Genomic DNA, 53,265 nt, shown 5'->3' with positions numbered 1-53,265 from the left:
GATGCATCGACAAAAGAGGTCCCTCGACTACGCCGCCCTTCGGGCGGCTCCGCTCGGGATGACGGGAACGTAGCCTCAGGCCGCCCGGCGGGGCGTAAGCAGCCGGCCGTACAGGTTCGACAGCGCCGGCCAGAACAGGGCAACCAGGCCCAAAACCATGATCGTGCTGACCAGGGCGTTGGAGAAGAACACCCCCAACCCGCCCTGGGAGATCAGCAGCGACTGGCGGAAGGATTCCTCGGCCTTGTCGCCCAGCACGATGGCCAGCACCAGCGGCGCCAGCGGATAGTTGCACTTCTTCAGGAAGTAACCGGCGACGCCGAACACCAGCATCATCACCACGTCGAAGGTGTTGTTGTGCACCGTGTAGGCGCCGATGGCGCAGATCACCAGGATGATCGGGGCGATGATGCTGAACGGCACGCGCAGAATGGCGGCGAAGAACGGCACCATGGTCAGCACGATGATCAGGCCGACGATGTTGCCGAGATACATGCTGGCGATCAGGCCCCAGACGAAGTCCTTCTGCTCGACGAACAGCAACGGACCGGGCTGCAGGCCCCAGATCAGCAGGCCGCCCAGCAGCACGGCGGCAGTGGGCGAGCCGGGCACGCCGAGCGACAGCATGGGCAGCAGCGCCGAGGTGCCGGCGGCGTGCGCCGCCGTCTCGGGCGCCACCACGCCCTCGATCTCACCCTGGCCGAACTTGTCGCCGTTGCGCGAGGTGCGCTTGGCGATGCCGTAGCTCATGAACGACGCCGGTGTGGCACCGGCGGGCGTGATGCCCATCCAGCAGCCGATCAGGCACGAGCGCAGCGAAGTCATCCAGTAGCGCGGCAGCTCCTTCCAGGTCTGCCACACGACGGTGGGGTTGATGCTGGCCGCCTTGCCCCTGAAGGACAGCCCTTCCTCCATGGTGAGCAGGATCTCGCCGATGCCGAACAGGCCGATCACGGCGATCAGGAAGTCGAAGCCGCTCAAAAGCTCGGTCGAGCCGAAGGTCAGGCGGAGCTGCCCGGTCACCGTGTCGGTGCCGACGGCGGCGAGCACAAAACCCAGCATCATCGCTGCGATGGTCTTGGTCGGCGGCTCCTTGCCCATGCCGACGAAGCTGCAGAACGCCAGGAAGAATACCGAGAACTTCTCCGCCGGCCCGAACTGCAAGGCAAAGCTCGCCACCAGCGGGGCGGCAAGGGTGATGACGATGACGGCGAACAGCGCGCCGACGAAGGAGGAGGTGAAGGCGGCGGTCAGCGCCTCTCCGGCCTTGCCGTTCTGCGCCATCGGATGGCCGTCGAACGTCGTGGCAACCGACCATGGCTCGCCCGGGATGTTGAACAGGATGGAGGTGATGGCACCGCCGAACAGCGCACCCCAGTAGATGCACGACAGCAGGATGATGGCCGACGTCGGCGGCATGCTGAAGGTGAGCGGCAGCAGGATCGCCACACCATTGGCGCCGCCAAGCCCGGGCAGCACGCCGATGATCACGCCCAGCACGATGCCGATCACCATGTACAGCAGGTTCTGCCAACTCAACACGACGGCAAAACCGTGCATCAGATCGCCAATACTCTCCATCCCACGACCCTTTTTGCCTTTGTCGGCCTTACAGGCCGAGCAGTTCCTCGATCGGCCCCTTGGGTAGCGGTACGAGGAACCACATTTCGAACGTGGCGTATGTCAGCACCGGCAGGGCGATGCTGATGGTCAAGGTCAGCAGCCAGCCGTAGCGGCCGATCCAGCGCATGAAGCCGGCGATCAGCAGGGCCGACGCGAGATAGATGCCGGTCCAGGGGATGACGCCGACATAGATCGTGAGCGGCACCACCACCTTGAGGACCTGGGTGAGCTCGAACCAGCTCGCGAAGAGCTTGCGGCTGCCGTGGCTGTAGGCGCGCACCAGGTTGTAGAGGCTGGACGCGACGACGATCAGCCCGATCCAGAAGGGAAAGAAGCCAGACTTCGGCCCTTCCGCCCCCCAGCCGATGCCGACCTGCAGGCTGCCGATGACGGCGATGATCCCCAGCATGGCCATGAAGGCGGCAACGCCGACCTCCACGAGATGCTGGCGAGGTCCGCGCGATGAACCGTCAGGAGAATCCGACATGAAGTAGGGGCCCTTGTACGCTCAGCGACCGTGCCGGGAGGATGGCATCGCTCCCAGCACGATTGACCTGCAATTCGCGATCAATTCGTCGCGAGGAAGCCAGCTTCCTTCATCAGGTCGCGATGGCGCTTCTCCTCGGCCTCGACCCACTTGGTGTAGTCAGCACCGCTCATGAAGGACTGGTTGAAGGCGCCGTCGGCCATGAGCTGCGCCCACTCCGGCGTCGCGCGTACCTTCTTGAACAGCTCGACATAGTAGTCGACCGCATCCTTGGGCGCGTTCGCCGGCATGAAGATGCCGCGCAGCATCAGGTACTCGATGTCGAGGCCCTGGCTCTTGCAGGTCGGGATGCTGGACCATGACAGGTCGCCCGCGATCTTCTCCTTGCCGCTGAGCGGCTTGCTATCGAACACGCAGAGCGGCCGGACCTTGCCGCCGCGCCACTGCGCCACCGCCTCGATCGGGTTGTTGACCGTCATGTCGACATGCTTGCCGACAAGCTGGACGGCGACCTCTCCGCCGCCCTTGTAGGGAACGTAGGTGATCTTGGTGCCGGTCGCCTTCTCGAGGGCGACGGTGATGATCTGGTCTTCCTGCTTGGAACCCGTGCCGCCCATCTTGAATTGGCCCGGCGGGGCGGCCTTCATGGCGGTCACCAGCTCGGCGACGGTCTTGTAGGGCGAATCGGCATTGACCCACAGCACGAACTCGTCGAGCGCCAGCATCGCCACCGGCGTCATGTCCTTCCACGAGAAGGGAATGCCGGTCGCGAGCGGCGTGGTGAACAGGTTCGACAGGGTGATGACGAGCTTGTTCGGGTTGCCCTTGGAGTTCTTGATGTCGAGGAAGCCTTCGCCGCCGGCACCGCCGGCCTTGTTCACGACGACCACGCTCTGCTTCATCAGGTTGTGCTTGGTGATGATGCCCTGGATCATGCGCGCCATCTGGTCGGCGCCGCCGCCGGTGCCGGCAGGTACGATGAATTCCACGTTGCGTGTCGGTTCCCAGGCGCTCGCCGGTGTAACGTAGAGGCTAGCTGCCAATGCCGTCATGGCGACAGCAAGCGTCCGCCTACGGAGCGTGTGAGTCATGAGCTTGGTTCCTCCCGAAGCACATTTTTGTGCTAATTCTCTCAAAACTCTACAATGATCCCGATGACGGGTCGAGCGCCGGCGAACCAATGATCGACAAGCTCGAGTTCCTCATCGCCTTGGCGCGGGAAAAGAACTTCGGCAAGGCGGCCGAGCAGTGCGGCGTGACACAGCCGACTTTTTCCGCAGGCATAAAGCAACTTGAGGACACGCTGGGCGTAATGCTCGTGCAGCGCACGTCGCGCTTCCTCGGATTCACCGCCGAGGGCGAGCGCGTGCTCGACTGGGCGCGCACCATCGTGGCCGACACGCGGGCCATGAGGCAAGAAGTGCGCACCCTCAAGCAAGGGTTGAGTGGCCATCTCAAGATCGCCGCGATCCCGACGGCGCTCGCCATGGTCTCAGCCTTGACCACGCCCTATCGCGCCAAGCATCCCAACGTGAAGTTCACGATCCTGTCGCGGACGTCGAGCGACGTCCTGTCGATGCTCGAGAACCTCGAGGTCGATGCCGGCCTGACCTACATCGACAACGAGCCGCTGGGCCGCATGCGCGCCGTGCCGCTCTATCTCGAGCAGTACCGTCTGCTGACCTCAGCCGACAGCCCGCTGGGCGAGCGCGATCAGGTGACTTGGGCGGAGGTCGCACGCATCCCGCTTTGCCTGCTGACGCCGGACATGCAGAACCGGCGCATCATCGACAGCCTGCTGCACGCCGCCGGCGGCCGGCCCGAGCCCACGCTCGAATCCAATTCCATGATCGTGCTGTTCTCGCACGTGCGCACTGGCCGCTGGGCCAGCGTGATGCCGGAAAAACTCGCCAATACCCTCGGCCTGACTGAACGCCTGCGCTCGATCCCCATCGTCGAGCCCGAGGCTGTTCATCAGATTGGTCTGGTTGTCCCGCCGCGCGAGCCCATGACACCTTTGGTGTCGGCGCTCGTTGCTGAGGCGACCCTTTTGGCGACCCAGCTGGCGTGACCCTGAACTATTACTGGTATGTCTCGTCAATGGTTCACAATATTTAGTCTGGGCCATAGGCGAATGTGGCGATAGAAGACCCAATCGATAGATTTGTTCTATCGCAGCACGCGTTAGCTTTATTGCTTGCGGCCTAAGCACGGCCCAATAAGTGGGCAGTGATGGCCGGAGGGTCCGGTCGGTAGCCATTTTGGAGTGTTCCGGCATGGCGGCGTGGAACGAAGCGCAGGCCAACGATATTATCGGCCGCCACGCGGGTCGCGAAGGTGCGCTGCTGCCCATCCTTCACGACATCCAAGCCGCGTTCGGGCATGTGCCGGCGCCGGCGGTGCCCGTCATCGCCCACGCGCTCAATCTCACCCGAGCGGAAGTTCACGGCGTCGTCTCGTTCTATCACGACTTTCGCGACAAGCCGGCCGGCCGCCATGTGCTGAAGCTCTGTCGCGCCGAGGCCTGCCAGTCGGTCAATGGCGAGCGCCTTGCGAAGCAGTTCCTCGATCGCTTCGGCGTCGAATGGGGCGGTACCACGCCCGACGGTCGGCTCACGATCGAAGCCACCTACTGCCTGGGCCTCTGCGCCTCGGGGCCGTCGGCGATGCTCGATGGCGAGGTGATCGGGCGGTTGACCAAGAACTCGATCGACGACATCGCGCGCGAGGTCGGGTGATGGCCACGCGCATCTTCGTTCCCCGCGATGCCGCGGCCCGCGCCGTTGGCGCCGACAAGGTCGCGGCGGCGATCGCTGAGGAGACCAAACGCAAAGGCCTGTCGGTTGAGATCGTGCGCACCGGGTCGCGCGGCCTGTTCTGGCTGGAACCGCTGATCGAGGTCGAGACGGCGGGCGGCCGTATCGGCTTCGGACCGGTGACGGCTAAGGACGTGGCGAGCCTGTTCGCCGACGGCCTGCCGGCTGCGTCCCATGCGCTGTGCGTCGGGCGTCCCGAAGAGATCCCCTTCCTCAAGAAGCAGACGCGCATCACGTTCGCGCGCTGCGGCATCGTCGATCCGCTGTCCCTGGCCGACTACCGCGCCCACGGCGGCTGGCGCGGGCTTGAGCGGGCGCGAAGCCTTGGCCCAGCGGCGACCGTCGAAGAGGTCACCAGGTCCGGACTGCGCGGCCGCGGCGGCGCGGGCTTCCCGACCGGCATCAAATGGAAGACTGTCGCCGATACCGCTGCCGACCGTAAGTACATCGTCTGCAACGCCGACGAAGGCGATTCGGGCACCTATGCCGATCGCATGATCATGGAAGGCGATCCCTTCGTGCTGATCGAAGGCATGGCGATCGCAGGCTTCGCGGTCGGCGCCACCAAGGGCTACATCTACATCCGCTCCGAATATCCCGACGCCATCCGCGTCATGGAGCGCGCGATCGTACTGGCCGAGGGCGAGGGCCTGCTGGGGGCGGAAGCGAAGTTCGACCTCGAAGTGCGCGTCGGCGCCGGTGCCTACGTCTGCGGCGAGGAGACCTCGCTGCTGGAGAGTCTCGAAGGCAAGCGTGGCCAGGTGCGGGCCAAGCCGCCGTTGCCGGCGCACAAGGGCCTGTTCGGCAAGCCCACGGTCATCAACAACCTGATCTCGCTCGCTACGGTCCCGTTCATCCTGGCCGACGGCGCAGAGCGCTATGCGGCGCTGGGCGTGGGCCGGTCGCGCGGCACCATGCCGATCCAGCTGGCCGGCAACGTCAAGCATGGCGGCCTGTTCGAGGCGGCGTTCGGCCTGACCCTGGGTGAGATCGTCGAGGATATCGGCGGCGGTACGCGCAGCGGTCGGCCGGCGCGCGCCGTGCAGGTCGGCGGACCGCTCGGCGCCTACTTCCCGCGCAAGCTGTTCGACACGCCGTTCGACTACGAAGCCTTCGCCGCCCTCGACGGGCTGATCGGCCATGGCGGCGTCGTGGTGTTCGACGACACGGTCGACATGGCGCACCAGGCGCGCTTCGCGCTGGAATTCTGCGCCATCGAATCCTGCGGCAAGTGCACACCCTGCCGCATCGGCTCGGTGCGCGGCACCGAGACCATGGACAAGATCATCCGCGGCGAGCGCGTCGAGGCCAATCTCGCGCTGGTCACCGACCTCTGCCAGACACTGAAGTTCGGCTCGCTGTGCGCCCTTGGCGGCTTCACGCCTTATCCGGTGATGAGCGCCATCCGGCATTTCCCCGAGGATTTCGACCGCCCGCGCCTTCAGGCTGCGGCGGAATAGGAGCAAGCCATGTCTCTCGTTCACGAGACCGATTACGGCACGCCAGTCAGCAAATCGTCGGAGATGGTGACCCTCACTATCGACGGCCAGCCGGTCACGGTGCCTGCCGGCACCTCGATCATGCGCGCGGCCATGGACATCGGGACCAAGGTGCCCAAGCTCTGCGCCACCGACTCCGTCGACGCCTTCGGCTCCTGCCGGCTCTGCCTGGTCGAGATCCAGGGCCGGCCCGGCACACCCGCCTCGTGCACCACGCCGGTCGGCGCCGGCATGGTCGTGTCGACCCAGACCGAGCGGCTGAAGCAGATCCGCAAGGGTGTGATGGAGCTCTACATCTCCGATCACCCGCTCGACTGCCTGACCTGCGCCGCCAACGGCGACTGCGAATTGCAGGACATGGCGGGTGCGGTCGGCCTGCGCGACGTGCGTTACGGCTACGACGGCGAGAACCACACCAAGCAGGAAAAGGACGAGTCGAACCCGTATTTCACCTTCGATCCGTCCAAGTGCATCGTCTGCTCGCGCTGTGTGCGTGCCTGCGAGGAAGTGCAGGGCACGTTCGCGCTCACCATCCAGGGCCGCGGCTTCGATTCCAAGGTGTCGGCCGGCATGGCCGAGCCGTTCGTCGATTCGGAGTGCGTGTCGTGTGGCGCCTGCGTGCAGGCCTGTCCGACGGCGACGCTTTCCGAGAAGAGCCTCATCGAGATCGGCCAGCCCGAGCATTCGGTGGTGACGACCTGCGCCTATTGCGGCGTCGGCTGCAGCTTCAAGGCCGAGATGCGCGGCGAGGAGCTGGTGCGCATGGTCCCCTACAAGGACGGCAAGGCCAATCGCGGGCATTCCTGCGTGAAGGGACGGTTCGCCTGGGGCTACGCCAACCATCGCGAACGCATCCTGGCGCCGATGATCCGCGAGACCATCGACCAGCCGTGGCGCGAGGTGACCTGGGAGGTCGCCATCAACCGCGTCGCCTCCGAGTTCAAGCGCCTCCAAGCCAAGCATGGCCGGCTGGCGATCGGCGGCATCACCTCGTCACGCTGCACCAACGAGGAGACCTACCTCGTCCAGAAGCTGGTGCGCGGCGGCTTCGGCAACAACAACGTCGATACCTGCGCCCGCGTTTGCCATTCGCCGACGGGCTATGGCCTCCGGACCGCCTTCGGCACCTCGGCCGGCACGCAGGATTTCGATTCGGTCGAGCATACCGACGTCGTGCTGATCATTGGCGCCAACCCGACCGACGCGCATCCGGTGTTCGCCTCGCGCATGAAGAAGCGGCTGCGCCAAGGCGCCAAGTTGATCGTCATCGATCCGCGCCGCATTGACATGGTGCGCATGCCGCACATCGAGGCCCAGTACCACCTGCCGCTGCGTCCGGGCACCAATGCCGCGATGCTGAACGCGATCGCCCACGTCATCGTCACCGAAGGCCTGGTGAACGAGAAGTTCGTCCGCGACTACTGCGATCTCGATGCCTTCGAGTACTGGGCGTCCTTCGTGGCGGAGCCGCAGAACAGCCCCGAGACCGTCGGCCTGATGACCGGCGTGTCGGCCGAGTCGATCCGTGGCGCCGCTCGGCTCTACGCCTCCGGCAGGAACAGCGCGATCTACTATGGCCTCGGCGTCACCGAGCACAGCCAGGGCACGACGGCGGTGATGGCGCTGGCCAACCTCGCCATGGCGACCGGCAATCTTGGCCGCGAGGGCGTGGGCGTGAACCCGCTGCGCGGCCAGAACAACGTCCAGGGTTCGTGCGACATGGGTTCGTTCCCGCACGAGCTCTCGGGCTACCGCCATATTTCCGACGACGCCACGCGCACCATGTTCGAGAAGCTCTGGGGCCGCCCGCTCGATGCCGAGCCCGGCCTGCGCATTCCCAACATGTTCGACGCGGCGATCGACGGCACCTTCAAGGGCATCTACGTGCAGGGCGAGGACATCCTGCAGTCCGATCCCAACACCAAGCACGTCCAGGCGGCGCTGGCGGCGATGGAATGCGTCGTCGTACAGGACCTGTTCCTGAACGAGACGGCGAACTACGCCCACATCTTCCTGCCCGGCTCGACCTTCCTCGAGAAGGACGGGACCTTCACCAACGCCGAGCGCCGCATCAACCGCGTGCGCAAGGTGATGACGCCCAAGAACGGCATGGCCGACTGGGAGATCACGCTCGCCATCGCCAAGGCGATGGGCTTCGAGATGCCCTACAGCCATCCGTCCGAGGTCATGGACGAGATCGCCCGCCTGACGCCGACCTTCGCCGGCGTCTCGTTCGACCTTTTGGACAAGGTCGGTTCGGTCCAGTGGCCGTGCAACGAGAAGGCGCCGCTCGGCACGCCGGTCATGCACATCGGCGGCTTCGCCCGCGGCAAGGGCAACTTCATGATCACCGAGTACGTGCCGACCGACGAGAAGGTCGGCCCGCGCTTCCCGTTGCTGCTCACCACCGGCCGCATCCTCAGCCAGTACAATGTCGGCGCCCAGACGCGGCGCACCGACAACGTTGTGTGGCATGAGGAGGACGTGCTGGAGATCCATCCGCACGACGCCGAGGAGCGCGGCGTGCGCGACGGCGACTGGGTGAAGCTCGACAGCCGCGCCGGCGGCACGACGCTCAGGGCCAGGATCACCGATCGCGTGGCGCCGGGCGTGGTCTACACGACCTTCCACCACCCCAATACGCAGGCCAACGTGGTCACCACGGACTTCTCCGACTGGGCGACCAACTGCCCCGAGTACAAGGTGACCGCCGTGCAGGTCTCGCCGTCCAACGGACCCAGCGAGTGGCAGCGCGAGTACAATGAGCAGGCCGAGCACAGCCGGCGCATCGCCAAGGTGGCGGCGGAGTAGGGCCATGTCCTCGACGCTCGACAGGCTGGTGATGATGGCCAACCAGATCGGCCGGTTTTTCACGCCGCAGCGCGGAGGCGACGCCGTCGCGGGCATTGCCGACCATCTGGAGAAGTTCTGGGACCCGCGCATGAAAGAGAACATCGTCGCCCACTGGCGGGCCGGCGGCGCGGGGCTGGACGGACCTGTTCGGGAAGCGATCGGGAGGCTAAAGGAGGCGAAACGCGGGGCGCCTCTTGAAGCCGGCCGGTGACCTGACGATCGTCTTCGACCAGGCAGGTACGCACGCCCAGTTCGTGCGCGACCACCTGGACTTCTTCAATGTCGGCGCCACCGGCGTTTCGGCCTACTACGCCGTCCACTATTTCCTGAAGAACGACCGGGCCGAGGTTTTAGGCGGACTTCTGGGCAGCATCTGGGGTGGCTGGCTGCACATCTCGTATCTCTGGATCGACGAGGCCGTCCGCGGCCAACGCTGGGCGACCAGGCTCATGGACCAGGCCGAGGCCTATGCCCGCGAGCGGGGCTGCCATTCGGTGCAGCTCGACACCCATTCCTTCCAGGCGCGGCCGTTCTACGAGGGTCGGGGATACGAGGTGTTCGGAACCCTCGACGACTATCCCAAAGGTCACCAGAAGTTCTTTCTCAGGAAGAAACTGTAGAACCATATCCCGCTTGATCCGCGAGGCGTAACCCGTTCTGATTGCGGGGCGAATTTCCTCGTTCACCGCCCATTTTGAGGACGAACGGCCATGACCAATGACAACCCGGAAAACAAGTGGATCGGCAAGCGCACCCCCCGGCCTGACGGCGCCGACAAGGTGACTGGACGGGCGGCCTATGCCGCCGATACCACCATGCCCGGCATGATCTGGGGCAAGGTGCTGCGCAGCCCCCATCCGCACGCCCGCATCAAGTCGATCGACACCTCGAAGGCCGAGAAGCTGCCGGGCGTCATGGCCGTCATGACCTCCAAGGACATCGTCGATTTCCCGATCGACAAGGGCCCTGTGATGCTGGGCATCCAGGACATGCGCTGGATGTGCCGCAACGTCATGGCGCGCGAGAGGGCGCTGTTCCATGGCCACCCGGTCGCCGCCGTCGCCGCCACCACGCAGGCGGTTGCCACCGAGGCGCTGAAGCTGATCAAGGTCGACTACGAGGTCCTGCCCTGGGCGATTAGCGTCAAGGACGCGATGAAGCCCGACGCCACGCCGCTCCATGATCACGTCAAGTTCGACGGCAGGCCCTCGAACATCGCCGGCACGCTGGAGCACAAGAAGGGCGATGTCGAAGCCGGCTTCAAGGAAGCCGACGTCATCGTCGAGCGCAGCTTCGATACCGAGGCGGTGCACCAGGGCTACATCGAGCCGCACGCCTGCCTGGTCAGCGTCGTCGACGGCAAGGCCACGATCTGGAGCTCCAGCCAGGGCCAGTTCATGGTCCGCGCCATGTCAGCGCTGCTGACGGGCATGCAGCAGAGCGACATCCGCGCCATCCCCGCCGAGATCGGCGGCGGCTTCGGCGGCAAGACCATCGTCTATCTCGAACCAGTGGCGCTGGTACTGGCGAAAAAGTCGGGCCGGCCGGTCAAGATGGTGATGTCGCGCGAAGAAGTGTTCCGCGCCTCAGGCCCGACCTCGGGCTCGATGAGCAAGGTCAAGATCGGCGCCAAGAAGGACGGCACGATCGTCGCGGGCCAGGGCACCTACTGGCTGCAGGCCGGCGCGTTCCCCGGCTCGCCGATCCGCGGCGCCGCCGGTTGCGCCTTTGGGCCCTACGACATCCCCAACGCCCATACGCTGGGCTACGACGTCGTCTCCAACCGCTCCAAGGTCGCGGCCTACCGCGCCCCGGGTGCGCCGATCGGCGCCTATGCCGTGGAATGCGTGCTCGATGAGCTGGCCGAAAAGCTCGGCATGGATCCGCTCGAGCTGCGGCTCAAGAACGCTGCCAAGCAGGGTACCAAGGCCGTGCATGGTCCGGTCTATCCGGTCATGGGCTACCAGGAGACGGTGAAGCAGGCGCTCGACCATCCGCACTACAAGGCACCGCTCGGTCCCAACCAGGGCCGCGGCGTGGCGAGCGGCTACTGGTTCAACGCCGGCGGAGAATCGAGCGCCCAGATGAGCGTCAACGAGGACGGCTCGATCGTTGTGATGACCGGCCATCCCGACATCGGCGGCTCGCGCGCCTCGACGGCCAACATCGCCGCCGAGCTTCTGGGCATCGACCACAGCAAGATCCAAGTGCTGATCGGCGACACCAGCAGCATCGGCTTCTCGAACCTCACCGGCGGCAGCCGCGTCACCTTCGCCTCGGCGATGGTGGTCACGCAGTCGGCGGAGAAGGTCATCAAGACCCTGTGCGAGCGCGCGGCCAAGATCTGGAAGATCGAGCCCGAAGCGGTGACCTGGGACAACGGCTTTGCCCGTCCGGCCGGCGACAACGCCGGCAAGTTCGAGCCGCTGTCGCTCGCCCAGATCGCCGCCAAGGCGAGCGAGACCGGCGGCCCGATCGGCGCCGGCTCATCGAGCAACACGGCGGGAGCCGAAGGCGGCTTCAGCACGCATATCTGCGACGTCGAGGTCGATCCCGACACCGGCCGCGCCTGGGTGACGCGCTACACGGCCTTCCAGGATGTCGGCCGCGCCATCCATCCCGACTACTGCGAGGGCCAGATCCAGGGCGGCGTCGCCCAAGGCATCGGCTGGGCGCTGAGCGAGGAATACATCTACACCAAGGACGGCAAGCTCGATAACGCGGGCTTCCTCGACTATCGCATGCCGGTGATGTCCGACCTGCCGAAGCTCGATGCCGTGATGATCGAGATCCCCAACCCGAAGCATCCGCAGGGCGTGCGCGGCGTCGGCGAGGTGCCGCTGGTCCCGGTGATGGCCGCCGTCGCCAACGCCATCCACGGCGCTCTCGGCCTCAGGCTCTACAGCCTGCCCATGTCGCCGCCGAAGGTGCTGGAGGCCCTGGAGCCCGAGCCACTGGCACGGGCTGCCGATTAACACTGTCACCCCGAGCGAAGCGAGGGACCTTTAAGGCAACGCAAAAGGTCCCTCGCTCACGCTCGGGATGACAGGTTCACTCCACGAAGTCCCAGGTCTTCCCGTTGAAGCGCTGCAGCTTCATGTACTTGATGACCCGGTAGTCGGTGGCGCTTGTGTTGATGGTGCTGCCGGGCAGCAGCAGCGGCAGGCGGAAGTCCTTCAGGCTCGCCGCCTGCTTCATGATGTTCTCGCGCGTGAGGTCGTCGCCGGCTTGGCGCAGCACCTGCTCCAGCGTCTTGGCGTACATGTAGCCGGCCTCGTTCAGGCTGTCGTTGATGTCGGCTTGCGGTAGGTTCTCCTTCATCCAGGCGAAGAACTCCTTCACGTCCTCGTCATTGGCCCAGCGCGGATCGGTGACGTCCTTCAGGAAGCCGGCCGACAGGATGCCCTTGGACTTTTCCAGGCCCGCCGGCTTGAAGGTCGCGCCGACCGAGGCGGCGCCGAGATGCAGGTAGGTGGTGGGCTTCCAGTTGAGGTCGTCGAGCTTGGAGATCGATTGGGCGGCCTGCTTTGAATAGGTGAACAGGAAGAGCGTGTCCGCGCCCGAGTTCTTCAGCGTGATCAGCTGGCTGTCGACCGTCGGGTCGGTGGCCTGGAAGTTCTGGCTGTCGACGATCATCTTTTTCGCCTTGTCGCCGAGCGCCGCGGTCAGCCCGTGCAGCATGTCCTTGCCGAAATCGTCGTTCTGGTAGAGCACGGCGATCTTGGCGTCAGGACGGCTCTTCAGCAGGTGCTCGGCATAGAAGGCAGCCTCGGCCTGAAGGTTCGGCTGCCAGCCCATGGTCCAGGGAAAGTGAGCCGGATCGTTGAACGCCGTGGCGCCGGCGGCGATGAAAAGCTGCGGCACCTTTTTCTGATTGAGGTACGGCCGGACGGCCATGTTGAGCGGTGTGCCCAGCACGTTGAACACCACGGCGACATCGTCGCTCTCGACGAGCTTGCGCGCGTTCTCCACGGCTTTGGGTGGCGAGTATCCGTCATCGAGGCTGATGAAGTTGATCTTGCGGCCGTTGATGCCGCCCTTGGCGTTCAGCGACTTGAAGTAGGCGGTCTCGGCCTTGCCGATCTGTCCGTACGCAGAAGCCGGGCCGCTGTAGGGAATGCTTTGGCCGACCTTGATCTCGGCCGCCGACGTGCCGGGACCGTATTTCGCCTGCGCCATCGCGCCGGCCGACCATAGAGCGACAACAACGGCGGCACCCGTGACGAGCTTTGACATCGTTTCCTCCTTTTCTTGTGAAGGAAGCATAGGCATCCGTGCCGCGCTGCCGCACGCGCAAGCGCCAAAGCAATTTCGCGTTCCGGCTTGTTCTTACGAGCGGAAGTGCCGCTCGTACTGCTCGACGTGAGGCGAGAGGTCTGACCAGTCCCGCCGCGATTTCAGGAAGACGTGGCGGAACTTGTAGCGGTCCGATGTGATCCATGCCGGATCGTCGAACGCGCCGGCGGGCAGGGTGCGCACGCCGGGCACCGCCTCCAGCGTGAAGCCGAGGTTGGTGCCACAGCGGCGGCAGAACGCGACTTCCAGCCAGCGGCCCGACTCGTCAGAGATGTGCCGGTAGCGGGCGATTTCTCCGCCTGTCATCTCGACCTGACCGTCGCTGAACACGACTTCGGTGCCGAATGCCGTGCCGGTGCGGCGCTGGCACCAGGTGCAATGACAGATGGTCACGCGCGACGGCTCGCCCGTCGTATTGAAGCGAACGGCGCCGCACATGCATCCGCCGGTGTGCTGCATCACCTGATGCCGAGCTCGCGCAGCTTCTTGTCGAGCGACAGGAGGTCGGACCAGCTCTGCCGTTTGCTCGCGGGCGTGCGCAGCAAATAGGCGGGATGGAAGGTCGGCAGGGTTGGGACGGTGCTGCCGTCATCCAGCGCAAGGTTCGTCCACTTGCCGCGCAACCGCATGATGCCTTCGGTCGTGTCGAGCACCGATTTGGCCGCCGTGCCGCCGGCCAGGACCAGCACCTTGGGCTTGGCAAGCTCGATGTGGCGGCGCGTGAAGGCCATGCAGACCGCCTGTTCGGCCAGCGTCGGCGTGCGATTGCCGGGCGGCCGCCAGAACAGGATGTTGGTGATGTAGAGATCACGCTCGCGGCTCATACCGATCGCATCGAACATGCGGTCCATGAGCTGGCCGCTCACGCCGACGAAAGGCTTGCCCAGGCGATCTTCGTCGGCACCCGGCGCTTCGCCGACGATCATCACCGGCGAGCCGACGACGCCGTCGGCGAACACCGTGTTCTTGGCCGTGCGCTTCAGCGCACAGCCCTCGAAGGCGCGCACCGCCGCCTCGAGCTCTTCGACGCTGTTGCAGCGTTGCGCGAGGGCCCGCGCGTCCTCGACGAGCTGCGGCGATTCGATGGGAACCGGACCACGAAGCGGAGTGGGGGCCGCGGGCAGGGGCCGGATCGGCGTTGGTGCGGCTGGCGCTGGCGGCTGCACTGGCAGTGGCGCCGCCTGCGGTGGCGGTGCAGCGAAGCGGTCGATCGCCTCCTCGCCGATGGCCTCATCGATCCCCTGATCGACATACCATCGGAGCAGCGATTCGATGTCTTCTCGGGCGATCGTCTGGTTCATGACAGGCGTTTGAGGAAGGCGCCCAGGATCGGCGCCCACAGGGCCGCATCGGCGTGGCTCGCCATGTGGCCCTTGTTGGTCGGCAGTTCAACGTAGGTGACGTCGATGCCAGCCTTGCGCATGTCGCTCACATATCCGGGGCTGAGCGCGATGTCGAACAGCTTGTCTGACGGCGACTGGACGTAGAGCACCTTGGCGGTCTTGAGCTTGGCGTAGTCGGCGGTGATGTCGAAACTGCCGATCGCGCGGCGCAGCGTCACCATCGAGTGCCCGTCATAGATCTGCGACCACGCCTTGGCGTTGGCCCGGATCGCTGCCTCGCGCGCCTTGGGATCGGGCATGGTCTCGGCCAGGATCTCGTTCTGGCCGTAATTCATCAGCGTCTCGAAGCGGAGCTCCTCGAGCGTGCGGGCGATGCCGCCATTGTCGTAGTACCAGCCGCCGTTCCAGTTGGGATCGCTGGCCAGGCGCTTCTGCAACGTCTCCAGCCGGTCGAGGCCACCCGGCGAGCGCGGCGCCGTCACCGACGGCACGATCGCCTTCATGAAGCCGGGATAGGAGGCGGCCCACTGGAACGACTGGAAACCGCCCATCGACGGCCCGATCACCGCGACCAGGCCTGTGAGCCCCAGTGAATCGACTAAAAGCTTCTCGGCCGCCACGATGTCGCGCATCGTGATCTCGGGGAAGGTCGGCCCATAGGGCTTGCCGGTGCGCGGGTCTTTGCAGTTGGGGCCGGTGCTGCCGTGCGCCGATCCCAGGGCGTTCACCGACACCACGAAATAGCGGTTGGTGTCGACTGCCTTGCCGGGACCGATCAGGCCGTCGAACCAGCCGGCCGCACCCTCGGCGACGCCGCGTCCTTGCTTGCCGGGTGCATTGCGGCCTGCGGCGTGATGGCTCGATGTGTAGCCGTGCACGATCAGGATCGCGTTATCGCGTTCAGGCGACAGAGTGCCGTAAGCCTCGTAGGCGAGCTCCAGCACGGGCAGTGATTGCCCGTTTTCCAGCCGGAAATCACGGCTAGTGAAGAGTTTGCTCTCAATTCCAGTCAGCTCTGCCACGGGAATTCCCCTTTTCGCTGGGTGGCGATTTGCCCCCCAACAGGCTATCTACGATTGAAGGATCGTCGCCTCGCGGCGGCGCGTCCATGTTGAAAAGGCACTGCAGAGCGAGACGGGAATGGCGCGCGAGTCGATGGAATATGACGTGCTGATCGTAGGCGGCGGCCCGGCCGGGCTGTCGGCGGCGATTCGCCTCAAGCAACTTGCCGCCGAGCGCAACCACGAAGTGTCCGTCTGTGTGATCGAGAAGGGCTCCGAACTCGGCGCCCATATCCTGTCGGGCGCCGTGGTCGATCCGATCGGGCTGAACGAGCTGATCCCCGACTGGAAGGAGAAGGGCGCACCGATCGAGACCCAGGTCACCGACGACCAGTTCCTGTTCCTGACCAAGGGCAACTCCTACCGCTTCCCCAATTTCCTGATGCCGCCGCTGATGAACAATCACGGCAACTACATCGTCAGCCTGGGCGACGTCATCCGCTGGCTCGGCCAGCAGGCCGAGGCGCTGGGCGTCGAGATCTACCCGGGCTTCGCCGGCGCCGAGGTTCTCTACAACGAGGACGGCTCGGTGAAGGGCGTCGCCACCGGCGATATGGGCATCGGCAAGGACGGCAAGCACAAGGACAACTACACGCCGGGCATGGAGCTGCATGCCAAGTACACGCTGATCGCCGAGGGCGTGCGCGGCTCGCTGGCCAAGCTGCTGATGGCCAAGTTCGACCTGCGCACCGGTGTGGATCCGCAGAAGTTCGGCATCGGGCTGAAGGAGCTGTGGCAGGTCGATCCGACCAGGTTCAAGAAGGGCCTGGTCGTGCACTCGCAGGGCTGGCCGCTCAGCGAGACCGGCAGCCACGGCGGCTCGTTCATGTACCACTTCGGCGACAATCTCGTCGCCATCGGCTTCGTGATCCATCTCGAGTACGAGAACCCGTATCTGTCGCCGTTCGACGAGTTCCAGCGCTTCAAGACACACCCCGACGTCGCCAAGTACCTGCAAGGCGGCAAGCGCCTGGCCTACGGTTCGCGCGCCATCAACGAAGGCGGCGTGCAGTCGGTCCCGAAGCTCACCTTCCCCGGCGGCGCGTTGATCGGCTGCTCGGCAGGCTTCGTGAACCTGCCGCGCATCAAGGGCAGCCACAACGCCATCAAGAGCGGCATGCTGGCCGCCGAGGCCGCGTTCGAGGCGCTGGCCGGGGGCAAGACCGGCGGCGACGAGCTGATCGCCTATCCGGTCAAGGTCAAGGCGTCGTGGATCTGGAAGGACCTCGACAAGGTGCGCAACGTGAAGCCCGCGCTGCAGTGGGGCACCACGCTGGGCACGCTCTATGGCGGCATGGACATGTGGCTGCACGATCTCGGCATCCGCGTGCCGTGGACGATGCGTCACAAGAAGGCCGATCACGAGTGCCTGCGGCCGGCCGCCGAATTCCAGCCCATCCAGTATCCCAAGCCCGACGGCGTGCTGTCGTTCGACAAGCTGTCATCGGTGTTCCTGTCGAACACCAACCACGAGGAGGACCAGCCGGTCCATCTCAAGCTGCGCGATCCGTCGATCCCGATCGCGGTCAACCTGCCGCTCTATGCAGAGCCAGCGCAACGCTACTGTCCGGCCGGCGTTTACGAGGTGGTTACTTCCGACAACGGCCAGCCGCGTTTCCAGATCAACGCGCAGAACTGCGTCCACTGCAAGACCTGCGACATCAAGGATCCGGCGCAGAACATCGATTGGACGACGCCCGAAGGTGGCGGTGGCCCCAACTATCCCAACATGTGAGCTGCATGCGACGTACACATCTCGCGCTGCTGTCGGCAGCGCTGCTTCTCTCGATCCCGGCAACCGGTGGTGCCCAGCAGGGTCCGTCGGGCACGCAAGCCAAGCCGCCCGCCCAGCGCCAGACCCAGCCGCGGCTGTCGGCGATCACGCTCAGCGGCCGCTATCTCGCCGCCCGCGTCGCCGAGCAGGACCACGACTACGATTCGGCTGTCGATCAGATCGACCTGGCGCTTGGCCAGGCGCAGAACGATCCCGAGCTGGTTTACGCCGCCTTCCGGCTGCGCATGTATGCCGGCCGGATCGAGCAGGCCGCCCAGCTTGCGCCGCAGATCCTGGCGGCGCGGCCGGGCGATGGCCTCGCCAACCTCGTGCTGGCCGTTCAGGCCATCAAGAAGGCCGACTATCGCACGGCCGAGCAGCAGCTCGGACGCATTGGCGGCGACAGCCAGCTCGGCCCGCTGCGCGAGTACGTGCTCGCCTGGCTGAAGGCCGGCGAGAAGGACTTCGCCGGGGCGCGTGCCCGCATCGCCAAGCTGAAGCCGGCCGGCGGCGAACGGGCCGAAGCGCCCGCGCTCGTGATCGAGGCGCAGATGGACGAGATGGCGGGCGACAAGGCCGCCGCCGAGGAGAAGTACCGTCGCGCCATGGCGCTCGACAAGAACGGCCTGCGCACGACCGTCTCTGTTGCCGAAGGCTTGATGCGGCTCGGCAAGGCGGCGGAGGCGCGCGAGCTCTTGAAGACCTACGGCGAGAAGTACAGCGACGCCGTGGTGATGGACGGGCTGATCGCGCCCAACGCACCGATCCCGCCGCAACCGACCCCAGCTTCGGGCATCTCCGAGATCCTGTTCGATATCGGCGGCATCATGTCGTCCGATCCGCGCAACGCCCGCGCCGACCTGGCGCTGATCTTCTACCAGCTCGCCGCCAGCCTGAAGCCTGAGCACGACTTCGCCTGGCTGATGATCGCGGGCCTCTATGAGCAGTTCCAGATGGTGCCCAAGGCCATCGAGGCGCTGGGCAAGATCGGGCCGAACTCGCCACTCTACTGGCAGGCCCGGCTGCGGGCAGCCGCGCTCGACGCCCAGCAGGAGAAGTTCGACCAGGCCGTCGCCCGCCTCAAGACCCTGGTTGCCGAGAAGCCCAATCGCATCGACGCCGCCCTGACCCTGGCCGACCTGCTGCGCGGCAAGGAGAAGTACAGCGACGCCGTGCAGGCCTACGACACGGCGATCATGCGCATCCGCAACCTCGAGGAGCGTCACTGGTCGGTGTTCTTCGGCCGCGGCATCGTGCTCGAGCGCACCAAGCAGTGGCCCAAGGCCGAGGCCGACATGAAGAAGGCGCTCGAGCTCTCGCCCGAGCAGCCGCATGTGCTGAACTATCTCGGCTACAGCTGGATCGACCAGGGCCTGCATCTCGACGAAGGCATGAAGATGCTGCAGCGGGCCACCGAGCTCCGGCCCGACGACGGCGCCATCACCGATTCGGTGGGTTGGGCCTTCTATCGCGTCGGCCAGTACGACAAGGCCGTGGAATGGCTGGAGCGCGCCGCCGAGCAGAAGGGCGACGACGCCACCATCATCGAGCATCTCGGCGATGCCTACTGGCACGTCGGCCGCAAGCGCGAGGCACGCTTCCAGTGGGAGCGGGCGCTCAACCAGAAGCCTGACAAGGACCGCCTGCCGGTGATCAAGGACAAGCTCGAGAACGGGCTGAGCGCCGCCAACGACAAGCCGACGGTCTACGAGAAGCCCGTCGAGGCCAAGCAGGGCGGCTGAGCCAACACTCGGGGCCGATCTGGTGCGGCCGGCGCACGCCAAGGTCAATCTCTGGCTGAACGTCGTCGGTCGCCGCGACGACGGCTATCACCTGCTCGACTCCCTGGTGGCTTTCGTCGACCTGGCCGACCAGGTCGACGCGCGGCCCGATGACCGCCTGTCGCTCGACCTCGATGGTCCGCTGGCCGGTGCATTGGCAGGAGAAGCCGACAACCTTGTGGTGAAGGCGGCCCGCCTGTTGGCCGACCGCGCAGGCGTGGCGCCGCGTGCCGCGATCCGTCTCACCAAGCATGTACCCGTTGCGGCGGGACTGGGCGGTGGCTCCGCCGATGCCGCCGCGGCGCTGCGCGAGCTTATGGACCTCTGGCGGGTGGCGATGCCCGAGGAGGAGCTGTTCGACCTCGCGGCACGCCTCGGCGCCGATGTGCCGATGTGCCTTGCCGGCCGCCCCGCCTTCGTCTCGGGCGTCGGCGAGCGGCTGAGCTGGGCGCCGCCGCTGCCCGAATGCGCCGTCCTGCTGGTCAATCCCGGCGTCGCGATGCCCACGCGCGATGTCTTCTCCGCGCGCCACGGTGCGTTCTCTGCAGGGCGGCCGGTGCCGCGGCTGTGGCGGGATCTGGTGGAGCTCGCCGGCGATCTTGCCGAGCGCGGCAACGATCTCACGGCAGCGGCGGTGTCGCTGGCACCTGTGGTCGGGCAAGTCCTCGAAGCACTCGGCCGGACCGGCGCCCGCCATGCCGCCATGAGCGGCAGCGGCGCGACCTGCTTTGCCCTCTACGATTCGCCTGAGCTGGCCCAGCGGGCCGCATCGGCACTGCCAACGGCTTGGTGGCGGCACGTCGGCAAGTTCGTCTAGGGTGTGTGCTCATATATTCGAAAGTTGTCGGGAGAAGGAGCGCGACCATGGACCAGGCCTTGTCAGGCGTCCGCATCATCGACATGACGCACAACCAGGCGGGGCCCGCCTGCACGCAGATTCTCGGCTTCCTCGGGGCCGACGTGATCAAGCTCGAGGAGCCCACGGGCGGCGACATTGCGCGGACGAACCTGCGCGACCAGAAGAACAGCGACAGCCTGTTCTTCCTGATCCTGAACGCCAACAAGCGCAGCCTGACGCTCAATCTCAAGACCGACGCCGGCAAGGACCTGTTCCGGAAGGTGATCGCCCAGTCGGACGTGCTGGTCGAGAATTTCGGGCCGGGCGCGCTCGATCGCCTCGGGCTGGGCTACGAAGCGCTCAGCAAGATCAACCCGCGGCTGATCTACGCCACCATCAAGGGCTTCGGCACCTACGGGCCCTACAGCGGCTTCAAGAGCTTCGAGCCGGTCGCCCAGGCCATGGGCGGAGCGATGGCCGTCACCGGCTTCCCCGAAAATCCGCCGACCTACGTCTATCCAGCGATCGGGGATTCCGGCACCGGCATGCACATGGCGATCGGCATTCTGGCCGCGCTGCAGCAGCGCCATGCGACCGGCCGCGGCCAGCACGTCGAGGTGTCCATGCAGGACTCGGTCGTCAACCTGGTGCGGGTGAGCCTGCGCGACCATCAGCGCTTCGGCGGTCCGCAGCCGCGCACCGGCAATCAGCTCGGGCGCAACGTGCCGGGCACGACCTACGCCTGCGCGCCGGGCGGCCCGAACGACTACGTCTACATCTACGCCCAGCAGCAGATGTGGCCGGCGGTGACGAAAGTACTGGGGCAGCCGGAGCTGACCGAGGACGCGCGCTTCAAGACCGTGGAAACGCGCTGGGACAATCGGACGGAACTCAACGCGATCATCGAGGCGTGGACGCGCCGGCACAGCAAGCACGAAGTCATGCGCCTGATGGGAGATGCGGGCGTCCCCTGCGGCGCCTGCCAGGACACCGGCGAGGTGCTGGCCGATCCGCATCTCAAGGCGCGCGAGATGATCGTCGACGTGGATTACCCGACCCGCGGCACCTATCAGACGGTCGGCTGCCCGATCAAATTGTCGGATTCACCGGTCGCTGTCAGCCGTCCGCCCCTGCTGGGCGAGCATACCGACGCACTGCTTGAAGCCCTGTGCGGGGTCGAGCCCGAAGAGGCGAAACGCCTGCGCCAGGAGGGAGTCGTCTAGTCTAGGCCGTGTACTCATAAATAGGCCCTGCGCAGTACAGGACCGCTTCGGCCCCGAAATCAGACATCCGCGTGGGACGAAGGCATATCCGCTATGGGCCACTAGCGGACATTGACCGTGGTAGTGAATTGGCCCTTACACGGAGCATCCCAAAGCGAGCTGCGTTCGCAGCCAATACGCTGCGCCAACGCTGAATGGCATCTAACGGCGTGCCACCTGGCCCTCCCAAAGCTCTCCATCAGCCCAATGCGCCCTCAAGAGCCGCAGACGCCCGCTGTGTAACCCTGGTTACACAAGCTCGGCGCGTCGGGTGCTACCGCTTGTCTTTGTCACCCCTGTACAGGTTTCAAAGGCGATGAACCGCGAGCGATACCGTCCCGATGCGATAGATGGGTCGGTGGTCAGCGGTACGATTTCAGAAGGCGGACGATGGATGACCCGACACCAAATCGAGCTATCAAGAACTCGGGAATGCCCGTCTCTTCCCTCGTTCTCTCCACTGTATTTCACGTTTCCATCATTTTTGCTCTTCTTTGGTCCCTGCCAACGACGAGCACCCCATTAATCCCGGAGGACGCCATCGAAGTGACGATAGAACGGCAGGCCACATCGTTGGCCGCCATGATTCAATCGGTGGCTATCCCGGGACCTCTAGTCGATAGCCCTCCGATTCAACCGGCTCTACCCGTTCCGCGGCAACCGGTACCCCAAGTGGAATCCGCGCAAACTCCAACTTTGGAGAACGCCGCCCCTGAACCGGAGCCTCCGCCGGAACTAACCCTGCGTGACTTTCCGAAGGCGGAATCGGTTGTCCGCAAGATCGAAGAGAAAAAGCCATCCCCCAAGTCTGATCCCAAACCTGACTTGAACAAGACTCTTAGGTCGCCGCCGGGGGCGACATCACCAAATGCTTCGCCACCAGCTCCGCTTCCGAACCGAGCGGATGTCGTCCAACCCAACAAAAAATCGAAGAATTACCTGGAGCGGATGGGCATAAAGCCTTCGCACATAGCTACACTGACTGAGAAATCAGGAGCTACCTGCGTTCAGGACTCTGAACCCTACAAATTGGAGATAACGAACGATAAATTGACGGCGACAAACTCACATGGAGTCATGTTCAGCATCACAGTTCCGGCAAACGGAGAAGTCTATCATCGTTACAAGCGTGTTCCGGTGGCCGGGGATAGAAACCCGTTTAAGTTCGTGGAGTATTCAATGATAGGGAATGTGAAAACGGGGAAGCTGGAAATCTGGCTCGGTCACTCTCCGTGCGTCTACAAGCTCAACCTATATTGATAGGCGGCATCCAACTCACCGCGGGACAGAGGGACTCTGGCGAGGGACATACGACTGCAGCCGCAAAGGCGACGATAGTTTCATGCCGTTCACGCTGAAACCCGAAATACTATTGAAGGACAGAACGGGGGCCTGGTACGCGGCGCATCCTTCATGGACAAACGATCAGACACTCGGCATCAACGTCTCGATCGACGGAATCAGCGTCCTCGTAACGCGCCGAAGCACTGGTAGCAGCGCAAACGCGAGCAGGGCACCGCTGTCTAGTCGCCATCTTGGTGGATGGAGCCGCGCCAAGTCCGCTTCGGGTCAGACTCGGAAGTGACGGCTAGTCCGACTTGGTCGCCGGCGCCGTCAGGCCGCGCATCTCTTTCAGCGAATCGAACAGCGTCTTGCTGGGCTCGCCGGTCTGCGCGAGCCCGAGCGAGCGTTCGTAGTCACGGATGGCCGACCGCGTCGCTGGCCCGAGCACGCCGTCGGGCGCCTCACGCGAAAAATTGAGGTCGCGCAGCAGGGTCTGGATCACCTTCACCTGATCGGCTGTCGCGTTCGGCCAGGCATCGAGTGTCGGGTCCGCAGCCGCAGCTGCAGCCGGCGACGAGGGCGGTGCATCTGCCTTCGCTTGCTCGGGTTTCGCAGCCTCGGTCTTGACGGCATTCTGCAGCGCCACGAACACGTCGACGGTCGGCTCGCCGGTCTCGCGCATCGCCACGCTGCGCTGGAAGGCGAGGATGGCGCTGCGGGTCATCGGCCCCAACGCACCGTCGGGCTTGTCGCGCAGCAGCCTGAGATCGACCAGGGCCTGCTGGATGAGGCGGATCTGATCGGCGGCATTTTTCGGCCAACCCGGAGGCTCCGCGACAGGCGTGGTCGGCGGCAGGGGTGGAAAGGAAGGTTTGGGCAGGCCCGCAATCTCGGTTGGTGGTGGCGGCGGTGGCGCCGCCGGCGCCGCCGCGGGCTTGGGCGGCTGTATGGCTTCGACGATCTGCTTGAACTCGGCCTGGCCGTACTGCTGGGCGCGCTCGAGTTCGCCCGGCATCAGGATGCGCTGCAGCACCTGGACGCGTTGGCTCGCCAATTTGGAGAGTTCGCTCTCGCCTCCGCGGTTCGTCTGACGCTCGAACTCGGCCGTGATGGCGAACCAGGCCAGCGCGATCGCCGGATCCTTGAGACCCTCGTCGCCGCGTTCGTAGATGTCGCCCAGGGTGAACATCGAGCCCGTCATTCCCTGACGGGCCGCCGACCGCAGCAGCTCGACCGCTTCCTTGCCGTTGCGCGGCGCGCCCTTGCCGTCGCGCAGCAGCAGGGCGAGGTTGTGCTTGGCCATCGGCACGTTGGCCTCGACGGCCTTGCGATACCATTCGATGGCCTTGGTCGAATCGCGCTCGACCACGAAGCCACGCTCATACATCACGCCGACATTGAAGGCCGATTGCGCCGAGCCACGCTGCGCGGCGCGCAGCAGCCAGCCAGCGGCGGCCTGCTGGTCCTTGGCGACACCGAGGCCCTGCACCAGGCGGCGCGCCAGCTCTTCCATGGCCGTTACATCGTCGTTGTTCGCCCGCTCGCGCACTTCGTCGATGGGCAGCGCCGCCCAGTCGACCGAGGACGAGGCTTTGTCCTTGTCCTTATTCTTGGTGGCGGACTCCTTGGCGGCAGGCGCAGCGGTCGTTGTCGAGGGTTCCTTCGCCTGGGCGAATTCGGCGTTCGTCACCTCGGGAGGCGAGGCCGGCTCGGGGACCGTGATCGTGTCGGCCGCTGCTGCTGGGCTGTCGGCGTCGAACAGCGTGCGCGACGAGGAGATTTGCGGCGGCAGCATCAGCCACGCAGCCATGCCGACCGAAGCCGCGACAACGATCGCAGTGCCGATCGTCAAACCGGGTCGAGTCATGGAGAAGGCCGGTCGAAGGTCCCGCTCATGCGCCAACAATAGCCGACACTGGGCTCGCCCGAGAAGATGTCGCGCGATGCCGCACGACGATCACAAGGGTCAGTAAAATTACAGCACCGGCCTGGTGCAATGTCGCAATGGCGATCTCGACTCCTGTCAGGATCGTGGCGATTCCGAGGCTCAATTGGATCAAGGCCATCGCCGCCGCCAGCACAGCCTCTGCACGACGCGCGCGCCAGGCCATGACCAGCACCCCGAGCACCAGCAGCTTGGCGAGCCAGCGATGGACGAACTGTATCGTCGTCGGATTCTCGAAGAAGTTGATCCACCACGGCGACTGCTCGAACAGGCCGGGCGGAATCCAGTGGCCCGACATGGTCGGGAAAGTGTTGTGGGCGGCGCCGGCGCGCAGGCCGGCCATCAGCGCGCCCCAGGTCAGCACGACGAACAGCAGGCCGATCAGGATCGTGGCGTCGCGTCGCGTGCGCGGCTCGTCGCGTCGCGCGGCCTGCGGCCCGAGCTCCAGGATCAGCCACACCGTGTAGGCATAGAGCGCGACCGCCAGCAGCAGATGGCCGGCCAGGCGGTAGTGGCTGACCGAGGGCCGGTCGATCAGGCCGGACGCCACCATCGCCCAGCCCAAGGCGCCCTGCAGGCCGCCCAGCACCAGCAATGCCGCCAGGCGCGGCTTCAGGGCCGGCGAAAGCTGGCCGCGGATCCAGAACCAGGCCAGGGGCAGGGCGAAGACGACGCCGATCAGCCGGCCCCACAGGCGATGGATGTATTCCAGCCAGAAGATTTCCCTGAACTCGCCGATCGTGAAACCACGGTTGATCAGCCGCCCCTGCGGCGAGGAAAGATATTTCTGCAGCTCCGCCTGCCAGGCCGTATCGGACAGCGGTGGCAGCCAGCCCGTCACCGGCCGCCATTCGACCATCGAAAGTCCCGACTCGGTGAGCCGGGTCAGCGCACCGATGACGATCATAAAAAAAATCATCGCAGCAACGACGATCAGCCAGTTGCGCACGGATGCCGGGACGGGTTGCATGGCGGCGGGACCATGCGTGAAGCAAGCCGTCGCGTCATCAGGCATTAGTGTCGCGAATCGCTGATGTCTTGCGCTCCGGCCCTGCGTTGTCTAATCGGTTCGCACACGAACGAATCACCCCTCGGCCCACCCGGATATTCCTGACATGGCGTCGCCTTCGCTGAGCCACGGTCTCGGCTTCACCGACCTTTATGACCGAGAGGGCCTGGTCCGCCTCGATGCAGCTTTCGTCGATTGGCTGAAAGACGGCCACGTCGAGATGCATGCCCGGCTGATGGCCGCCCGCACCAATCCGGACGCCCTGGCGGACAAGGACGAATCCAATCTGCTGATCGAGCTCGCCCGTCCGCTGGAAGACTTCCTGGCGGCGCTGTTCGGCGTTGCCGAGGAAGCCGCGAGGCTGCGCGGCCATCACAGCACGCTGGCGCCTGTCTTCGATTGCAAGCGCCTGTTCGTGCAGCGCTATGTGACGCGCGCCATCAAGCCGGACGCCGCCGCGGCGCTGGACGGCGACAAGGTCACGGCCGAGGTCGCCCTGCCGGTACGGCTCGAGGACGGGTTGGAGGCCTGGGAGCTCGCCTTTGCCCTTGCCGTCCGCGAGCGCGCCGGCGCCGAGTTCAAGATCGCCACGCCGACGCCCGAGATCGAGGCGCTGACGCGCTACGCCGCCTGGGCGCTGCATTCGCCCGAGGGCAAGAAGCGTCATCGCGACGGGCCGTTGTTCAAGGTCCCGCACAAGCTTGACTTCGAGCACCTGGTGCCGATCGAGACCGAGGTCGTCGACGGCGTCACGCGCATGCGCCTGCCGCGGCCGATGCTGCGCCATCGCGAGGGCTTCGCCCTGACCGACGAAGGCTTCGACCTCGTGCGCGCGCTCGACCATTCCAACTACTGCATCTGGTGCCACAACCAGGGCAAGGACAGCTGCTCGCGCGGTCTCAAGGACCGCAAGACCGGTGCGTTCCAGAAGTCGCCGTTCGGCGTCACCTTGGCGGGCTGCCCGCTCGAGGAAAAGATCTCGGAGATGAACCTGCTGAAGAGCGAGGGCTTCTCCATCGGCGCGCTGGCGATGGCGGCTGTCGACAATCCGCTGGTGGCGGCGACCGGCCACCGCATCTGCAACGACTGCATGAAGGCCTGCATCTACCAGAAGCAGGAGCCCGTCGACATCCCGCAGATCGAGACCCGGACCCTGAAGGACGTGCTCGGCCTTCCGTGGGGCTTCGAGATCTACTCGCTGCTGACGCGCTGGAATCCCTTGAACCTGCGCCGGCCGCTGCCGAGACCCGCGACCGGCCGCACCGTGCTGGTGGTGGGGCTGGGGCCCGCCGGCTTCAACCTCGCCCATCACCTGATGAATGACGGCCACGCCGTGGTCGGCATCGACGGCTTGAAGATCGAGCCGTTGCCGGTCGCACAGTCCGGCGTGTCGGCCGATGGCGCGCGCCATGCCTTTGCGGCCGTACGCGACGTCGCCACGCTGCGCGAGGATCTCGGCGAGCGCGCCATGGCGGGCTTCGGCGGCGTCGCCGAGTACGGCATCACCGTGCGCTGGGACAAGAACTACCTGAAGATGGTGCGCCTGCTGCTCGAGCGGCGCGGCCAGTTCTCGATGTTCGGCGGCGTGCGCTTCGGCGGCACGGTGACGGTCGAGGACGCCTTCGCCATGGGCTTCGACCATGTGGCGCTGTGCGCCGGCGCCGGCAAGCCCACCGTGCTCGACCTGCCCAATGGCCTCGCCCGCGGCGTGCGCGCGGCGTCGGACTTCCTGATGGCCTTGCAGCTCACCGGTGCCGCCAAGAAGGATTCCATCGCCAACCTGCAGATCCGCCTGCCCGTGGTGGTGATCGGCGGCGGCCTGACCGCGATCGACACGGCGACGGAATCGCTCGCCTATTACCCGCTGCAGGTCGAGAAGTTCCTGTCGCGCCACGAGATCCTGGTGCAGGAGCGTGGCGAGGCGGCGGTGTTCGCGGCCATGAACGCCGAGGAGCGCGAGATCGCGTTCGAATTCATCGCCCATGCCGAGGCCATCCGCGCCGAGCGGGTGAAGGCGGAGCGCGAGGGCCGCACACCGGACATCACCGGGCTGGTGAACGGCTGGGGCGGTGTCACCATCGCCTACCGTCGTCGCTTGATCGATTCGCCGTCCTATACGCTGAACCACGAAGAGGTCCTGAAGGCGCTGGAGGAGGACATCCGCTTCGCCGAGGGACTGTCGCCGACCGCCGTCGAGGTCGATGCCAACGGCCATGCCAAGGCGCTCAAGGTGGCGGGCGAGCAGAACGGCCAGAAGATCGAGGCGACGCTGCCGGCGCGCACCATCCTGGTGGCGGCCGGCACCCAGCCCAACACCGTGCTGGCGCGCGAGGACGCAACGCACGCCTTCATCGACGGCAAGTATTTCCGCGCCCTCGACGAAGAGGGCAATCCGGCGACGCCCGAGCGCGTCTGCAAGCCCACCGACGTGCGCGTGCTGATGTACCGCGCCGCCGACGGCCGCTTCATGTCCTTCTTCGGCGACCTGCACCCGTCCTTCGCCGGCAACGTCGTGAAGGCGATGGGCGGCGCCAAGCAGGGCTATCCGGTGCTGACCCGCACCATGGAGAAGCTGCCGTTGGCCAGGCGCTCGCCCGCCGAGCTCCTGGCCGAGGCCAACGCCCTGTGGCGCGCCAAGGTCGTGCGCGTCGATCGCCTGACGCCCACAATCGTCGAGGTCGTGGTCGAAGCGCCCGCCGCGGCGCGCAACTTCGAGCCCGGCCAGTTCTATCGCCTGCAGAACTACGAGGCGCGCTCGAAGAAGGTCGACGGCACCTTGCTCACCATGGAGGGCCTGGCGCTGACCGGCGCCTGGGTCGACAAGGACAAGGGCCTGCTGTCGCTGATCACCTTGGAGATGGGCGGCTCGTCCGACCTCTGCGCGCTGCTCGAGCCCGGAGAGCCCGTGATCGTCATGGGCCCGACCGGCACGCCGACCGAGATCGAGCCGGGCGAGACGGTAGTGCTGGCGGGCGGCGGCCTCGGCAACGCCGTGCTGTTCTCGATCGGCCAGGCCTTCCGCAAGGCCGGCAGCAAGGTCCTGTACTTCGCGGGCTACAAGAAGCCTTCCGACCGCTACAAGGTCGAGGAGATCGAGGCGGCGGCCGACGTCGTCGTCTGGGCCTGCGACGAGCAGCCCGGCTTCCCGGTCGACCGGCCGCAGGACAAGTCGGTGGTCGACAACATCGTCGAGGCCATGCGCCGCTACGCCTCGGGCGAGCTTGGGCCGCAGCCGATCCCCTTCAAGGATGCCGACCGCATCGTCGCCATCGGCTCGGACGGCATGATGAACGCCGTGCGCCTGGCGCGGCACGGCGTGCTGAAGCCCTGGCTGAAGCCCGACCATCGCGCGCTGGGGTCGATCAACTCCCCCATGCAGTGCATGATGAAGGAGATCTGCGCGCAGTGCCTGCAGCTCCACAAGGATCCGGTGACGGGCAAGGAATCGGTGGTGTTCTCCTGCTTCAACCAGGACCAGGAGCTCGATCGCGTCGACTTCGGCTGCCTGCGCCAGCGCCTGCGCCAGAATGGCGTGCAGGAGAAGATCGGCGCACTATGGATCGACCGTTCGCTGAGGAGGATCGGGGCGCGCTGACCGCCCCCGATGGGGGAGGGCGCCATGAGCGATCAGCCGTCGAAGGCAACGAGCCCGATCGTCTGCTATGGACTCGCCGTCTATCTGATCGGCTCGTTGCTGTGGCGTGTGCTCATACCCGCCCACGAGTATCCGGGGAGCACGGCGACCTGGCTCGGGATCGCAGTGGACGTGCTGGCGATCGTCGGCTTGATCGGGGTCAGGGCCGGCGTGCCGAAGGCGCTGTTCTGGATCGCCCTCGTCGCCGGCATCGGGCTGCTCGCCATCCGCCTGACCAGCACGGCGAGCTGGTGGACCGGGCACCTGATGTACTCGGTCCGTTAGTACCGACTAGGGCGTGTACTTACAAATCCGTGCTGTGAACGCCCAAGCGATGCTACGGCGTATCGATGATCGCTTATGAGCCGTTTGCGGCCGCTTGGCGTTCTTGGTGATACATCTGGGATGGGCCAACTAACCAATAGAAGCGTCTCACAATATCTGTCTTGCGACGCTTCCTTCTGCATTCCCACCGTGCCTATTGCACAAGTCGATAATAGCAGGGAATGAGGGGGCTGACGAGTTCGTACTCACCATTGCCGAGACCGACGAACTTCATATTTCCCGCTGCGGGGTCCTTGAAGCTCGCAGTAATCTTGCCGTCGCTTTTGACAGGCTCGGAAAGCAGCCTCCGGGCATATGAGGTGCCAAGTGTCAGGACGCCGTTAGAAACATCCACCGTGTAGGTCATGCCGGCTCCGGAGCAGGCCTGCACCGACTTCTCCGGGATTAATTCCAAGCGGTATGTCTTGCTCTCAGCCTGAGCTTGGGTGGCAAGCACCCCCAGCACTCCAGCAATCGTCATGTAGCGCATCGAGTGTCCTCCCGTCTTGGGCGTATAAACATACCTGCACGGGGTAATGGAACTGGCCTCATGGAATGGGCGGGCTCCGCTGCCCGGAGCGAACGTTACATAGAACTCTCTGTTCTTGTCGTCTTTGCCGACAACTCTTCCAGAACCATCAGGCTGCAACCCCTTCAAATCGACAGTGAATGAACTCTTCGTCGATCGGCTCGTATAAGTGAGCGTGTTCCCCTTTATGTCGACCTGCCAGTCAGCCGGCCTTTGCGCTATCCCAGCGGCGCAGGCGGGATTTTCCAGTGCGGAAAAGGCAGCCCACGACGCGTCTGCCGTGCTGGAGATGTGAGAAGCAGCGGGCTTCTTCTGTTCGTCGTAGCTCGCCCTCATCGGCTCGGTTTCCTGCAACAGGGCCTGCTGATGGGCCCTTGTCAGGAAGCCGGTTGCCGGCAGATTGCGTGCCTCCTGCCAGCGCGCGATCATCTCGCGCGAGCGCGGGCCGAACACGCCGTCGTGGCCCCTTGTGTCGAAACCGAGCGACGTCAGGGCGACTTGCAGGCGCCGGCGGTCGGCCAGTTCCAGGTGCAATCGCTGTTCCGCCGCCTCGGCTTCCTCGTTGGACTTGGCCATGCCGGCCGCTGTCTTGTTCGCCGCGGCCTTGTTCGCAGCGGCAAGCGCCTCTGTTTCGGCCTGCTCCCGCCGCTGGGTGGCCACGGCCAGCGCCTGGTCGGCCCGGCGCTTGGCCTCGGCGTCCGCCGCCGCCTTCCTTGCCGCTTGCTCTTCGGCTTGGAGCAGGGCGGCGGCTTCCGCTTCAGCGCTGCGCTGGGCGGCCTGCTCGGTCGCGCGCTCAGCCATCACCGCCGCCGGATCGCCGCCTGCGTCCTTGGCGTTGCGGCGCGCGTCGATGTCCGCCTTCAACTGCGCCAATTCACGTTCGGCCTTCTGTCGCGCCTGCCGCGCACTCGCCAGCTCCAGATCTGCCTGCCGCTTGGCCTCGGTTTCCGCTTCGGCCCGCTGTCGCGCCTGCTCCTCCAGCCGGCGCTTCTCCGCCGCCAGCGCGTCGACCTTGCGCCGCTCGGCCAGCGCCTGTTCGAGCTGCTCGGCCGACAAGCTGAGCGCCGCTGTGCTGACGGATGGCGCCGGAGTTGGCGAGAAGGCCAGATATAAGCTGCCGGCAAGCAGCAGCGCTGTGGCGGCGACCATACCCCACAGCATCGGCCTCCGGATCGCAATGTCCGCTCGCCGCATTGCCGCGCGGATCGGCCGACGCGACGCGCTCTCGTGAGGGAGCACATGATAGATGCGCAGGGAATTCCTGATGTTCTTGGCATGATGCCGGCCGCCGTCGACGAAGGCGCAGCTCGCCTGCAGATGCGTGGCGTCGCGTATGGCAGGCGACGCCGCAATCCCGCCCGGCTCGGCCATGAGCTGGATGCGGGCGGCGACGTTGACGGCGTCGCCGAATATGGTCTCCGTTTCGTCGACGATGACCTCGCCCAGATGCAGGCCGATGCGGAACATCAGTCGCTGTTCCTCGTCGAGCGCTTCGTTGAAGCGTGCCATCCGCTCCTGGACGTCGATCGCCGCCGCGACCGCCGCCACCGCCGAGCCGAATTCGGCCAGCACGGAGTCGGCCACGATGTTCACGATCCGGCCGCCCGCAGCATCGACGGCGGACTGCCACACCTCCGCGCGTACCGACTTCAGATGGCTGACCGTGCGGTCTTCCCCACCTTGCATCAATCGGACGTAGCCGGTGAGGTCGGCCTGAAGGATGGCCGAGAGCCGGCGGGGGCAAGTGGGTTGTCGGTCCTCAGCCATTGGCAAACACATCGTTCTCGCGACACGCCGAGCTTGGCCGCGAGCTCCGCATGGCAGATGCGCAGAGCCGGAAACAATGCAGTCGGAGCAAGTCCTGTCGCGTCATGTCAGCGCCACCGTTGACACTTTGCCCATCGATAGTCTGGCTACTTGCGACATCCGGCACAAGACCGGCAAGGGGAGTGTCCTAGGGCCTTGGCGGCATCCACTCGCGCCGTTGGATGCGGTGCCGGCCGCCACTATGTCCTGGGCGTAAAAACAGTCGTGCAAGGGGTAATGGAATTGGTCACCTGGAAGGGGCGCGCTCCGCTGCCCGGATCGAACGTGACGTAGAACTCTCTATTCTTGTCGTCTTTGCCGACAACTCTTCCAGAACCATCAGGCTGCAACGCCTTCAAATCGACAGTGTATGAACTCTTCGTCGTCGTCTGTCTCATGAAAGTGAGCGTGTCCCCCTTAATGTCGACTTGCCAGTCAGTCGGCCCTGGCGGCCCGCCAAATTGAGTGGCGCAGGCGGGGTTCTCCAGTGTGGAAACGGCAATCCACGTCGCGTCTGCCGCGCTGGAGATTTGAGAAGCACCCGCCAGCCCGATCAATGTCGTGAGAAACAGTCCCAACCTCATTTTGTCGCCTCCTTGTGCGGGTTGCCGTTGTGGCGGAACGGCGACGGCAATCATGACGACGTGCGCCTCCTGCAACGGCACTTCCCTTCGTCAGTTCAGCGCCATTCTCGCAGGCTGCTCCCCTCCTTTGCGCTACGCGCTACGGAGGGAGACATCACTATGTCCTGGGCGTGTAGACACGCCGGCAAGCCTTGAGGCGATAGGTCATGTGGAATGTGCGGGCTCCGCTGCCCGGATCGAACGTCAGGTAGAACTCTCTGTTGTTATTGTCTATGCCGGCAACTTTTCCAGAACCATCAGGCTGCAACGCCCTCAAATCGACGGTGAATGAATGGTTCGGAATTGGGCTCGTACTCTTAAAAGTGAGCGTGTTCCTTTTTATGTCGACCTGCCCGTAGGCAGTGGCGGTCCATTCCGGCCCGGTACTCACCGTACCGCCGCCGCACGACGTCGACATGCCATTCTCCAGTGCGCCAACGGCAGCCCACGTCGCGTCTGCCGCGCTCGAGATGTGAGAAGCCCCCACCAGGCCGATCAATGTCGTGAGAAACAGTCCCAACCTCATTTTGTCGCTCCCTTGATTGAAATATTCTATCACAACACTCGGAGTGCACCGAATCCGTCAATGATTTTGCACTTACTTCGGCTTGAGCCGTGCATCGAGGAAGGCCTTCGTCATCACGAAAGAATCGGCCGCCGCTTCGGGATTGCCGCCAATCATGTGGCCGGAACTGGTGAGTGTGGGCAAGGTGCCGAGGTCGAAGCTGTGCAGCGCACCGGGATAGACCTTGATGGTGGGCGGACGGGTGTCGTTGGCTCTCGCCGCAACCGTCTTGAGGCGAGGTCGGCCGGAGTCCAAGTGTCGTTCTTGCCGGTCAGGATCAGCACGTCAGTGACATACGGTCCCACGATCGCCCTGCCCGAACATCCGGGGTAATAGGCGACTCCCGCCTGAAACGGGTGGCCGCCGCGGTCGACAGGAATCTCTACGCCGATCGCGGCCCAAAGGGTCGACGAGCCGCCGTGGGAGAAGCCGATGATCCCGATCCGCTCGGCCTGGATGTTGGGCAAAGTGCGCAGATAAGTTGCGGCGTTGTGGGCGTCCTGCGCACGCACACGAGTCGGGATGGAGTCGACGTTCTCGCAGACGCTGCGTGAATTGCGTGGCCCGAAACTGTCGACGATCAGCGCGGCGTAGCCCCAGTTGACCAGGCGAGTGGCCCAGGTCCGGGTGTTGTCGGTGATGCCACTGCAACTATGCATGACCACCACGGCCGGGAAGGGGCCGTCCCCCGGTGGGAGGTATAGTTGCAGAGGAGCGCCGCTGTTCGGCCCGCCGACCGACTGGGCATCGTATTTCAGCGGCAGTCGATCGGACAGCAGGCTTGCGCAGTGCGCAAGGATGAACGGCAACACCAGTGCGAGTGCTGCCTTCGCCAATGACGGTGCGTATCGCATGGAGCCTCGGCGCCGCGTCGCTTGCCGTGTTGCTACCACGCCGGGGCGCGCGCGTTGTGTAACCTGGGTTACACAACCACCCGCCTTTTGTAGGGCCGCCTCACATCGACGGTAGCAATAGACGGCGCCTCTACGCCGTGCTCTCCTTGGGAGGCATCCGCTCGCCGCTGGACGCGGTGCGGGCATCTAACGTGGCGGAAAACAATGGGAGGAAGAGACGAGGCTGGGACTTCTTCTCACGGCGTTGATCGGGCTAGCGACTGCTACGGCTATCACCGTCGCCACCCAAGCTTACGCCATGTCATCGTCGGTCGCCGATTTCCCGGAGTTCACAGCCTGCCCGCTGGCTAAGGGGACGTGGTGGGCCAGTGGCAAGGAGGCCGAGAAATATGCCGCCGGCCACAATATGCTTTTGGTCGTCAAGGAGGGCCGCCTGCTTTACGCCGCCGACAGGAGCAGAGGCTCGATGAACGAGCTGAAAGAGGTGCGGTTCGTCCAGCGCGTCTCCGACGAGATCCAGATCAAGACTCTCAGCCTTACGTCGTACAACCTTCGCAAGACCGGCAACATATTCACTGGCATCCAGGATGATGGCGGTACGGGCGGCATGCCCACCATCACCAACGTCGAGTTTGTCTGCGGCGGGTAGAGGCGCCGCCGACTGAGGTGTTCGCGAACCTGCGTTCAAATTAGGACACTACCCTTCCGGTAGCCGGCTTGCGGGTACCGAGGGCGTCCTGCACAGTGCGCCATCGGGCCCGCCCGAGAGGCGGCGAAGGGAGTTCCAATGTCCACTCTTCAAGCGCCGAAGATCCGCAAGCTCGCCGACGCGACGCGCGTCGAGTTCGGGCCGCTCGCCTTCTATCATCCGCTGATCGCCGACGGCGATACGCCGGTGCGTACCGGCATCCAGACCTCGGCGCCCGGTTATCTCGCGCCGATGCATTTTCATCCCTACGTCGAGCTGCTGTTCATCATCGAAGGCGAGGCCGAGGTCTGGCTTCAGGGCGACGAAGACAAGCCTGCCCGACTCGGCGTCGGCGATTGCGTGGCGCTGCCCGCCAATGTTCCGCACAGCTTCCGGACGGTCGGCGATCAGCCGATGCGGCTCCTCGGCATTCACGCCAATCCCGACCGCGTGGTGACCTATCTCGATCGCACGAGCGACGCCTCGGGCTATCCCGTGCTCGACGGAAAGCTGGAGCCCGTCGGCGCGTGTGAACGCGCCTAGGGCGTCCTGACGAACCTGAACAGCACCCCGGCGCTTGGTAACGCGACGACCCTCTCCCGACCCGACTGCAGCTGTGTGATCATCGCACGAGATGAACCATGTCGCACGGCTACTCGCGTCGGCGGCTAACCGCAACATCAGGGGCGATGTCCTTTTCGGCCTGCCGATCGCCGTAGATGTCGGGATATGAGACGACCTGGCCCTGCTCATCTGGAAAACGCGTAAAGTAGACGAGAGCGACAGGGATGGGTTCCGCAAGCGGGACGGAATGCGTCCTCCCGTGAGAGGTCATGGAATCCACCTCTTGTTCAGACACACCAAGCGACCACGCAGCCAGTGGACGCGCTTTCTCCACACGGACGCATCCGTGACTCAGGGCTCGCTGGGATCGATTGAACAGTGCCCTTTCATTGGTGTCGTGGAGATAGATGAATTCCTCATTGTCGAGCGCAAACATCATCCTTCCGAGCGGGTTTTGTGGACCTGGCGGCATGTAATGAAGCCCTTCGTTCCGGATCATTGACGGAGTCGGCGTCCAGGAAGGATTGAACTGGATGGCAAACATCGGGGAGAGCATTTCCGGGGTGGCCGCTGCCGGTTTACCGACCACCACGCGACTACGTAAGACCGGCTCGCCGTCCTGCAAGGCGATCAGCTCAAAGGATGGAATGTTGACCAGGATGAATTTGCCGCGTGCTGGAATATCGATCCCGATGCCTTGGCTACGCAGCATGCCGACATATGCGCTCGGTGCCGGTTCAAGCGGCCGGACCTGGCCGGCGGAGACTGGCGGTGTCGGCTCCGCCGCGACACACCCCGCCAGGGCCGAAGCGACGGCAAGCAATTTCAGAGTGCTACAGCCCTGACGAGCACATTCCGCCATTAGATCACATCGCTCTCGATCGTTCGCTGAGGATCGCACGGCTTGCCCGGCTGGCAAAGGGGCTGCGTTGCTATGGCGTCCTGACGAACCTGAACAGCACCTTGTCCTGGCTGTAGTAGTGCAGCTGGTCGACGACCTTGGGGAAGTAGGCGCTGCCCACCGTCACCGGCATGAAGGCATCGAGGTCGAGCGGCCGCACTGCGACGGTGAAACCCGCCTGTCCGAAGGCCTTCGAGACGTCTTCCAGCGAATGGTCGTGGATCGGGATCGACGAGGTCTCGGCGATCAGCTTGCGCCAGCGCGGCCACACTGCGCTGTCGGTGTGGCAGCCCATGGCCGCGACATACGACCCGCCTGGCCGCAGCGCCGCCCTCATGTCGCGCGCGTGCGCCGCAAGGTCGCCCAGCAGGTAGATCACCTCGTGGCTGAAGGCGTAGTCGAAGGTGCGGCCGAGCGAGGCGGCGCTGTCGGTGACCTTGTACTCGACCGGACGATGGCCCTTCAGCAGTTCGGCCCGCGCCACCGATTCGCGGGCGATGTCGATGCCGACCGCGCTCTTGAAGGGATGGCGGTCGTACAGCATGCGCAGAAAGCCGCCCTGGTTGCAGCCGTAGTCGAGCACGGTCGATTCGTGCAGGTCGTGTGGCAGGGAGACGTTGATCATGCGTCTCCAGATGGGCGCGTGCGCCGCGCCCATCGCTTCTTCGTCAGCGGGGTTGCGGTTCCAGGTTGCGATCATCGAGGGGTGCTGCATCGCTCGCTCCTGTTGTTGGAACGAATCTAGCACGCCCTGACCTTGAACGTCGTGGCCCCCACGGAATGACGAGCAGCGGTCCGGCGATCAGGCTGCCGAAGGCGATCATGCCGACGGCGATCGCGACGAACACGCCGGGCAGGCCCCAGCCCAGGATCTCGACGGCATACCAGCCGCCGACCGTGGCGATGAACAGGCGGGCGAGGCCGGCGATGAACGGCGCCTTCATGCGGCCCGCGCCCTGGCTGGCGAAGGACAGCGTCATGCCGAGCCCGAACAGGCAGTAGAACGGCGCCACGCGCGTGATGTAGGCGACCGTCGCCTCGACCACCCTGGCGTCGCTGGTGAAGAGCCGCGCCCAGCCTTCGGGAACCAAGGCCAGGATCCAGCCGCAGAGGCCGAGCGCGCCGGCCGCCGTCAGGCTGCCGATCCACGCGGCACGCACCGCGCGCTTCCAGTCATTGGCGCCGGCCGCGACGCCGACCAGGGTCGTCAGCCCCGAGCCGATGCCGAAGGCCAGCGGCACCAGCATGAACTCCAGCCGCACGCCGATGCCGTAGCCGGCCAGCGCGGCGACGCCGAAGCGACCGACCAGGCCGGTCACCAGCAGGGCCGTGAGGTTGGCCGTGAAGGCCGAGAACGAGGCGATCAGGCCGACCCGCAGGATGTCCCAGAACAGCCGCCCTTGCAGGCGGATGCCGGCGACCGCCGGCACGAAGCCCAGCTTGCCGCGCCACAGGGCGCGCGCCTGCAGGGCGGCGGAGACCAGCGAGGTGAGCAGCGAGGAGAGCGCCGGCCCTGCCATGCCGAGCCCCGGCCAGTCGCCGACGCCCAGCGCCAGCACGTAGGACAGCGGCACCTGGGCGATCGACGAGAACAGCATGTAGCGGCCGGGCGTCGCCGCATCGCCGCCGCCGCGCAGCAGCGCGGAGAGGAAGAAGTTGGCCCAGATGACCAGCGCGCCGCTGAACAGAACGTGGGAGTAGGTGAGGGCGTTGGCGAGCGACCGGCCATCGCCGCCCAGCAGGCCGTAGAGGAAGGGCAGCGCCGTCCAGGCCAACAGCGTGAACAGCAGCGCCAGCCCGGCGCCCAGCACCAGGGCGTGCAGCACGAGCGAGCGCGCATCCTCGATACGGCCGCCGCCGACGGCGCGGGCCATGGCGGCTGCCACGCCGCCGCCCATGCCGCCCGCCGCCATCATGGTCATCATCATCATGAAGGGGAAAACCAGGGCGAAGCCCGCCAGCGCCTCGGTGCCCAGCCGGCCGAAGATGAAGGTCTCGGCGATGGCCACGAAGGTCTGCGCCACCATCACGGCCGTGGTCGGGGCCGCGAGCTTCCACAGGCTCTTGCCGATCGGGGCCGTCAGAAGCGGGTGGGCCATTTTTTGTCTCTCCTATACGGGCCTCTCCCGTACATGTGCATATGCACATTTAGCAGGGTGCTACGGCCTGTCACCTGACAAAAGCCGTGGGTGGCATTAGGTTTTCGCCATGAGTAACGATCAGCGTCCCCCCGAGCGCCCTATGGCAAAGCCCACCGTCCAGGTCGAGAACGACCGGGTCATCGTCACCGAATGGCGTTTCCCGCCGGGCGGCCACACCGGCTGGCACCGCCACAATCACGATTATGTCGTGGTGCCGGTGACGACCGGCGAATTGCACATTTTTGACGGCAAGACGACGGTGCCGGCGCCCCTGCGCGCCGGGGTGTCGTACGCCCGCCAGATCGGCGTCGAGCACGACGTCATCAATCCCAACAGCTTCGAGTTCGTCTTTGTCGAAATCGAGCTCAAGCCGTCCCAGGCCTGAGGCGCTGGGGCATCGCGCACGCGACGCAGCCACGCAGGGCGCCTGCATTGACTTAAGCCATGTCAAGGCTCATATGAGTGCCGCCAGCGGTCCGGCCCGAATCTTCAGGCGTAGAGGAGACCGCCCCACAGTCCAGCGGAAGAATGGACTAAGCCACGGAAATTAAATGAGTTTTGAGAGTTTGGGGCTGAGCGCCCCGGTACTACAGGCAGTCGCTGACAAGGGCTATACCGAGCCCACCCCGATCCAGGAAAAGGCCATCCCCATCGTCCTGATGGGTCGCGATGTCCTCGGATGCGCCCAGACGGGCACCGGCAAGACCGCCTCCTTCGTCCTCCCGATGATCGACATCCTCGCCGAGGGCCGCGCCAAGTCGCGCATGCCGCGGACGCTCATCCTGGAGCCGACGCGTGAACTGGCCGCCCAGGTGGCCGAGAACTTCGAGATCTACGGCAAGAACCACAAGCTCAACATGGCGCTGCTGATCGGCGGCGTGAGCTTCCCCGACCAGGAGCGAGCGCTCGAGCGGGGCGCCGACGTGCTGATCGCCACGCCGGGCCGTCTGCTCGACCACGTCGAGCGCGGCGGCATCCTGCTGAACGACGTGAAGATCCTGGTGATCGACGAAGCCGATCGCATGCTCGACATGGGCTTCATTCCCGATGTCGAGCGGATCGTCGGCCTGCTGTCGCCGATGCGCCAGACGCTGTTCTTCTCGGCCACCATGCCGCCGGAGATCCGGCGGCTCGCCGACCGCTTCCTCAGCAATCCCAAGGAAGTCACCGTGTCGCCGCCGGCGTCGGCCGGCACCAACATCGTCCAGGGCCTGGCCATCGTGCCGGAGGACGAGAAGCGCGAGGCGCTGCGCGGCCTGATCAAGAGCCAGGACGTCAAGAACGCCATCGTGTTCTGCAACCGCAAGCGCGACGTGGTCACGCTGCTCGGTTCGCTGAAGAAGCACGGTTTCAATGCCGGCGCGCTGCACGGCGACATGAGCCAGCCGGCGCGCATGGAGACGCTGGAGCGCTTCAAGCAGGGCGAGATCCAGATCCTGGTGGCGTCGGACGTCGCCGCCCGCGGCCTCGACATCGTCGACATGAGCCACGTCTTCAATTTCGACGTGCCGTTCTCGCCCGAGGACTACGTGCATCGCATCGGCCGCACCGGCCGCGCCGGCAAGACCGGCCACTCCTTCACCCTGGCCTCGCCCTCCGAAGGCGACCTCGTCCAGGCGATCGAGAAGCTGATCGGCACCACCATTCCCCGCATCGAAGTGGCGGGCCTGGTCACCACCGACTTCGAGGCCTCGGACGGCCGCCGCCGCGGACGCGGTCGGGGGCGTGGCGGCCGCAGTGGCGACAAGCCGCGCGGCCCGCGCCGCGAGGCCAAGGAGCCGCGCGAGCATCACGAGCGCAAGCCGAGGCCGCCGGCCGAGCCGCACGCCGAAGCCCGCGCCGAGCTGCATGAGCCGCGTGAGCATGCGTCCCGTGAACGCGCGCCACGTGAGCAAGCGCCGCGTGAGCAGAGGCCACGCGAGCACAAGCCGCGTGAGCATGCGCCGCGTGAGCACGGGCCGCGCGAGCATCGGGCCGAGCAGCACAGGCCGCAGCGCGAGCGCAAGTCGGATCATCGTCCGGAGCGGCGCGAGCGTCGGCACGAAGGGCGTGACGAGCCCGCGCCCGTGGGTCTCGGCGATCACGTGCCGGCTTTCCTCGCTCGCTCGTCGCGCTAAAGTGGCCCCCTGGAAAGCAGGGGATCATGCAGACCATCTTCGTCATGGTGAAATGCGAGCTTGGTAGGGCCTACGACGTGGCCGACGATGCTTGCAATGTCGAGCAGGTGTCGGAGGTCTACTCGACCTCCGGCCAGTACGACCTTCTGATGAAGTGCTATCTCGACGAAAAGACCGACATCGGTCATTTCGTCACCAGCAAGATCCAGACGCTTGCCGGCGTGAAGGACACCTTCACTCTGATCACGTTCAAGGCTTTCAGTTAGGCAACGGTGATCGCAGTCCCGCCGTCGCCAAAGTGGAATCTGTCCACGGTACACGGCGACGCGTTTCTGCATCTCGCCGGCACTAATCCTTGTGCGGCCGTGCCGTCACTACGTCTTTGCGCCCGCCGATCCACTCTAGGCGGGTTGCGGCAGCGAGCGAGTTCATGGTCCTGCCTGGCTGGCGAGAAGACTCGGGCTACAGCGTCTATCGCGCCATCCGGGACGTACCGGTAGGAACCGGGCCGATATCACCGCGTACTCAGCAGGTTGTAGAGGCAACAGCGATGCTTCATGCTCGCGGCGCTGTCAGCCCACTACTTCATTCGTCGACCGGGGGAGGCGATGTCTGGCTTGCTCTGGTTCATAGCGGGCTTCGTCTCGTGCATCGCGGTGAGCGGCCTCGGCCTGGCTTTTCTTGTTTGGCGGACGCCGCCGGCATCCGAACAACCCGAGAAAGGATTGCAATCTGCGCAATCTCCGCGCGAAGAGGAAGCTCATCCTCGGCCGTCGGTGCTGTCTATAGTTCGCCGTCAGGTCGGAAAATCTGGCCGCTGAAACTGGCACCGCGAGTTACATGAGAGCCCCCTGATTACGCCTGACCCGAGCAGCATCCTTTGCACGGCAGCGCGCGTCGGCTCGCTTATCACTAACGTGACCATCCATGAGATCGGCCACATGCGCGGCATGCGTAGACTACGTGCTCCAGGTTAAACCTGAACCGGCCAAATAGAACCCGACCACGAACGCGACTGTGCCGCCTGCGACGTACCAGCCCTCTGTGTTGAAGTTGCGCATGAGCCAAGCTATTAGCGCATCTGGTGCCGCCATGAAGAACAGTGCTTCGGCGACCGCTAGCCACCCGATCAGTGTGACGAGGGCCGCCGCGAAAGGCGACCAAGCATTGTTCACGACTAGCCCCAGTCCACCGACCAGCTCGATCATTGAAATTATGAAGCGCAGCAAGCGTTGTTCGATGTAGGTCGCGAACACCGGAACCAGTTTCCGTCTACGCACCACGATCACCGCACCGATCGCCATGAGAGCGAGCCCAATGACTTTAGCCAGGAACGGGGTCGCGTCTTCCATGACCGGTGCACCTTGGATGGCTTCTGCTCCTGGTAGGATCAGATCGAGAACGGACTACACCATCTTGATCTTTTCTTTGGCCTGCAACGCCGCCGGGCCGCCAGGTGTTTGAAGCGCGGGAAGGTTTCAATCATGGCATTGCGCTCCGATCATCCGAACTGGCCGTCCTTTCACCCGTTGCAAAAAAGTGCTGCGCCTCAGTCGCTGCCTCACGAACGGTTGGCCGAGCTCAGGAGCGACATGCGGGAGACCAAGGCGCGGCTGCGGCAGGTGCTGGAGGCACTGGCCGACAAACACGGCATAACCGCCAAGGATGTGTCCTATGCGATCGACGGTTACGCCGACGACATGCTGTCTGACCTGGTCTTCGGCATCGAGCGCGATCTGGAGCACGAGACCGAACGTGACGCTCCCCTAAGCTCGAAATCGGCATGACCGCTCGTCGCGACGCTCATTGGCAAGCTGAGCGGACCCCGCTGTTCCGGCCGATGAGCGAATTCGACCCATCGGAGCCCGCGCTGGTCCACGATCGCCGCCAAGACCGCGTGCTGCCATGGTCACCCTCGTTCCAGCGAAGCTATGAACGCACCGCCCGCGAGCTGGCGCCTGGCGTGGTCGACTATGATGGGCTGCTTCTGGATGGCTGGATGATTCCCGAGGACGAACGCCAGCACTGAAGCCAGCGCCCTCAATGAGGCCGACGGGTCGGCGACGCATGCCGTACGTCGCCAAAATCCGGCGGGAAGACCCGTTCAAGCCTGAGGACGCTCGAGAAGTCGATGCCGCCTGTAGGCGGGTTGCGGCAGCGAGCGAGTTCATGGTCCTGGCTGGCTGGCGGGAAGACTCGGGCTACCGCGTCTATCACTTCACCACCTGGTCGAAGGCGCGCGCCATGCAGCACTGGATCGACCGCAGCGGCATTGCTACCCACCCCGATTGGTTCGGCCGTTGCGAGCCGGCTGCTGAAGCGAATCCGTGGCCGGAGGCGCCGCAGCGTCGTCACGCGTTACCAACCCCGGAAGACGAATGGCCGCCATCGACGCCTCAGCTGGGGCCGACGTTTTAGGGCTATCGGGCTCTCGGCTTTTCGGTTCCGGCGCTACCTGCCATTCACGCTTTCCATGGTCTTCAGGCCCTCTCGTACCGCGCTCGTCCCGTGATGAGCGCGTGATCTAAGCCCAGGTTGTTCAAATGTGAACATGAGCGAATGCGGGGGGCTGCTACAGCGGAACGTCGTCGGCTCGTTATCCAGAGCGTCGACGGCTGAGAGACAGCGGCATCTGAGCCAAGAATGTCCTGCGCTCCCATTCATGATGCGGGGAACGCAATGCAAAGTTTACAAGCACCTGGTCTCAGCCACGACGAGAAAGTCAGCCTGAAGCGGTTGGCTGCCGGAACACAGCATGCCTCGATCCCCTCCAAACATTTGGAGCTATTCAAGAAGCTCACGCTGATCGAGAGTCGAGGCGCGACCTGGAAACTGACTCCGCTGGGGTTGCGCCAACTGCGGGGTATGCCCAAGCCGGCGCGGATTACGTCGGCGGATCCGCTCGCTCTGCTTGAGACCATGATGACTATGTACCTTGCGCTGCGTCAGCATCGGACACTGGTACGGGAGCGCGAGGCAGTTCGTCCAGGCAACAGCGCTGTGCCTGCTTCACGCCCGGCATAATGATCCCCTGGCGATTGGCTAGCCAGAGATGACCTGGGCCCAGCACGTCCGAGTCTTTGACGTATGTTCAATAAGGCTCGAAACGCAGAGTGTGATCCCGCCAATCGGGTCGGCGCGGATGCCTGCGTGGGCACGGGCGGCCTCAGGTCGGACGTGCCCGTGTGGTGCGCTGTTGACCGCCTCGAGCGCCACACAGCCACACACAACGCGGCGCGCGATCCGACAAAGCGCAACGAGGCCAGGGAAGTCTTCAGTTCCGTGACGAATTGGTGGTTAGTTTTGGTGAAACTGACCTGTTACCGCAGAGCCCGCCTCGCCGGAGGAGCCTAAACCCCCTCTTGCTAACCCATCTGGCGCCCAACGCGTGGTCAGAAACCTCCAGGCTAGGCTGGGGGCCGCTTCCAATCGGCGGTCTCATAAGGACCTAATGCTCGGCATCGCCGGCTCACGAACCCTTGAGCGTCGGCGGCTGGTAGACAGCGACATGGTTCAAGTGTCCCCGCGCTCCCGCTCACTCGTGGCGGAGGCGCACATGCGCTGTTACTTCATGCTCGACGGCCAAATCCATAACGTCGAAATGCTGCGCGATGGCCCGGATGAGGACCTTATCGAGCCCGCCAGCTCCATTTATTGACGCGGCGGATGCCAGTGGTGGCACCGCCAGGAGGAAAGGCGCGGTCGTTATCCGCGCCCTTCCAACTTTAGTGTAGCCAACCCACTGCCCACATGAGCAGCAGAATGGGAATAGGAATACCTAATAGCCACAACAAACTGGCACGAGCCATTTCTGCCTCCAATTGTACATGGCTTATCAACGGGTGGCGCTGCGCCACGTTCCGGAGGCTGTGTTCCTACGGGTCGAATTCGCTCTGTTAAGAGCCCGGGCTCTTCGCCACGACAGTACCCAAATAGCCGAACAGACGGTGAGAACGACAAAGGAGCTGCGAGGCCTCACGAAGGAGATCGATAAGCGCCTACTTGCCGTTGAAGTGCTGCTCAGAAGGCTTCGTTCCCAGGTCCGACGTCATTGCCCTGCAGGCTCGTAGGCACTGTCTCAGTTTGAAACCTCGAAGCTCTGACCGGGTTCTTCGCCTGACTTCGTCGCCGCGGAAAGCCTGATCAGAAGATCGACTTGCGTTGAAGGGGCATTCGCCGACCACGCCGATCGACTGCTACTTTGGATTTGTCCGATGGCGGGGTATCGGGTTCCGATTCCACAGGCTTTTGATTGGCCAGTCGTCGTCCTTCCGCTGTCACGACAATGCCCTGAGCGCCGTCCCGGATAACCCCTGCCAACTCGAGACGAAGCCGAAGCTGCGACGACACCTTTACGGTCTTACCGGTCATCAACTGGCGGAGAAGGTCGAGTTCGAGACTGCTAAGGGTGGGCGCCATGCCCGACAAACGCTCGGCCTTCGACCTCGTTCCGCCGTCTGTCACCCCGACCTCGGGAAGGCTGCCGGCTGAGCGAAACCGCCCGCTCAACAGAATCGAAAAGAACGAAATAAGCGACGAAGGCCCATAAGAAGGATTCGAAGATAGGCCGCTTGCTTTGGGTGGGTGGGGCGGTCGCTCGTGGCGACTGACGCCGGCCGGCCAACAACGCTACGACACCCTTGTCATCGATGTTGTGCGACCGTCCGCTGCCGACTGAGCAATCGTCCCTGCATGGCCCCGGGCGGCCCCGTTGAGGGGCATTGGGGGGGACAAGCGCTCGCCGCGTGATTCCAATGTTCCTGGCCGGGCACAGGCGGCCCCTGGCCTCGAGGCGGCAGCCCACACCCGCCGGCATCCCGATCCGAAGGCATGGTATGGCAGAATCTCAATCGATCGTGTCACGGCGACCCGGTGATTTCGGCAGCGGGCTCGGGTGACCGTAACCTGAGGCGACTATTGCACCGTCGCTTCGGCGGCTGATGGACAGCGGCATCGACGCCAAGAATGTCCCGGGCCAGGGCGAGATTTTCACATCGCCGGACCTTGACGTCTCACCGGGTTTTCCTAGATCGACATCCGGCAGGCCCGCAAGGGCCTGCCTCGCAAGGCCGGCCGCCCTGCGGGGGGCCGGTCGCAAACCCATCGCTCATGAGGAGGATGACAATGCGTACCGACTTCGATTTTGCTCCGCTGTATCGGGCCACCGTCGGCTTCGACCGGGTCTTCGACATGCTCGATTCGATGGCCGGCCAGCCTGCCCACGGCGGTTACCCGCCCTACAACATCGAGAAGACAGCCGACGATGCCTGGCGCATCGTCATGGCGGTGGCGGGCTTTACCGAGGCCGAGCTCAGCGTCACCCAGAAGGAGGACGAGCTCCTGGTGACCGGCAAGGGCCATCCCGATCGCCAGGAGAGCACCGAATACCTCTATCGTGGCATCGGTGCGCGCGACTTCGAGCGTCGCTTCCAGCTTGCCGACCACGTGCGTGTGACGGCGGCCAAGCTGCAGAATGGCCTGCTCGCCATCGATCTGCAGCGCGAGTTGCCCGAGGAGAAGAAGCCGCGGCCGATCCCGATCGAGGGTCAATCGGCAGTGCGCACGATCACCCAGCAGTAAGTCCGGCAGGGGATTGGGCGCCAGCCGGCGCCCGGTCCTCACGCATTTCCAACAGGAGGTAAGGTATGACGGCAACGTCAGCCGCCGCCACGCTTGGCAATTCGTGGAACCGGCGGCTCTCTGAAAGCTCCCAACGCGTCCCACCCCGGCCCATGGAGCAGGGGATGCGGTTCGCGCCACCGTCGCTCGCGTCACTCGACCTTCCGCAGCGCAAGGTGCTGGTGGCGGTCGAGGACGCCGTCGTGGCGCTCGACCTGCAGCGCTTGCTGCACGACGCGGGCTATCGCGTCATCGGTCCGGCGACCACCGTGGCCGAGATCCAGCGGATGCTCCAGCGCGGCGATATCGATTGCGCCGTCCTCGACCTCGATGTCGACCGGCGCTCGCCGCTGCCCATCGCCGATCTTCTGGCCTTTGCCGATGTGCCGTTTGTCTATCTCACCACCGGCGCCCTCGGTCCGCTGCCGGCGCGACACCGGCAGCGGCCGATCGTCGAGAAACCCTTCACACAGGACGTCCTGCTCGCAGCCGTCGCGAAGGCGATGGCGAGGCCGCGCCAGGTGGCAAACGACAATCGTTGGCCGGCCGGAAAAACGGTCGTGCTGTGGGAAAGGGTGTATCCGCCGATTTAGCGCCTCAGCGGGCGGCCGCTTGCAGCGCGGCCGCCCTCATTGCCAATGCGTGCCGTTCGATGAGCAACCACATTACCTGGATGGGCAGCGCCATAGAGCACATGAGCCGCGCCGAGCTGGTGAAGGCCCTGAAGGCGGCCGTGCTCCTGTTGCGGTCCGTCAGCCCCAACACTTTCATCCGTCCGGAGGTCGAGGTCACCGCGACGCCCTCCGGCACGCTGATTGCGCGCACGTTCAAATGGGCCTTCATCCCGGCCGGGCACATTTGGTCCGACGACGACCGCCGTTCCGTGCAAGAAAGGCTGGACGCCCTTGCGACTCGCTATGGATTCAAGGGTGCCGTCGTGCGCTTCGGCCCCGATCGCATCGAGATAGAGGTGCCGCAACGTCTGGAGATCGAGCAGCTTCTCGCCCTGCAGGAATGGCTGGCCTGCGAAAAGGACAGTCTCGACATCAGCCAAGTCCCCTGAACGAGCCGGCTTGCACCTTAGTCCTTTTCCATCGGCTCGTTGGCCTGGGTCGACGAGTCAATCGATTGCTGCTGCTGCACTTGCTGCTGTATGGCTTGTGGAGCGGCGATCGGGGGTAAGGATATCACGGGTTGAAGGTCGTCTGACTCTCGCTCCAGATCTGCAGCAAACTGCATCAGTCGTTCCCTGTCGGAATCGAGCACTTGCGTTTGTGCCAATCGCCTGGCGCGGCGCGCCAGATCCCTCTTTTCTTGTGCGAGCCGGTTCTTGTCAGTGGGCTTCTGAGTCATCGTAAGTGCACCCTAAGGCACACCAACGCCATTAATTGTTTTAAGTTTCATCACGTTGTAGCCGCCGCCGAAAGGTGTTGCCGAAGGGTCACATAGCTAGCCGGGCTGCTGGTGTTCAAGCCATGACCGGGCCTGTCGTACACTGGTAAATAGCTTCATCGGCCGGTCGGCAGTAGCAAGTGCGCCCAGAAGCCGAGCAAACTTTACGGTCTGTTCTTGGGTACCCACCATGGCCAAGGCGCCGACACTGGCTTGGTCATGATAGGCCCTGATTCTGGCACAGACCGCGAGGACCTCATCGCCGGTCATCGCAGACTGTACCGCGCGGCCGTCGAACAGCTTGCGGTAAGACAAAGCCTTTGCGCCGGCTAGCGCTTCCAGGAGTGATATAGCGTCGGCAAAGGTGATCTCGCCTTCACCAACTCCGGTGAACAGCCGCTTCCTGGAATCGATCGTCCAGTACAAAGGCATTTAATCCCGCCCGGGGACCAGCCTAGTACCTTCCCGCCAAATCGCGCCGTGAGGGCGGATCGCAATTTCGTGGGAGGTTCGCCGTCGAGATAGACGGATTTGACTGGGAGCCGCTGCAACGCCTCGAAGGTCCGTCAGGAGCGACCCGACCAAACGAGCGCCGTTTGGGTCAGCGGCGCGACCGTGCTGCCATCGAGACGAGCGTGACGCCAATTTGGACATTTGGATCAGTCCGCCTGCGGGGGGTGATCGTCATGCTGGCGTTCAGTGGTGCCTTCGCCAGGTTTTCCAGTCAGTAACCCAGCCAAGGCCATCATGACGAGGAGCAGCCCGCCACTGCTCCTGACGCCTGGTGAGCCGTTGCGCAATCCCATCAGAAATCGGAACACGTCCATGATTGCCAGGCCTCACTTCTGCTTTTGAGCCTTCCAAGCCGCAACGATCAAGGAGACGGCGAATGCCGCCAGTCCGGCCTGCAACAGGATGCTTATGAAGTCAGTGTCAAAGGCCAAGTCGATCACCGCCGATGGCAGCATCAACACCGCCGCAACGAGACCTGCGACTTGGCAAGCAGCCACCAGCGTGTCCGGTGCGTCATCCATACACAAATACCTCCCCCGGGCAGGCACCGGACGCCGGATGGAGAGTTCATCCGGCCATTCCCACACCCTGCCATCAGCATCACCACTAACGACCGGTCACGCTTTGGAGTTTCACTTTGGAACCTTTCTTAGACTGGATAGAAGAGCCGCCTTTTAACGACGTCGCAGAGTGCGGTACCGCACCCACGGCCTGCTGCGAGCCAGCAAAAAAGGGACCTGCCCCCGGCGGCTGGCAATGCGAAGCCGTCGGAGCAGGAACACGCGGCTTGGCGCCTAAGCTGAGGCGCCACGGGGAGATGACGGCGGGGCTTAATCCGCCGTCACACCGCCTCTTTGTGGCGGTGGCGAGGTGTGAACGCAGCAACGTCGGAGCGGGTGGCAAGATTCAGATGTCTCTGCGGAACCCTTTACCGGTGGCAATGCCGCCAAACCAGGCGAAAGGGGCGGCAATCCCTGGCGCGCTACGGGAATGAGCCGGGGCACGGGCGGCCCCTCCATCGGACATGCCCGCCGCAATCGACCGCCTCGGGACGGACGGTCCCACACACCGTCAGACCCGATCCGATCGCCTACTGTAACTAATGAGAAAATCAGTCGTCCCGTGACGACTAAGTGACATGTTTGTGCAGACTCGCTTGTCGCTCCGACGTCGCAGTTTCGCGAGCCCACCTACGCAGTTTTCAAACATCACCAACCGGTCACGACAACTCGGCAACTACTGCCCAGGGCGCGCTGTTACTGGATTGCTTCCCTCTCCCCCAGAGACGGCAATTTGCCGTGTCGGAAGCACCAGCGCCGCCCGAGCCTCAAGCCGGGCGGCGTTTTTTTCGGTCTTCGGACAGAGGCTCTTGTGCGGCTTCCATCGCGTCACCCGCCCGGTCTCAGCATCACCTTGATGACGCCGTCCTTCTTGTCGCGAAACTTCTTGTACATCTCCGGCGCGTCTTCCAGGGCGGCCGGGTGCGTCACGACAAAGCTCGGGTCGATCTGCCCGGACTTGATCTTCTCCAGGAGGGGCCTGGTGTAGGCCTGGACGTGGGTCTGCCCCATCTTGAAAGTGAGCCCCTTGTTCATCGCCGCGCCGAGCGGGATCTTGTCGGCCATGCCGACATAGACGCCGGGGATCGAGATTGTCCCACCCTTGCGGCAGCACATGATCGTTTGCCGCAGCACGTGGACCCGATCAGTCGCCAGCATCACAGCCGTCTTCACCTTGTCCAGGATGGCATCGGCGGCGCCGTGTCCGGCGGCCTCGCAGCCGACGGCATCGATGCAGCTGTCGGGGCCGCGCTTGGCGGTGCGCGACATCAGTTCGTCGTAAACATCGATCTCGGAGAAATCGATCGTCTCGGCGCCGCCGGCTTCCGCCATGGCGAGACGCTCGGGTACCTCGTCAATGGCAATGACCCGTCCTGCGCCCATCATCAGCGCCGAGCGGATGGCGAACTGGCCGACCGGTCCGCAGCCCCAGATGGCGACGGTGTCGCCCGGCTGGATCTGCGCGTTCTCGGCCGCCATGTAGCCGGTCGGGAAGATGTCGGAGAGGAACAGCGCCTGCTCGTCAGTGACGCTGTCGGGAATCTTGATCGGGCCGACGTCGGCCATCGGCACGCGGAGATATTGCGCCTGTCCGCCGCTGTAGCCGCCCATCATGTGGCTGAAGCCGAAGAGTCCAGCAGGGGATTGGCCCATGGCCTTGGCCGCCAACTCGGCATTGGGATTGGTCCGGTCGCAGGCCGAGAACAGGCCCTTCTGGCAGAACCAGCACTGGCCGCAGCTGATCGTGAAAGGCACGACGACGCGGTCACCGATCTTGAGGTTGGTCACCTCCGATCCGAGCTCGATCACCTCGCCCATGTTCTCGTGGCCCAGGATGTCGCCGCTCTCCATCGTCGGTTGATAGCCGTCGAGCAGGTGCAGGTCCGAGCCGCAGATCGCACAGGCCGTAATCCTGATGATCGCGTCGCGGGGATGCTCGATCCTGGGGTCCGGGACCGTGTCAACGCGGACGTCGCCCGTGCCGTGCCAGCAAAGTGCGCGCATGTTTGTCTCTCCAATTCGAAAGGGGCGCGGGCCGGTCGCTGTTCTCCCGACAGCCCGTCAGGAAGCGAACGGCGCTGGTGACAAACTCGTTGCTGCTCAACAGCGTTTTCGTGTCATCGCTACGCCCGCGGCGATTCCGGGTCGCGAGTAAGTGTCCGACGCCCCGATGCATTGCGTGTCACATCATTCCCAGGAGCAGCACGCCGTTCAGCCCGATCAGGCATGCCGTCATCGCCCAGGCGACGGCCGCGGTGAGCGGACCGTTGGCGAACTTGCCCATACATTCCGGACTGCCCGTCAGGCGCACCAGGGGATAGACGGCGAAGGGCAGCTGCAGGCTGAGAACGACCTGGCTCAGGATGAGGAGTTGGGTCGCCCCCGCCTCGCCATACGCCGTGACGACGAACAGCGCTGGCACCATGGCAACCAGGCGTGCCACGAGCCGGCGCGCCCTCGCCGGCCAGCGAAAGCGCGTGAACCCTTCCATGACGATCTGACCGGCCATGGTGCCGGTGACGGAGGCGTTGTGGCCCGAGGCCAGCAGCGCCACCGCAAACAGCGTCCCGGCCGCGCTGACGCCCAATGCCGGCGTGAGCAGGCGATAGGCCTCCTCGATACCCACGACTTCGGTCATGCCGGCAGCGTGGAAGGTCGAGGCAGCCAGCAGGAGGATCGAGGCATTGACGAAGATCGCAAGCGTGAGCGCCACGACGATGTCGATGGTCGCGAACCGCATCGCCTCGCGTTTGCCTGCGTCGGTGCGTTGGAAGTCACGGGTCTGCACGATCGAGGAGTGCAGGTAGAGATTGTGCGGCATGACTGTGGCGCCAAGGATGCCGATGGCGAGGTAAAGCATGGTGGGATCAGTGACGATCTCGGTGCGTGGCACCAGCCCATCGAGCACTGCGGCGAGCGGTGGCTGGGCCAATGCAAGTTCGACGATGAAGCAGAGGCCGATCACGACCATCAGCGACACCACCAGCGCCTCGAGCTTGCGAAAGCCGCGCGCCTGCAGTCCCAGCACCAGCAGGACCTCGATGCCGGTCAGGGCGACGCCGAGTGCAAGGTCGAGGCCGAACAGCAGCTTGAGCGCGATGGCCGCGCCGATCAGCTCGGCAAGGTCGCAGGCGACAATGGCCAGCTCGCAGAGCAGCCAGAGGAGGATCCGCGTCCCGGCGCCGTAGCGTTGGCGGCAGGCCTGCGCCAGATCGAGGCCCGTGACAATGCCCAACCGCGCCGCCAGGCGCTGCAGGAACATGGCCATGAGGTTGGCGACTACGATGACGCTGAGCAACCGGTAGCCGAAGGCTGATCCGCCGGCTATGCCGGTCGCCCAGTTGCCTGGATCCATGTAGCCCACGGCGACGAGGTAGCCCGGGCCCGAGAAAGCAAAGAGCTTGCGCCAGAACGAAGCGGCCGGAATGCGGACGCTGCGATGCGCTCCCCGCCGGGGGAAAAAGTCGGCGGAGAGCGCATCGGCCGTCGCCACCGCTTCAGGAGGCGGCGGTGGCGTCACGATCAGGCCGCCTTGTCTTTTGTCCGGTCGGCCTTGGTCACGTCGGCGGCGGTACCGTAATCTTCTCCGCCGGTGGTCTTGCCGGCGCCCGGTCCCGCGCCGAGGTCGGCACCGGTCTCGGCATCAGTCATGGGATCGGAGGCCAGGCGCTCACTCGCCTTCTTGGCCGCCGTGGCTTCGTTGCGAGTCAGTTTGACGCTGGCTGTGCCGTCGCCGTCGTCGGCCGGCATGACTTCTTCGAGATCGTCGACCCGCTCCCACTGCTCACCGGCATTCCAGGGTCCGCTCATGTCGCCGTCGCCCTGGGAGGTGTTGACGTACATATCGGCGAAAGGCCCGATGCCCAGCAGTTTGCCCGAGGGGAAGTTGTCGGTGATGGCGTAGAGCGCCTTCTCGAACGACTTCTGATGCGCGATCTCGCGGGTCATCAGGAACCCCAGCGCTTCCTTGATACCTGGATCGTCAGTAATCGCGATTAGCCGCTCATAGATGATCTTGGCGCGGCTCTCGGCGGCAATGTTGGACCGCAGATCGCAGGTCGGCTCGCCGCGCGAATCGACGTAGGCGGCCGTCCATGGCACGCCGGATGAGTTGGTGAGCGCGGGACCGCCGCCGAACAGCAGCGCCTGCGTGTGGCTGTCGCCGCCGGCATTGAGCGAGCGATAAAGATCCGCCTCCGCCAGGGCCGCCTCTGAGAGCTGGGCCTTGATGCCCTTGTTCAGCATGGCGACGATCGAGCCGATGACTTCGAGATGGCTCAGTTCCTCGGTGGCGATGTCGAGCAGCAGGTCCTTCCGGCCGGGATCATCCTCGGCGAGGCCCTGGGTGAAATAGCGCATCGCGGCGGCGAGTTCGCCGTCGGCACCGCCGAATTGTTCGAGGAGCAGTGACGCGAGAGCGGGGTTGGTTTCGCCGACGCGCACCGTGTACTGCAGGCGCTTGTTGTGCATGAACATCTTCATTTCTCCTGGTTCAAGGGATTGCGAGGCACAGGTGGCCTCGCGACAAAAGGATCGGCGGGCGCCGTCGGCGACGCGGCGTCCC

Annotated in this window: 50 protein-coding genes; 27 read left to right on the top strand and 23 right to left on the bottom strand. The window is 64.8% G+C overall.

Going from position 1 to position 53,265, the window contains the following annotated elements; translation table 11 throughout:
* Positions 1-75: 75 nt before the first annotated feature.
* The 3 genes from RSO01_RS28315 to RSO01_RS28305 all read right to left on the bottom strand — a co-directional run bounded on the left by RSO01_RS28315 (position 76) and on the right by RSO01_RS28305 (position 3,201).
* Positions 76-1,581: a tripartite tricarboxylate transporter permease gene (locus tag RSO01_RS28315; RefSeq protein ID WP_147153817.1), complete on the bottom strand. Its 1,506-nt coding sequence runs from the start codon at positions 1,579-1,581 to the stop codon at positions 76-78.
* Between the two features lie 28 nt (positions 1,582-1,609).
* On the bottom strand, positions 1,610-2,110 hold the full coding sequence (locus RSO01_RS28310) for a tripartite tricarboxylate transporter TctB family protein (protein ID WP_147153815.1): 501 nt from the start codon (positions 2,108-2,110) through the stop codon (positions 1,610-1,612).
* Between the two features lie 80 nt (positions 2,111-2,190).
* On the bottom strand, positions 2,191-3,201 hold the full coding sequence (locus tag RSO01_RS28305) for a Bug family tripartite tricarboxylate transporter substrate binding protein (RefSeq protein ID WP_147153813.1): 1,011 nt from the start codon (positions 3,199-3,201) through the stop codon (positions 2,191-2,193).
* Between the two features lie 89 nt (positions 3,202-3,290).
* Between RSO01_RS28305 and RSO01_RS28300 the strand changes: the two genes are divergently transcribed.
* From RSO01_RS28300 to RSO01_RS28270, 7 genes are all read left to right on the top strand, one after another.
* Positions 3,291-4,181 carry a LysR family transcriptional regulator gene (locus RSO01_RS28300; protein ID WP_147153811.1) on the top strand — a complete coding sequence of 297 codons (891 nt, stop codon included), beginning with the start codon at positions 3,291-3,293 and terminating at the stop codon, positions 4,179-4,181.
* A gap of 205 nt (positions 4,182-4,386) precedes the next feature.
* A complete protein-coding gene (locus RSO01_RS28295; RefSeq protein ID WP_147153809.1) occupies positions 4,387-4,848 on the top strand; it encodes a formate dehydrogenase subunit gamma in 462 nt (153 codons plus the stop codon).
* On the top strand, positions 4,848-6,386 hold the full coding sequence (locus RSO01_RS28290; RefSeq protein WP_147153807.1) for a formate dehydrogenase beta subunit: 1,539 nt from the start codon (positions 4,848-4,850) through the stop codon (positions 6,384-6,386). Before RSO01_RS28295 ends, RSO01_RS28290 begins: the two co-directional genes overlap by 1 nt.
* Before the next feature lie 9 nt (positions 6,387-6,395).
* On the top strand, positions 6,396-9,236 hold the full coding sequence (gene fdhF / locus RSO01_RS28285) for a formate dehydrogenase subunit alpha (protein WP_147153805.1): 2,841 nt from the start codon (positions 6,396-6,398) through the stop codon (positions 9,234-9,236).
* A gap of 4 nt (positions 9,237-9,240) precedes the next feature.
* On the top strand, positions 9,241-9,489 hold the full coding sequence (locus RSO01_RS28280; RefSeq protein ID WP_147153803.1) for a formate dehydrogenase subunit delta: 249 nt from the start codon (positions 9,241-9,243) through the stop codon (positions 9,487-9,489).
* Positions 9,473-9,898, top strand: coding sequence for a GNAT family N-acetyltransferase (locus tag RSO01_RS28275; protein ID WP_218037482.1), 426 nt, complete (start codon positions 9,473-9,475; stop codon positions 9,896-9,898). The genes RSO01_RS28280 and RSO01_RS28275 overlap by 17 nt, the downstream gene beginning before the upstream one ends.
* Before the next feature lie 90 nt (positions 9,899-9,988).
* Positions 9,989-12,253, top strand: coding sequence for a xanthine dehydrogenase family protein molybdopterin-binding subunit (locus tag RSO01_RS28270; protein ID WP_147153802.1), 2,265 nt, complete (start codon positions 9,989-9,991; stop codon positions 12,251-12,253).
* Positions 12,254-12,329: 76 nt separating this feature from the next.
* Here RSO01_RS28270 and RSO01_RS28265 read toward each other — a convergent pair whose 3' ends face one another.
* From RSO01_RS28265 to RSO01_RS28250, 4 genes are all read right to left on the bottom strand, one after another.
* Entirely contained in the window at positions 12,330-13,514 is a 1,185-nt protein-coding gene (locus RSO01_RS28265) for an ABC transporter substrate-binding protein (RefSeq protein ID WP_147153800.1), read from the bottom strand.
* A 93-nt stretch (positions 13,515-13,607) separates the two neighbouring features.
* Positions 13,608-14,033, bottom strand: coding sequence for a GFA family protein (locus RSO01_RS28260; protein ID WP_147153798.1), 426 nt, complete (start codon positions 14,031-14,033; stop codon positions 13,608-13,610).
* On the bottom strand, positions 14,033-14,875 hold the full coding sequence (locus tag RSO01_RS28255) for a uracil-DNA glycosylase (protein WP_147153796.1): 843 nt from the start codon (positions 14,873-14,875) through the stop codon (positions 14,033-14,035). Before RSO01_RS28255 ends, RSO01_RS28260 begins: the two co-directional genes overlap by 1 nt.
* A complete protein-coding gene (locus tag RSO01_RS28250; RefSeq protein ID WP_170303413.1) occupies positions 14,872-15,939 on the bottom strand; it encodes an alpha/beta fold hydrolase in 1,068 nt (355 codons plus the stop codon). The genes RSO01_RS28255 and RSO01_RS28250 overlap by 4 nt, the downstream gene beginning before the upstream one ends.
* 118 nt (positions 15,940-16,057) lie before the next feature.
* Between RSO01_RS28250 and RSO01_RS28245 the strand changes: the two genes are divergently transcribed.
* The 5 genes from RSO01_RS28245 (at position 16,058) to RSO01_RS28225 (ending at position 22,893) form a co-directional block, all read left to right on the top strand.
* Complete coding sequence (locus tag RSO01_RS28245) at positions 16,058-17,713, top strand: electron transfer flavoprotein-ubiquinone oxidoreductase (protein WP_147153792.1); 1,656 nt, start codon at positions 16,058-16,060, stop codon at positions 17,711-17,713.
* A 5-nt stretch (positions 17,714-17,718) separates the two neighbouring features.
* Positions 17,719-19,494 carry a tetratricopeptide repeat protein gene (locus RSO01_RS28240; protein WP_147153790.1) on the top strand — a complete coding sequence of 592 codons (1,776 nt, stop codon included), beginning with the start codon at positions 17,719-17,721 and terminating at the stop codon, positions 19,492-19,494.
* A 22-nt stretch (positions 19,495-19,516) separates the two neighbouring features.
* Complete coding sequence (locus RSO01_RS28235; RefSeq protein WP_246158881.1) at positions 19,517-20,350, top strand: 4-(cytidine 5'-diphospho)-2-C-methyl-D-erythritol kinase; 834 nt, start codon at positions 19,517-19,519, stop codon at positions 20,348-20,350.
* Positions 20,351-20,397: 47 nt separating this feature from the next.
* Positions 20,398-21,594, top strand: a complete 1,197-nt coding sequence (locus RSO01_RS28230; protein WP_147153787.1) for a formyl-CoA transferase — start codon at positions 20,398-20,400, stop codon at positions 21,592-21,594.
* A gap of 429 nt (positions 21,595-22,023) precedes the next feature.
* Positions 22,024-22,893 (top strand): hypothetical protein, encoded by an 870-nt coding sequence (locus tag RSO01_RS28225; RefSeq protein WP_147153786.1) that lies wholly within the window; start codon positions 22,024-22,026, stop codon positions 22,891-22,893.
* 328 nt (positions 22,894-23,221) lie between these two features.
* Here the strand turns inward: RSO01_RS28225 and RSO01_RS28220 are convergent, their stop codons facing one another.
* Both RSO01_RS28220 and RSO01_RS28215 read right to left on the bottom strand, forming a co-directional pair.
* Complete coding sequence (locus RSO01_RS28220) at positions 23,222-24,769, bottom strand: peptidoglycan-binding protein (RefSeq protein ID WP_170303412.1); 1,548 nt, start codon at positions 24,767-24,769, stop codon at positions 23,222-23,224.
* A gap of 40 nt (positions 24,770-24,809) precedes the next feature.
* Entirely contained in the window at positions 24,810-25,832 is a 1,023-nt protein-coding gene (locus RSO01_RS28215) for a COX15/CtaA family protein (RefSeq protein ID WP_218037481.1), read from the bottom strand.
* 145 nt (positions 25,833-25,977) lie between these two features.
* Between RSO01_RS28215 and RSO01_RS28210 the strand changes: the two genes are divergently transcribed.
* Positions 25,978-29,466 (top strand): FAD-dependent oxidoreductase, encoded by a 3,489-nt coding sequence (locus RSO01_RS28210; protein ID WP_147153780.1) that lies wholly within the window; start codon positions 25,978-25,980, stop codon positions 29,464-29,466.
* Positions 29,467-29,490: 24 nt separating this feature from the next.
* Positions 29,491-29,790: a hypothetical protein gene (locus RSO01_RS28205; RefSeq protein WP_147153778.1), complete on the top strand. Its 300-nt coding sequence runs from the start codon at positions 29,491-29,493 to the stop codon at positions 29,788-29,790.
* 193 nt (positions 29,791-29,983) lie between these two features.
* Here RSO01_RS28205 and RSO01_RS28200 read toward each other — a convergent pair whose 3' ends face one another.
* The 4 genes from RSO01_RS28200 to RSO01_RS28185 form a co-directional block, all read right to left on the bottom strand.
* On the bottom strand, positions 29,984-32,125 hold the full coding sequence (locus RSO01_RS28200) for a peptidoglycan-binding protein (protein WP_170303411.1): 2,142 nt from the start codon (positions 32,123-32,125) through the stop codon (positions 29,984-29,986).
* A gap of 239 nt (positions 32,126-32,364) precedes the next feature.
* Positions 32,365-32,802, bottom strand: a complete 438-nt coding sequence (locus RSO01_RS28195; protein WP_147153774.1) for a hypothetical protein — start codon at positions 32,800-32,802, stop codon at positions 32,365-32,367.
* 103 nt (positions 32,803-32,905) lie between these two features.
* Positions 32,906-33,313, bottom strand: a complete 408-nt coding sequence (locus RSO01_RS28190; protein ID WP_147153772.1) for a hypothetical protein — start codon at positions 33,311-33,313, stop codon at positions 32,906-32,908.
* 152 nt (positions 33,314-33,465) lie between these two features.
* Complete coding sequence (locus RSO01_RS28185) at positions 33,466-34,188, bottom strand: dienelactone hydrolase family protein (protein WP_170303410.1); 723 nt, start codon at positions 34,186-34,188, stop codon at positions 33,466-33,468.
* A gap of 316 nt (positions 34,189-34,504) precedes the next feature.
* On the opposite strand from RSO01_RS28185, the gene RSO01_RS28180 reads away from it, so the two are divergent.
* Positions 34,505-34,855 carry a hypothetical protein gene (locus RSO01_RS28180; protein ID WP_147153768.1) on the top strand — a complete coding sequence of 117 codons (351 nt, stop codon included), beginning with the start codon at positions 34,505-34,507 and terminating at the stop codon, positions 34,853-34,855.
* A 138-nt stretch (positions 34,856-34,993) separates the two neighbouring features.
* Complete coding sequence (locus RSO01_RS28175; protein WP_147153766.1) at positions 34,994-35,437, top strand: cupin domain-containing protein; 444 nt, start codon at positions 34,994-34,996, stop codon at positions 35,435-35,437.
* A gap of 109 nt (positions 35,438-35,546) precedes the next feature.
* On the opposite strand, the gene RSO01_RS28170 is transcribed toward RSO01_RS28175, so the two are convergent.
* The 3 genes from RSO01_RS28170 to RSO01_RS28160 all read right to left on the bottom strand — a co-directional run bounded on the left by RSO01_RS28170 (position 35,547) and on the right by RSO01_RS28160 (position 38,458).
* Complete coding sequence (locus tag RSO01_RS28170) at positions 35,547-36,281, bottom strand: L,D-transpeptidase family protein (protein WP_170303409.1); 735 nt, start codon at positions 36,279-36,281, stop codon at positions 35,547-35,549.
* A 109-nt stretch (positions 36,282-36,390) separates the two neighbouring features.
* A complete protein-coding gene (locus RSO01_RS28165; protein WP_170303408.1) occupies positions 36,391-37,059 on the bottom strand; it encodes a class I SAM-dependent methyltransferase in 669 nt (222 codons plus the stop codon).
* Positions 37,028-38,458: an MATE family efflux transporter gene (locus tag RSO01_RS28160; protein ID WP_147153760.1), complete on the bottom strand. Its 1,431-nt coding sequence runs from the start codon at positions 38,456-38,458 to the stop codon at positions 37,028-37,030. The genes RSO01_RS28165 and RSO01_RS28160 overlap by 32 nt, the downstream gene beginning before the upstream one ends.
* Before the next feature lie 142 nt (positions 38,459-38,600).
* Between RSO01_RS28160 and RSO01_RS28155 the strand changes: the two genes are divergently transcribed.
* The 3 genes from RSO01_RS28155 to RSO01_RS28145 all read left to right on the top strand — a co-directional run bounded on the left by RSO01_RS28155 (position 38,601) and on the right by RSO01_RS28145 (position 40,883).
* Positions 38,601-38,885, top strand: coding sequence for a cupin domain-containing protein (locus RSO01_RS28155; RefSeq protein ID WP_218037480.1), 285 nt, complete (start codon positions 38,601-38,603; stop codon positions 38,883-38,885).
* Between the two features lie 166 nt (positions 38,886-39,051).
* Positions 39,052-40,617 (top strand): DEAD/DEAH box helicase, encoded by a 1,566-nt coding sequence (locus RSO01_RS28150; protein ID WP_147153756.1) that lies wholly within the window; start codon positions 39,052-39,054, stop codon positions 40,615-40,617.
* Positions 40,618-40,643: 26 nt separating this feature from the next.
* A complete protein-coding gene (locus RSO01_RS28145; RefSeq protein WP_147153754.1) occupies positions 40,644-40,883 on the top strand; it encodes an Lrp/AsnC ligand binding domain-containing protein in 240 nt (79 codons plus the stop codon).
* A gap of 693 nt (positions 40,884-41,576) precedes the next feature.
* On the opposite strand, the gene RSO01_RS28140 is transcribed toward RSO01_RS28145, so the two are convergent.
* Positions 41,577-41,969 carry a hypothetical protein gene (locus RSO01_RS28140; protein ID WP_147153752.1) on the bottom strand — a complete coding sequence of 131 codons (393 nt, stop codon included), beginning with the start codon at positions 41,967-41,969 and terminating at the stop codon, positions 41,577-41,579.
* A 132-nt stretch (positions 41,970-42,101) separates the two neighbouring features.
* On the opposite strand from RSO01_RS28140, the gene RSO01_RS28135 reads away from it, so the two are divergent.
* The 8 genes from RSO01_RS28135 (at position 42,102) to RSO01_RS28100 (ending at position 47,299) form a co-directional block, all read left to right on the top strand.
* On the top strand, positions 42,102-42,404 hold the full coding sequence (locus tag RSO01_RS28135; protein ID WP_147153750.1) for a hypothetical protein: 303 nt from the start codon (positions 42,102-42,104) through the stop codon (positions 42,402-42,404).
* A 53-nt stretch (positions 42,405-42,457) separates the two neighbouring features.
* Positions 42,458-42,646 (top strand): hypothetical protein, encoded by a 189-nt coding sequence (locus tag RSO01_RS28130; RefSeq protein WP_170303407.1) that lies wholly within the window; start codon positions 42,458-42,460, stop codon positions 42,644-42,646.
* Between the two features lie 38 nt (positions 42,647-42,684).
* Positions 42,685-43,035: a hypothetical protein gene (locus RSO01_RS28125; RefSeq protein WP_147153747.1), complete on the top strand. Its 351-nt coding sequence runs from the start codon at positions 42,685-42,687 to the stop codon at positions 43,033-43,035.
* A gap of 261 nt (positions 43,036-43,296) precedes the next feature.
* On the top strand, positions 43,297-43,641 hold the full coding sequence (locus RSO01_RS28120) for a hypothetical protein (RefSeq protein WP_147153745.1): 345 nt from the start codon (positions 43,297-43,299) through the stop codon (positions 43,639-43,641).
* A gap of 427 nt (positions 43,642-44,068) precedes the next feature.
* The gene (locus RSO01_RS28115; RefSeq protein WP_147153743.1) at positions 44,069-44,275 is read left to right on the top strand and encodes a hypothetical protein; all 207 of its coding nucleotides are present in this window, start codon (positions 44,069-44,071) and stop codon (positions 44,273-44,275) included.
* Between the two features lie 1,466 nt (positions 44,276-45,741).
* Positions 45,742-46,197, top strand: coding sequence for an Hsp20 family protein (locus RSO01_RS28110; protein ID WP_147153741.1), 456 nt, complete (start codon positions 45,742-45,744; stop codon positions 46,195-46,197).
* Between the two features lie 164 nt (positions 46,198-46,361).
* Positions 46,362-46,829, top strand: coding sequence for a response regulator (locus RSO01_RS28105; RefSeq protein ID WP_147153739.1), 468 nt, complete (start codon positions 46,362-46,364; stop codon positions 46,827-46,829).
* A gap of 101 nt (positions 46,830-46,930) precedes the next feature.
* Positions 46,931-47,299 carry a hypothetical protein gene (locus RSO01_RS28100; RefSeq protein ID WP_147153737.1) on the top strand — a complete coding sequence of 123 codons (369 nt, stop codon included), beginning with the start codon at positions 46,931-46,933 and terminating at the stop codon, positions 47,297-47,299.
* 17 nt (positions 47,300-47,316) lie between these two features.
* On the opposite strand, the gene RSO01_RS28095 is transcribed toward RSO01_RS28100, so the two are convergent.
* The 6 genes from RSO01_RS28095 to RSO01_RS28070 all read right to left on the bottom strand — a co-directional run bounded on the left by RSO01_RS28095 (position 47,317) and on the right by RSO01_RS28070 (position 53,183).
* Positions 47,317-47,589, bottom strand: coding sequence for a hypothetical protein (locus RSO01_RS28095; RefSeq protein ID WP_147153735.1), 273 nt, complete (start codon positions 47,587-47,589; stop codon positions 47,317-47,319).
* Between the two features lie 96 nt (positions 47,590-47,685).
* Positions 47,686-48,060: a hypothetical protein gene (locus tag RSO01_RS28090; protein WP_147153733.1), complete on the bottom strand. Its 375-nt coding sequence runs from the start codon at positions 48,058-48,060 to the stop codon at positions 47,686-47,688.
* A gap of 407 nt (positions 48,061-48,467) precedes the next feature.
* A complete protein-coding gene (locus tag RSO01_RS28085) occupies positions 48,468-48,662 on the bottom strand; it encodes a hypothetical protein (RefSeq protein ID WP_147153731.1) in 195 nt (64 codons plus the stop codon).
* A gap of 867 nt (positions 48,663-49,529) precedes the next feature.
* Positions 49,530-50,705, bottom strand: a complete 1,176-nt coding sequence (locus tag RSO01_RS28080) for a zinc-dependent alcohol dehydrogenase (protein WP_147153729.1) — start codon at positions 50,703-50,705, stop codon at positions 49,530-49,532.
* A 178-nt stretch (positions 50,706-50,883) separates the two neighbouring features.
* Complete coding sequence (locus RSO01_RS28075; protein ID WP_246158877.1) at positions 50,884-52,221, bottom strand: Nramp family divalent metal transporter; 1,338 nt, start codon at positions 52,219-52,221, stop codon at positions 50,884-50,886.
* Between the two features lie 2 nt (positions 52,222-52,223).
* Entirely contained in the window at positions 52,224-53,183 is a 960-nt protein-coding gene (locus RSO01_RS28070) for a manganese catalase family protein (protein ID WP_308933099.1), read from the bottom strand.
* Positions 53,184-53,265 lie beyond the last annotated feature (82 nt).

The sequence above is a fragment of the Reyranella soli genome (assembly GCF_007992495.1).
GTDB classification, from domain to species: domain Bacteria; phylum Pseudomonadota; class Alphaproteobacteria; order Reyranellales; family Reyranellaceae; genus Reyranella; species Reyranella soli.
This window is presented reverse-complemented; position numbering and strand designations above follow the sequence as displayed.

Excerpts from the sequence above, each read along its gene's own strand:
- RSO01_RS28315 (WP_147153817.1), bottom strand. The coding sequence starts at position 1,581 with ATGGAGAGTATTGGCGATCTGATGCACGGTTTTGCCGTCGTGTTGAGT.
- RSO01_RS28310 (WP_147153815.1), bottom strand. The coding sequence starts at position 2,110 with ATGTCGGATTCTCCTGACGGTTCATCGCGCGGACCTCGCCAGCATCTC.
- RSO01_RS28305 (WP_147153813.1), bottom strand. The coding sequence starts at position 3,201 with ATGACTCACACGCTCCGTAGGCGGACGCTTGCTGTCGCCATGACGGCA.
- RSO01_RS28300 (WP_147153811.1), top strand. The coding sequence starts at position 3,291 with ATGATCGACAAGCTCGAGTTCCTCATCGCCTTGGCGCGGGAAAAGAAC.
- RSO01_RS28295 (WP_147153809.1), top strand. The coding sequence starts at position 4,387 with ATGGCGGCGTGGAACGAAGCGCAGGCCAACGATATTATCGGCCGCCAC.
- RSO01_RS28290 (WP_147153807.1), top strand. The coding sequence starts at position 4,848 with ATGGCCACGCGCATCTTCGTTCCCCGCGATGCCGCGGCCCGCGCCGTT.
- fdhF (WP_147153805.1), top strand. The coding sequence starts at position 6,396 with ATGTCTCTCGTTCACGAGACCGATTACGGCACGCCAGTCAGCAAATCG.
- RSO01_RS28280 (WP_147153803.1), top strand. The coding sequence starts at position 9,241 with ATGTCCTCGACGCTCGACAGGCTGGTGATGATGGCCAACCAGATCGGC.
- RSO01_RS28270 (WP_147153802.1), top strand. The coding sequence starts at position 9,989 with ATGACCAATGACAACCCGGAAAACAAGTGGATCGGCAAGCGCACCCCC.
- RSO01_RS28265 (WP_147153800.1), bottom strand. The coding sequence starts at position 13,514 with ATGTCAAAGCTCGTCACGGGTGCCGCCGTTGTTGTCGCTCTATGGTCG.
- RSO01_RS28260 (WP_147153798.1), bottom strand. The coding sequence starts at position 14,033 with ATGCAGCACACCGGCGGATGCATGTGCGGCGCCGTTCGCTTCAATACG.
- RSO01_RS28255 (WP_147153796.1), bottom strand. The coding sequence starts at position 14,875 with ATGAACCAGACGATCGCCCGAGAAGACATCGAATCGCTGCTCCGATGG.
- RSO01_RS28245 (WP_147153792.1), top strand. The coding sequence starts at position 16,058 with ATGGCGCGCGAGTCGATGGAATATGACGTGCTGATCGTAGGCGGCGGC.
- RSO01_RS28240 (WP_147153790.1), top strand. The coding sequence starts at position 17,719 with ATGCGACGTACACATCTCGCGCTGCTGTCGGCAGCGCTGCTTCTCTCG.
- RSO01_RS28230 (WP_147153787.1), top strand. The coding sequence starts at position 20,398 with ATGGACCAGGCCTTGTCAGGCGTCCGCATCATCGACATGACGCACAAC.
- RSO01_RS28225 (WP_147153786.1), top strand. The coding sequence starts at position 22,024 with ATGGATGACCCGACACCAAATCGAGCTATCAAGAACTCGGGAATGCCC.
- RSO01_RS28215 (WP_218037481.1), bottom strand. The coding sequence starts at position 25,832 with ATGCAACCCGTCCCGGCATCCGTGCGCAACTGGCTGATCGTCGTTGCT.
- RSO01_RS28210 (WP_147153780.1), top strand. The coding sequence starts at position 25,978 with ATGGCGTCGCCTTCGCTGAGCCACGGTCTCGGCTTCACCGACCTTTAT.
- RSO01_RS28205 (WP_147153778.1), top strand. The coding sequence starts at position 29,491 with ATGAGCGATCAGCCGTCGAAGGCAACGAGCCCGATCGTCTGCTATGGA.
- RSO01_RS28200 (WP_170303411.1), bottom strand. The coding sequence starts at position 32,125 with ATGGCTGAGGACCGACAACCCACTTGCCCCCGCCGGCTCTCGGCCATC.
- RSO01_RS28195 (WP_147153774.1), bottom strand. The coding sequence starts at position 32,802 with ATGATTGCCGTCGCCGTTCCGCCACAACGGCAACCCGCACAAGGAGGC.
- RSO01_RS28190 (WP_147153772.1), bottom strand. The coding sequence starts at position 33,313 with ATGAGGTTGGGACTGTTTCTCACGACATTGATCGGCCTGGTGGGGGCT.
- RSO01_RS28180 (WP_147153768.1), top strand. The coding sequence starts at position 34,505 with ATGTCATCGTCGGTCGCCGATTTCCCGGAGTTCACAGCCTGCCCGCTG.
- RSO01_RS28175 (WP_147153766.1), top strand. The coding sequence starts at position 34,994 with ATGTCCACTCTTCAAGCGCCGAAGATCCGCAAGCTCGCCGACGCGACG.
- RSO01_RS28165 (WP_170303408.1), bottom strand. The coding sequence starts at position 37,059 with ATGATCGCAACCTGGAACCGCAACCCCGCTGACGAAGAAGCGATGGGC.
- RSO01_RS28160 (WP_147153760.1), bottom strand. The coding sequence starts at position 38,458 with ATGGCCCACCCGCTTCTGACGGCCCCGATCGGCAAGAGCCTGTGGAAG.
- RSO01_RS28155 (WP_218037480.1), top strand. The coding sequence starts at position 38,601 with ATGGCAAAGCCCACCGTCCAGGTCGAGAACGACCGGGTCATCGTCACC.
- RSO01_RS28150 (WP_147153756.1), top strand. The coding sequence starts at position 39,052 with ATGAGTTTTGAGAGTTTGGGGCTGAGCGCCCCGGTACTACAGGCAGTC.
- RSO01_RS28145 (WP_147153754.1), top strand. The coding sequence starts at position 40,644 with ATGCAGACCATCTTCGTCATGGTGAAATGCGAGCTTGGTAGGGCCTAC.
- RSO01_RS28140 (WP_147153752.1), bottom strand. The coding sequence starts at position 41,969 with ATGGAAGACGCGACCCCGTTCCTGGCTAAAGTCATTGGGCTCGCTCTC.
- RSO01_RS28135 (WP_147153750.1), top strand. The coding sequence starts at position 42,102 with ATGGCATTGCGCTCCGATCATCCGAACTGGCCGTCCTTTCACCCGTTG.
- RSO01_RS28130 (WP_170303407.1), top strand. The coding sequence starts at position 42,458 with ATGAGCGAATTCGACCCATCGGAGCCCGCGCTGGTCCACGATCGCCGC.
- RSO01_RS28125 (WP_147153747.1), top strand. The coding sequence starts at position 42,685 with ATGCCGTACGTCGCCAAAATCCGGCGGGAAGACCCGTTCAAGCCTGAG.
- RSO01_RS28120 (WP_147153745.1), top strand. The coding sequence starts at position 43,297 with ATGCAAAGTTTACAAGCACCTGGTCTCAGCCACGACGAGAAAGTCAGC.
- RSO01_RS28115 (WP_147153743.1), top strand. The coding sequence starts at position 44,069 with ATGCTCGGCATCGCCGGCTCACGAACCCTTGAGCGTCGGCGGCTGGTA.
- RSO01_RS28110 (WP_147153741.1), top strand. The coding sequence starts at position 45,742 with ATGCGTACCGACTTCGATTTTGCTCCGCTGTATCGGGCCACCGTCGGC.
- RSO01_RS28105 (WP_147153739.1), top strand. The coding sequence starts at position 46,362 with ATGCGGTTCGCGCCACCGTCGCTCGCGTCACTCGACCTTCCGCAGCGC.
- RSO01_RS28100 (WP_147153737.1), top strand. The coding sequence starts at position 46,931 with ATGAGCCGCGCCGAGCTGGTGAAGGCCCTGAAGGCGGCCGTGCTCCTG.
- RSO01_RS28095 (WP_147153735.1), bottom strand. The coding sequence starts at position 47,589 with ATGACTCAGAAGCCCACTGACAAGAACCGGCTCGCACAAGAAAAGAGG.
- RSO01_RS28090 (WP_147153733.1), bottom strand. The coding sequence starts at position 48,060 with ATGCCTTTGTACTGGACGATCGATTCCAGGAAGCGGCTGTTCACCGGA.
- RSO01_RS28085 (WP_147153731.1), bottom strand. The coding sequence starts at position 48,662 with ATGGATGACGCACCGGACACGCTGGTGGCTGCTTGCCAAGTCGCAGGT.
- RSO01_RS28080 (WP_147153729.1), bottom strand. The coding sequence starts at position 50,705 with ATGCGCGCACTTTGCTGGCACGGCACGGGCGACGTCCGCGTTGACACG.
- RSO01_RS28070 (WP_308933099.1), bottom strand. The coding sequence starts at position 53,183 with ATGAAGATGTTCATGCACAACAAGCGCCTGCAGTACACGGTGCGCGTC.